We start from the raw sequence: 55,342 nt of genomic DNA, 5'->3' as shown, positions 1-55,342 counted from the left end.
ACGCCGCACGGCGGCCCCCGCCGTGTCGCCGCGGCCCGCCCCCGGTGGCCGGGGCACCCCGCTACGCTCGTCGCCCGACCGCGGCGTGCCCGCGCAGTCCCGCAGGTGCCCGACGGCCCTCCCCGCGCTTCCCGCTGAGCCTCCCGACGACCGTCCGACGAAGGGACCCGGTGACCGCACCCCCCGCCCCGTCCGCCCCGCCCGCCCGGCGCCCCGCGCGCCTCGGCCCCGTTGTGCTCCCCCTCGCCGCCGCCCTCCTCGCCCTGCCGGTGGCCACCGCGGCGCGCGGCGCCGGCCCCGTCCCGGACGACGGCCGGCGCACCGTCGCACCCGGCGCTCCGGCCGGTGGCGCGGGTCACCCCGCCGCCCGCGGCGGAGCGGAAAAACAACTTGCATGGGCCCGTTAGACTGCCTCGTATGGCAGTTCTCCTCTGGGTTCATTAGACGGCGCAGCCCGCTCTCGGACCGTCCCATCCGCCGTCTTCCTGCCCTGGAGTATTCCCGTGATCACCGCCTCCGGCCTTGAGCTGCGTGCCGGCGCCCGCGTCCTCATCGAGTCCGCCTCCTTCCGCATCGCCAAGGGCGACCGCGTCGGCCTGGTCGGCCGCAACGGCGCCGGCAAGACCACCCTGACCAAGGTGCTGGCCGGCGAGGGCATCCCCGCCTCCGGCACGGTCACCCGCGGTGGCCAGGTCGGCTACCTGCCGCAGGACCCGCGCACCGGCGACCTGGACGTGCTGGCCCGCGACCGCATCCTCTCCGCCCGCGATCTGGACACCGTGCTGCGCAAGATGCGCGAGAACGAGGACCGGATGGCCAACGGCAAGGGCGCCACCCGCGACAAGGCGATGAAGAAGTACGAGCGCCTGGAGACCGAGTTCCTCACCAAGGGCGGGTACGCCGCCGAGGCGGAGGCGGCGACCATCGCCGCCAGCCTCGGCCTGCCCGACCGCATCCTCGGCCAGCCGCTGCACACCCTCTCCGGTGGTCAGCGCCGCCGCGTCGAGCTGGCCCGGATCCTCTTCTCGGACTCCGACACCTTGCTCCTGGACGAGCCGACCAACCACCTCGACGCCGACTCCATCGTCTGGCTGCGCGACTACCTCAAGACCTACCGCGGCGGCTTCATCGTCATCTCGCACGACGTCGACCTGGTCGAGACCGTCGTCAACAAGGTCTTCTATCTGGACGCCAACCGCTCCCAGATCGACATCTACAACATGGGCTGGAAGCTCTACCAGCAGCAGCGCGAGGCCGACGAGAAGCGTCGCAAGCGTGAGCGCGCGAACGCCGAGAAGAAGGCCGCGGCGCTCAACTCCCAGGCCGACAAGATGCGGGCCAAGGCCACCAAGACCGTCGCCGCCCAGAACATGGCCAAGCGCGCCGACAAGCTGCTCGCCGGTCTGGAGGCGGTGCGTGCCTCCGACAAGGTCGCCAAGCTGCGCTTCCCGGACCCGGCCCCGTGCGGCAAGACGCCCCTGACGGCCGAGGGCCTGTCGAAGTCCTACGGCTCCCTGGAGATCTTCACCGACGTCGACCTGGCCATCGACAAGGGCTCCCGGGTCGTCATCCTGGGCCTCAACGGCGCCGGCAAGACCACCCTGCTGCGGCTGCTCGCGGGCGTCGAGACGCCGGACACCGGCGCGGTCGTCCCCGGTCACGGCCTGAAGCTGGGCTACTACGCCCAGGAGCACGAGACCCTGGACCCCGACCGCACGGTCCTGGAGAACATGCGCTCCGCCGCGCCGGACATGGACCTGGTCGCCGTCCGCAAGGTGCTGGGCTCCTTCCTGTTCTCCGGTGACGACGTCGACAAGCCGGCCGGTGTCCTCTCCGGCGGCGAGAAGACCCGCCTCGCGCTCGCGACCCTGGTGGTCTCCTCCGCGAACGTCCTACTGCTCGACGAGCCCACCAACAACCTCGACCCGGCCAGCCGCGAGGAGATCCTCGGTGCGCTGCGCACCTTCTCCGGCGCGGTGGTCCTGGTGACGCACGACGAGGGCGCGGTGGACGCACTGCAGCCGGAGCGGATCATCCTGCTCCCGGACGGCGTGGAGGACCTGTGGGGCCAGGACTACGCAGACCTGGTCGCACTGGCCTGACCGCCTGGTCTCCTGACCGCCTGGCCGCCTGGCCGCCTGGCCGGCGGACCGGTTGCGCCGTGGTGGGACGTAGCGGGCGCCAGGGTGCCGTCACGGCGCCGGGATCATGCCGTATGGATCATTCGGCCGACGTGTGATCCATCATCTGAGTGAGAACGGCTCGTACACCGGCGAGCCTGCGCGATCCGCCCCGATTTCCGGGGCTTGAGCCTCACTTCTCCGGTCATAGGCCAGCTGACCTGCCGTTTCTTGCAGAGAGTGGCGCCGCGACAACCCTCCGGACAGATGGAATCGGTGATTCCGGCCCGCCTGGCGGGGCTTCCGCGGGCAAAGGATGTCGTACTGACCCTGTGGAATGGGTGGCCAGGAAGCCGGGGAGGGGTGATCATGAGAGTCCAGAGCGCACTTCCCATGAGGAGGCACGGGTGGCCGAGACTCTGAAGAAGGGCAGCCGGGTAACCGGCGCCGCGCGCGAGAAGCTCGCGGCAGACCTGAAGAAGAAGTACGACTCCGGAGCGAGCATCCGGGCGCTGGCCGAGGAAACCGGTCGCTCCTATGGATTCGTGCACCGGATGCTCAGCGAATCCGGTGTGGTTCTGCGCGGTCGTGGCGGAGCCACGAGGGGCAAGAAGGCCGCCTCGGCCTGACAGCCGCGACTCCGGGTAGCAGCGGAGCCCCCCGGCCGACCGCACCGTCGGCCGGGAGGTTACCGTGCAGTCACTTACGCACGCAGGTGCGGATGGCTGACTCGGAGGCGCTCATGACTCTGCTCGACAAGGACGGCGTGCGGCTCACCGTGGACGGTGCCATCGCCACGGTGACCCTCGCCAACGCGGCCAAGCGCAATGCGCAGTCGCCGGCCATGTGGCGGGCGCTGGCCGAGGCGGGCTCACTGCTGCCGGGAAACATCCGGGTCGCGGTGCTGCGCGGTGAGGGCAAGTCCTTCTCCGCGGGCCTCGACCGGCAGGCGTTCACCCCCGAAGGCTTCGACGGTGAGCCGTCGTTCATCGATCTGGCGCGCGGCACGGACGACGCACTGGACGCCACGATCGCCGAGTACCAGGAGGCGTTCACCTGGTGGCGGCGCGGCGACCTGGTGTCCATCGCCGCCGTCCAGGGGCACGCCATCGGCGCGGGCTTCCAGTTGGCGCTCGCCTGCGATCTGCGGGTGGTCGCCGACGACGTGCAGTTCGCCATGCGCGAGACCAGCCTGGGGCTGGTACCGGACCTGACCGGCACCCACCCCCTGGTCGGACTGGTCGGCTACGCCCGGGCGCTGGAGATCTGCGCCACCGGGCGCTTTGTGCACGCCGAGGAGGCCGAGCGGACCGGCCTGGCCAACCTCGTGGTGCCCGGAGCCGAACTCGACGCCGCGGTCGCCGATCTGGCCGCCGCGCTGGTCGCCCCGCCGCGCGATGCCGTCATCGAGACCAAGGTGCTGCTGGCCGGCGCCGCGGACCGTACCTACGAGGAGCAGCGCCGCGCCGAGCGGGCCGCCCAGGCGCGCCGGCTGCGCGACCTGGCGGGCGTGGGGGAGTAGCGACACCTGCGGCCCCGATCGGCGGCAGCTCCCCGGGGCCGCCCGGCTCACTCCCGATCGACGGCCGTGACCAGCACGGCCACCGTCGACGGCCGGGGCGGTGCGGCGGCCACCGCCTGCCGTACGGCGTGCGCGACATCGAGTGCGCGGTACCCGGCCGCGACCGCCAGTTGGACCAGCGCATGACCGGCGGTCAGCCGGACCGCGCGGGACTGCCCGCCCAGCACCGGCGCCGGGCGGGCCACCCCCGCCACCTCGCGCATCACTACGGCGATGCCCGCGGCGCCCTCCAGGGGCTCCGGTGCGCCGGCCGCCGGCACGGCCGCCGGAGCGGCCGGTGGCCCCGGCGGCACGGGTGCCGGCGGGGCCGCGCCCGCCTCCAACAGCCCGCTCACCCGCAGATCCACCGCCGCCACCACCAGCCCCAGCTGCTGGACCGACGCCTCCAGCAGCGCGGTGCGCACCTGGTCGGCCACGGCCGGCAGTGGCTGGTCGGGGACCGCGGCGAACTCCGCCTCGATCCGCAGCGGGCCCGGCGGCAGTGCGCTGGGCGGCGCCGGAACCACGGACTCCGGGGCGCCCTCCGGATCCGCGACGGACAGCCGCAGGGCGCCCAGCCGGACGCCCGGAGGCACCCCGGCGGACGCCCGCAGCGCCCCGGCGGCCGCCTCCTCGGTGATCCAGGACCCGTCCGCGGGCCCGCCGAGCGGCAGCACCCGGCCGATCCCTAGCTGCCGGCGCACCGACTGCGCCAACTGGTTCGCGGCCACCGCGTCACCCCTTATGTCCCGGCGTTCCGGCTCCCGGCCCTCCCGGTTTCCGGGCTGCCCGGCGCGGACCTCGCGGACCGGCCCCGGACCGCGGCCGGACGTCCCCAGACTGCCGCAGAACCGCCCGTACGGCAGGGCGGTGCGCCGAACGGCCCTGCAAGGAGCACTCCTTCGCCGCACCCGCGGAGCCGCCCCGACGCCGCGCGCCTACTGTGGTGATCCGTAGCGGGATGACCGTTTTCTCCCCGCGGAAAGGGCCGGACGGCGATGACCGAGAGCCAGCAGCAGTCAGAGGAGCCCAGGACGCCGACCAGGCGTGGCGGCGGCGACCCCGCGTCCCGCGGCCGGACCACCATCGCCGACGGAGTCGTCGAGAAGATCGCCGGACTGGCGGCCCGGGACGTCGTCGGGGTGCACGCCATGGGCAGCGGCCTGGCCCGCACGCTCGGCGCCGTACGGGAGCGGGTGCCCGGCAGCAGTCGGTCGGCGACCGCCACCCGTGGGGTGAAGGCCGAGGTCGGCGAGGTGCAGACCGCGCTGGACCTGGAGATCGTGGTGGACTACGGCGTCGCCATCGCCGATGTCGCGCGGACCGTCCGGGAGCACGTCATCTCCGCCGTCGAGCGGATGACCGGCCTGGAGGTCGTCGAGGTCAATATCGCGGTCAGCGACGTCAAGCTGCCCGACGAAGCGGACGAAGAAGAGGGAGCGGAGCCCCGGCTCCAGTGAGCGGGCCCCTACCGAACGGCAGCGAGGAGCGCACGATGAGCATGGCCGTGGTTGGCCTCTTGGCCGGTATGGCGCTGGGCTTCGCCGGGTACTTCGGCGGCTTCGGGGCCTTCGTCGTGGTGGCGGCGCTGGGCGCCATCGGGTTCGTCGCCGGTCGGTTCCTCGACGGGGACCTGGAAGCCGGCGATTTCTTCCGCACGCGCAGCGGCGACCGCGACGGCCGGCGGCGGTGAGACCGGGTGGCGACGGTGTCCCCGCCCGCCACCGCCGCTGACGTACCGGCGGGCGGGCGCGGCGCGACCAGGATCGCGGACCGGGTGGTGGCGAAGATCGCCGCCCAGGCCGCCCGTGAGGCGCTGCGCGCAGGGTCCCCGCAGGCCCGTACGGATGCGCACGCCACGGTGACGGTCCACCGGCGCGAGGACCGCGAGCACTTGGGCGAGGCACGGGTGCAGCTCGCGGTGGAGCTCGGCTACCCCTCGGACGTCGGCGCGCAGTGCCGGGCGGTGCGTGCGCACGTCAGCGCGCGGGTGCAGGAGCTGGCGGGCATGACGGTGCCGGAGGTCGCGGTGGAGGTCGAGCGGCTGCGCTCCGCGCTGCTGGAGGGCGGGGCCCGGGAGAGGGTGCGATGAGCGACAGCGGCGCGGAGGAGCGGGACCAGCAGGAGGAGCAGCCCGGGCGCAGGGACACCCGGCGGCTGCCGACGCTCGACAAGGAGTCCGGGGACAAGGAGTCCGGGGGCAAGGGAGCCGGCGACCGGGGATCGGGCGGCCGGGGGCCCGGTGACCAGGGGCCCGGTGACCGGCACCCCGACGACGAGCGGTCCGGCGCCGGGCCGGGCGGCCGCGGAGGTGCGGACGACGGCCGGACCCGGCGCTTTTGGTCCGCCCGCCGGGTGCCCGCCGCCGTGGTCGCCCTGGTGGTGCTGGGCGCCGCGGGGCTGCTGCTCTACGACGTCGCCGCGGTGCGTGCCCACCGCCCCGCGATGGCCTGGCGCCGCTGGCTCGCCCGCGAACTGGCCATCCGTCACCTCGACAGCCCCTGGGTGCTGGGCGCCGCCGCGCTGGCCGTGGTGCTCGGCATCTGGCTGATCGTGCTGGCCGTCACCCCGGGCCTGCGCCAGCTGCTGCCGATGCGCCCGGTCGCCCCGGACGTCCGGGCCGGGCTCGACCGCTCGGCCGCGGCGCTGGTGCTGCGCGACCGCGCCATGGAGGTCGCCGGGGTGCAGTCCGTACGGATGACCGTCAGCCGGCGCAAGGCCACCGCACACGCCGTCTCGCACTTCCGCGCACTGGACGAGGTCCGTGCCGACCTCGACACCGCGCTCGGCGAGGGGCTGCGGCAGTTGGGCCTGGCGCACCGTTTCGGTCTGACCGTGCACGTCCGGCGCCCGAAGAAGAGGTGAGCACGATGCGCAGGATCCGCAGGACGGTCAACCGGGTGCTGCTGGGACTCGCCGGGGTGGTGCTGCTGGGCACCGGCGGCCTGGTGCTGTTCGGCGGGTTCGACCTGCCCGCCCGGTGGCACCTGGCACTGCCCGCCCACTGGCCGTGGTCCCGCCCCGGCGACGTGCTGCTCGCCCCACAGCAGCGCACCCGGTGGACCGACCAGGGCTGGTGGTGGCCCGTCGTCATCGCCGCGCTGGCCGTCCTGGTGCTGCTGATGCTGTGGTGGCTGCTGGTCCAGCTGCGCCGGCAACGGCTGAGCGGGCTCCTCGTCGACAGCGGCGACGGCGAGGGCGCCCTGCTGCGCGGCCGGGCCCTGGAGGACGTGCTGGCCGCCGAGACCGAGTCCCTCGACGGCGTCGACCGGGCCGGCATCCGGCTGACCGGGCGCCGCACCGAACCCCGTCTCCGCGCCTCCCTGGCGCTCGCCCCGCACGCCGACCCCGGCACGGTGCTGCGGCGGCTGTCCGACGAGGCGGTGGCGCACGCCCGCGGCTCCGCCGGGCTCGACCACCTGCCGGCGGACGTCCGGCTCCGGGCGGTCAAACACCGTGCGGAGCGGGTGAGTTAGGGGCAGGACGAGCAGGAGCCCACTGCCGTCCGGCCGCTCCACCACACCAGGATCACTCCGTGGCGCCACCCGTCACGGGGCGGCCTCGGGGGCCGAGTGGCGGTCCAGGACGGCCTCGACGATCCTCATGAGCCGCTCCCCCGCGTGCTCGATGCTTCCGTTCTGGGTGCTTACCTGGGCTCCTTCGAGGGCGAAGGTGATCTCCGCGGCCGCCTCGTCCGGATCGGTCAGCCCGGCCCGGGCGCACAGGTCGGCGAGCCGGCGCACCTGGCCCGCCTTGTGGGCCTCGATCAGCCGACGCGCCGGGTGGGTGCGGTCGGGCAGTTCCGCCACGGAGTTGATGAACGGACACCCGCGGTGGGAAATCTCGGGAAGTCCGTCGGCGAAGAACCGGGCCATCCCCAGGATCTGCGCCCGGGGTTCGTCGGGGTGTGCGGCCTCCACCTGGTCGAACGCGGCGGTGTAGTCGGCCGCGACGATGCGGAGCCACTCCTCGACCAGCGCGTCCTTGGTCGCGAAATGGCGGTACAGCGCCATCTTGGTGGTCTCGGCCCGGCTGGCGATCGCCTGGACGCCCACCGCCCTGATCCCCTCGCGCGAGAAGAGCTCCTCCGCCGCGTCAAGGATCCGCTCCCGGGGCGGCAACTTGGCCACCCTGCTCTGCCTACTGACCCTGTCCATGCTCGCCATACGGCCCCTCATCGGTCCGGTGGGGCATTGCACCACCTGGCAGCAATGCTACGGTACCGCCCAGTCCCGCATGATACCGATCGGTCTCGTGAGATACCGATCGGTAGTGCCGGCGGTACCGATGCTCCTGAAGGGACGAAATGAAGCTCTCCGAGTACGTGCACCACGACGGCGTCGCCCTGGCCGACCTGGTGGCTCGCGGCCATGTGACGGCCGCGGAACTCGCCTCAACCGCCCAGCAGGCGTCCGACGTGGTGAATCCGCAGGTCAACGCCGTCGTCGAGACCTGGCCCGCACAGGACACGCCGGCTCCGGGCAGTTCGCCACTGGCGGGGGTGCCCTTCCTGATCAAGGACATCGCCGTCGCGATGGCCGGCAAGCGGGTGGAGCTGGGAAGCCGTATAGCCGCAGGAAACGTCGCCGGGGCCGACTCATCGCTCATGGCGCGCTTCCGGCGCGCCGGGCTGGTGACGCTCGGACGCACGGCGACTCCGGAGTTCGCCTACAGCACCACCACGGAAGGCGTCCGGTACGGCGCCACCCGTAACCCCTGGGACCCGACCCGTAGTCCTGGCGGCTCCAGCGGCGGCTCGGGAGCCGCCGTCGCCGCGGGCATCGTCCCGATCGCGCATGCCACCGACGCAGCGGGCTCCATCCGTGTCCCCGCCGCCAGCAACGGTCTGTTCGGGCTGAAGCCGACCCGCGGTCGGATCTCCATGGGCCCCGACGCGGACGAGGTCTTCAACGGGCTCGCCGTCCACGGCGTCCTCAGCCGCTCGGTACGCGACAGCGCCGCGCTGTTGGACCTCGTCCACGGCCCCGAGGTCGGTGACCCCTATTTCGCCCAGCGGCCGGAGCGGCCCTATGCGCAGGAGATCACCCGCTCCCCGGGCAGCCTGAGGATCGGCCTCCTGACGCGGCCGTGGGGCGGTCGGGCGGTCGACGGCACCGTCGTCGACGCCACGCTCCGCGCCGCACGACTCGCCGAGTCCCTGGGGCACCGGGTGGACGAGGTCCAGGTCGACCTCGGGGTCAGCTGGGAGGAATTCGTCCTGGCCAATGCCCGCCTCTGGAGCACCAATCTGGTGACGTGGATCGACGGTTTCGCCGCGGCCTTCGAGCGACCCGTCGACGCCACCACCGTCGAACCCGAGATGCTGGCCAGTTACGTCTACGGACAGCAGGTCAGCGGGGCCGAGTTCGTCCACGCGCTCGCCCTGCGCAACCGCGTCGCGCGCGCGATCGGCCAGTACTTCACCGACCGCGACCTGCTGCTCACCCCGACCCTGCCCGAACTGCCCGTCCCCTTGGGCAGGTACGCCGAGGGCGCCGAGGGCGCCGACGGTCTCGGCTGGCTCAGGCAACTTCTCCACCGCTCGCCGTTCACCGCCGCGTTCAATGTCGCGGGCACCCCCGCCATGTCCGTCCCCCTGGAGACCGACCCCGCCACCGGCCTCCCGGTCGGCATCCAGTTCGCCGCGGGATACGGGCGCGAGGACGTCCTGTTCCGTCTCGCCGGACAGCTGGAACGGGCCGCTCCCTGGGCGCAGCGGACCCCCGCCGTGTGGGCGGGCAGTCACCACAACGCCTGAGCGCGCCCCCCTGTCCTCCCGTCGTAGCTACCCGAGCGCAAGGCCTTCTGGTGGGGGAAGAGCTCTCGCACACGGACGCCCCTCACTCCAAGAGCATCCCGCTGTGCCCGGAGCCGTCAGAACCCGCGCCGGGCCCCGCCGTCCACCGGCACCATCACACCGGTGACGTAGGAGGCGGCCGGCGACAGCAGGAACGCCGCGACCCGGCCGAACTCCTCCGGGTCGCCGTAGCGGCCCAGCGGGATGGTGGCGCAGTTGCGGGCCCGGCTGCCCTCCGGGTCGCCGGAGAGCGCGTCGAGCTGGGTCATCCGGTCGGTGGCGATCCGCCCGGGCAGCACGCCCAGGACGCGGATGCCGCGCGGGCCCAACTCGTCGGCGAGCGACTTGGCGAAGCCGGCGAGGCCGGGGCGCAGGCCGTTGGAGACCGTCAGGCCGCCGATCGGCTCGTACACCGAACCGGAGAGGACGAAGCCGATCACCCCGCCCTCCGTCAGCTCCGCGGCGGCCGTCCGGGCCAGCCGCACCGCGCCCAGGAAGACCGACTCGAAGGCCGACCGCCACTGCTCGTCGGTGGTGTCGGCGGCGGTGCCGGGCGGCGGGCCGCCCACGCTGATCAAGACGCCGTCCAACCGGCCGAAGTGCTCGCGGGCCGCGGCCATCAGGCGGGCCGCGGCCTCCGGGTCGGCGTTGTCGGCGGCCACGGCCAGGGCGCGGTCGCCCAGCGAGGCCGCCGCCTCGGCCACGGCGGCCTCGGTGCGCCCGCTGAGCACGACGTGCGCGCCCTCGGCCACCAGCGCACGGGCGGTGGCGAGGCCCAGGCCGCGGGTCGCGCCGGTGACGATGTACGTGCGGTCGGTGAGTCCCAGATCCATGGCCCTAGTCTGCCCGCACCCCGTCGAGCAACCCGAAGGCGGTCCCCACCAGGCCGATGTGGCTGAACGCCTGGGGGAAGTTGCCCAGCTGGCGGCGCGCGGCCGGGTCGTACTCCTCGGAGAGCAGCCCGACGTCGTTGCGCAGCTCCAGCAGCCGCTCGAACAGCTCGGCGGCCTCCCGCCGCCGGCCGCTCAGCTGCAACGCGTCGGCCAGCCAGAACGAGCAGACCAGGAACGTGCCCTCGTCGCCCGGCAGTCCGTCGACGGAGACGCCCTCGGTGCTGTAACGGCGCACCAGGCCGATGGGGGCACCTCCCCTGCCTGCAGGGCGATGGGGGAGCGTCAGCTCCCGGCGCACCGTGTCGATGGTGCCCACCACCCGGGGGTCGTCGGCGGGGAGGAAGCCGACCCGGGGGATCAGCAGGGTGGCGGCGTCCAGCTCGGCCGAGCCGTAGAACTGGGTGAAGGTGCCGCGCGCGGCGTCGTAGCCCCGCTCGCACACCTCCCGGTGCACCTCCTCGCGCATCGCCCGCCAGCGGTTGACGTCGCCGCCCAGCTTCGGGTCGGCCTCCAGCGCCCGCACCGCCCGGTCGGCCGCCACCCAGGCCATGACCTTGGAGTGGACGAAGTGCCGGCGCGGTCCGCGGATCTCCCACAGCCCCTCGTCGGGGTCGCGCCAGGTGGACTCCAGATAGTCGATCAGCGCCCGCTGGATGCTCCAGGCGTGTTCCTCCGCCGGCAGCCCCGCGGTGCGCGCGATGTGGAAGGAGTCGATCACCTCGCCGTAGACGTCGAGCTGCCGCTGCTCGACGGCGGCGTTCCCGATCCGGACCGGCGCGGAGTCGTAGTAGCCGGTCAGCCAGGACAGTTCGGACTCCGGCAGCCGCCGCTCGCCGGCCAGCCCGTACATGATCTGCAGGTCGTCGGGGGAGCCGGCCACCGCGCGCAGCAGCCAGTCCCGCCAGGCACCGGCCTCCTCCAGATAGCCGGCGGACAGCAGGCAGTTCAGGGTGAGGCTGGCGTCGCGCAGCCAGCAGTAGCGGTAGTCCCAGTTGCGGACGCCGCCCAGGTCCTCGGGCAGCGAGGTGGTGGGGGCCGCGACGATGCCGCCGGTGGGCGCGTAGGTGAGCGCCTTGAGCGTGATCAGCGAGCGGACCACGGCCTCCCGGTACGGGCCGTCGTAGTGGCAGCGGGCGGACCAGGTGTGCCAGTCCTCCAGGGTGTCGGTCAGTGCCAGGAACGGGTCGATCGGCTCCGGCCGGGGCTCGTGCGAGGGGTGCCAGGTCAGGACGAACGCGGTGCGCTCGCCCGCGGCGACGGTGAAGTCCGAGCGGGTGCTGAAGTCCTTGCCGTAGGTGGTGCCTTGGGCGGGCGTGCGCAGCCACACCGAGTCCGGGCCGGCGATCGCCACCCGGGAGCCCTCGGCGGCCCGCACCCACGGCACCACCCGCCCGTAGTCGAACCGCAGCCGCAGCACCCCGCGCATCTCGACGCTGCCGTCGAGGCCCTCCACGAGCCGTACCACGTCGGGCTGGCGGTCGCGCTGCGGCATGAAGTCGGTGACCCGGACCCGGCCGGTGGGCGTCTCCCAGACGGTGTCGAGGATCAGCGAGTCACCGCGGTAGGAGCGCTGGGCGCGGGCCTCGGGGGAGTGCGGGGCGAGCGTCCAGTGGCCGTTGTCCTTGCCGCCGAGGAGGGCGGCGAAGCAGGCGGCGGAGTCGAAGCGGGGCAGGCAGAGCCAGTCGATCGAGCCGTCCCGGCTGACCAGTGCGGCCGTCTGCAGGTCGCCGATGAGCGCATAGTCCTCGATATGTGGGTGCACTCAGCGGGTTTTCCCGCCCGGCGGCCGCGCTACGCGGCGGTGACGGCTGTCCGGGCTACGCGGTCGCGTCCTCGGCCTGCCGGGCACCGGAGCCCTTGGCCGCCTCGTCCGCCCCGCCGGTCTCCGCCGGCTCGCCGGTCTCCGCCGCCCCGCCGGTCTCTGCCGCCTCCTGGGCCGCCGTGGCCGCGGCGGCAGCCCGGTCCCGGCGCTCACGGCGGACGAGGATGACCCAGCCGACCGGCACCGCCGCGGCGAACAGCCACCACTGGATCGCGTACGCCATGTGCGGGCCGATGGAGTCGTGGTCCGGCTCGGGCACCATCTCCGGCGTGCCGCCGGGCGGCTTGGGCCCGGTCTGCTCGATGTAGCCGCCGAGCATCGGCCGCCCCACCCGCTTCGCCTGTTCCTTGCTGTTGATCAGCATGATCTGGCGCGGGGGCAGCCCCTTGGTGTCCTTGATGCCGCTGACCGCGGTGGTCTCGTCGGCCATCATCCGGCCGGTCACGGTGACCGTGCCCTTGGCGGCCGCCGGGACGTCCGGGAACTTGGTGAGGTCGTTGCCCGCCGAGATCCAGCCGCGGTTGACCAGGACGGCGTCGCCGCCGGGCAGCACCAGCGGGGTCAGCACGTAGTAGCCGATGCTCTGCTCGTCGGCGGCGGTGCGCTGGCGGACCACGACCTCGTGCGCGGTGTCGTAGGTGCCGGTGGCGGTGACCGTGCGCCACATGTCGTGGCGCGGCAGGTCCCGGCCGGGGGCGGCCAGCTCGGTCACCGGGACCGGCTTGGCGGCCAGGCTGGAGGCGATGAGCTGGTTCTGCGCGACCTTGTGCTCATGGCGGTGCAGCTGCCAGAAGCCCAGCTTGATCATGACGGGGATCAGCACAAGACCCACGAGGGTGAGGATCACCCACTGCCGGGACAACAGGAAGCGGTACACGGCTCCGACGGTACCTGGGGCGTCCGGTCGGCCCGGCGGCGGGTCCGGTCCGGACCGCCTCGTCCCCTCCCGGCCCGGTCTGCCCCGGTAGGGAAGGGCCGCGCGGCGCCGGTCGGACCCGTACCGCGCGGCGCCGGTCAGACCCGGTCGACGATGCCCACCCGCCCGTCTGAGCGGGCGCAGTGCGCACCGCAGTACCACTTGCCGTCCGCCTCGACGCCCTGGCCGATGATCTGGACCCGGCAGTGCTCGCAGATCGGTGCCATCCGGTGGATGGCGCAGGAGAAGCAGTCGAAGACGTGCACCGCGCCCTGCGCGTGCACCTCGAACGTCATTCCGTAGTCGTTTCCGCAGACCTCACAACGTGCCATGCGCCACAGCGTGCGGGCGTGACCCGTGCGGGGCGAGGTGCCGGCGGGTGTGTTGACCGGGCTTCACCCGGACGCAGGCGCCGGCTCGACGTCCTGGAGCAGCTGCATGAAGGCGGCCTCGTCGATCACGACCGTGCCGAACGCGGCGGCCTTGGTCGTCTTGGAGGTCCGGGCGTCCGGATCGTTGGTCACCAGCAGGCTGGTCACCCGGGACACGCTCGTCGCCACATGCAGCCCGGCCTCGATCGCCCGGTCCTCCAGCAACTCACGGTCGACGGAGGTGTCCCCCGAGAAGGCGACCCGCATCCCCTGGACGAGCCGGCCGCCGGCCTCGTAGCGCCCCGGATTGGGGTACGGGCAGGCCGGGCGCTTGCGGGACGGCCGCCAGGTGGTGGGGCGGTACGCCGCGGTGGCGGGCCGGCGGGGCGCGGGCGCGTCCGACCACTCCGTCAGCGGCTGGCAGCTCAGCAACGGCAGCCGCAGGTTCCGCCGCGCGGCCTTGCGCAGACTGGGCCGGAAGGCCTCGGCCAGCACTCGGGCGTCGTCCAGGGCGTGGTGGGCCTGCTGCTGGACCACGCCGTAGTGGGCGGCGAGCGACTCCAGCTTGTGGTTGGGCAGTGGCAGCCCCAGCTCCTTGGAGAGCGCGATGGTGCACAGCCGCTGGCGCACCGGGGCGGTTGCCGCGGCGCGGGCGTACTCCCGGGAGATCATCGACCAGTCGAACATGGCGTTGTGTGCCACCAACACCCGGTCCTCAAGGCGCCGGGACAGCTCCGGGGCGATCTCCGGGAAGAGGGGGGCGTCGGCCAGCACGGCGCTGGTCAGTCCGTGGATCCACACCGGCCCGGGGTCCCGCTGCGGGTTGACCAGGGTGTACCAGTGGTCCTGGACCTCGCCCTGTGCGTCGAGTTGGTACACGGCGGCGGAGATGATCCGGTCGTCGCGGGCCAGGCCGGTGGTCTCCACGTCGACCACGGCGTACCCCTGGGGGTACCCGGCCGGCCAGGGAGCCGGCGGCGTCTGCGGGCCCGGCTGCTGGCCGATGGTCGGCGCGATCGGGTCGGCGGCTGCTGCCATGTGGTCTTCGAGCATGGTCACTGAGGATACGGGCCACCACCGACAGCCACCGAACCGCCGCCGTCCACGAGGCCGGAGACCCGGCCGGGGGAGAGGGGGGCCGGGGCCCGCCCCACGGCTCCGCGAGGCGCGGGAGGGCGGCGTCGGCAACTGCTCGTTCCCGTAGGGCGCTTATCGGTGATGTTCCTCAACTCGCCATATGAGAAAAGGAGTTCGGCGGCGAATGCGGTGTCGTTCTGCCTGGTCGCGCCCGGTTGCCGGCCGTGGCGCTGCGGCCCGTACGCCGGGAAGCGCGGCCGGGGCCAGATCTGGCCGCTGACACCAGGTCTCACATACTTCTGAGTAACAACCCCTAGCGGCGCCCCCGCTGCCACGCTTATGGTGCGGGGCATGCCGCACCTGCCCGATGTCGTGTTGTGGTCCGTCCCCGCCTTCGTCCTGCTCACCGTGGTGGAGATGGTGAGCTATCGCCTCCATCCCGACGAGGACGCGGAGGGCTACGAAGCCAAGGACGTGGCGACCAGCGTCGGGATGGGGCTCGGCAGCCTGGTCTTCGACGCGCTGTGGAAGATCCCCATCGTCGCGATCTACGCCACGGTCTACGAACTCACCCCGCTCCGGATACCGGTGCTGTGGTGGACCCTGCTGCTGATGGTGCTCGCGCAGGACTTCTTCTACTACTGGTCGCACCGCGGGCACCACGTCATCCGGGTCCTGTGGGCGTGCCACGTGGTCCACCACTCCAGCAAGAAGTTCAACTTCACCACCGCCCTGCGGCAGCCCTGGACGACCTGGACCGTCTGGCCCTTCTACGTCCCGATGGTCGCCGTCGGAGTGCACCCCGCGGCGATCGCCTTCACCTCGGGCGTCAACCTCGTCTACCAGTTCTGGGTACACACCGAGCGGATCGGCACCCTGCCCCGGCCCGTCGAGTTCCTGTTCAACACGCCCTCCCACCACCGGGTCCACCACGCCTCGCAGGGCGGCTACCTGGACCGCAACTTCGGCGGGATCCTGATCATCTGGGACCGGATGTTCGGGTCGTTCGTCCCCGAGACCGAGCGGCCTGTCTACGGACTCACCAAGAACATCGAGACGTTCAACCCGCTGCGGGTGGCCACCCACGAGTACGCCGCCATCGCGCGCGACGTACGGGCCGCGCGCAGCTGGAGCGAGCGCGCCGGACGGGTGTTCCGCGGGCCGGGCTGGCGGCCGGCCGAGCGCACCGGGGCAGCGGCGGAGCCGACGGGCACCGCCCGCCCCTCCGTCGAGGAGCCCGTCGTATGAACCCGGTGCCGCCCTCCGACACGTCGCGCCCGATGGTGGCGCGCCTGCCCGCTGCGGTACGGCCCCTGCTCTGCGCCTTCGTGGTGCTGTCCGTCGTCCACCTCGGGGCGCTGCTCGCCGGTGTCACGGCCGTCGCGCAGGTCACCAAGCCCGCGCTGATGCCGGTGCTCGCCGGGTACGTCCTGGCGCGCGGCGGCCCGGTGTTGCTGGCCGGGGCGCTGCTGTGCGGCTGCGGCGGCGACACCTTCCTCCAGATCGGCGGGGACACCGTCTTCCTGGTCGGCATGGGCTCGTTCGCGGCCGGGCACGTCTGCTACCTGCTGCTGTTCGCCCGGCACGGAACGGCACCCGCGGGCGGCCGGCGCGCGCCGACGGCCGGGCTCGCCGCGGGCTACGGACTGCTGCTGGCCGGCACCGTCGCCCTGCTGTGGCCGGACCTCCCGGCGGAGCTGCGGATCCCGGTCGCCGGCTACAGCCTGCTGCTCACCGCGATGGCCTTCGGCGCCCTGCGGGCGGGGCTCGGGGCCGCGGCCGGCGGGCTGTTCTTCCTGCTCTCCGACACCCTGATCGCGACCGGTATCGCGCACTGGCCGCAGCTCCCGGCCCCGCAGTTCTGGATCATGCTCACCTACACCGCGGCCCAGTTCGCGCTGGCCGCCGGTGTCCTGCGCGCCGCCGCCGTGCCCGCCCCGGGGGCCGCACCGCAGCCGGCGCCCGCGGTGCCCGGGGCGGCCGTCCGCTAGTACGCGCCCCGGGGGCCGTTCCGTTACGCGCCGGACCGGCACACCCAGCGTGCGGGTGTGCCGGCCGGTTGGGTCACTTCTTCACGGCGTCGAGCGCATCGACGATGCCGTAGCCGAAGTGGCTGTTGACGTGCTTGGTGCCGGTGCAGGTGGCGTCGTCCGTGGGGCAGCCGGGGTTGTCCGCCTGCTCCTTGAGGAGCCACTGGATCTCCTGCGGGCTCGCCTTGGGGTGGGCGCTCTTGAGCAGCGCCGCCACGCCCGCGACATGCGGGGTCGCCATGGACGTACCGGCGAGGTAGGCCCAGTCGCCGCCCGGCATGGTCGAGAGGATGTTGCCGTTCTTGGCGGGCAGTTCGGGCACCTGCTTGGAGTCGCCGCCCGGTGCGGCCACGTCGATCTGGCCCAGGCCGTAGTTGGAGTAGTACGACTTCCGCTTCTGCACGCCGGTCGCCGCGACGGTCACCGTGCCCGGCAGCTGGGTCGGGACGTCCCAGCAGGTCTTCGGGTTGACGGTGCGTTCGACGGGCGTGGAGTCGTTGGGGCTGCCGGAGTCGGTCAACTTGGTGGCCGCCAGGTCGAGGCCGGAGTTGCCCGCCGCGGCGACATTGAGGACGCCCTTGCGCTGGGCGTAGCCCGCCGCCCGGCCGACTGCGTCAATGATGGCCGCCTGGTCGGCGTCATCCTTGCAGTTGAACATCCACGGGTCGACGTAGTAGCTGTTGTTGGTGACCGCCACGCCGTGGTCGGCCGCGAAGACGAAGGCGCAGACCACGCTCTCGGCGTAGAAGAGGCTGGTCTCCGGCTCGCTGACCTTGATGGCGGAGATCTTCACGCCCGGGGCGACGCCGGCCACCCCGACCCCGTTGCGGGCGGCGGCGATGGTGCCGGCGACATGGGTGCCGTGGTAGTCGCTGGCCGGGTCCCAGGGGCGCCAGGCTCCCTTGGAGGTGTCGGCCACCCCGCCCACGCAGTTGGCGGACTGCCGGGCCGAGAAGTTGGCCTTGAGGTCCGGGTGGGTGTCGTCCACGCCGGTGTCGATGATGCCGACGGTGACCTTCCTGCTGCCGGGGTTCACCTTCGCGGCCTGGTCGGCCTTGATGGCGGGCAGGTCCCACTGCAGCGGTTCGAGCGGCTCCTGCCCGTTCGCCTTCGCCGCCTTGCCGGCCGCTGCGAGCTGCGACGTCGACAGGTCGACCTTCTGCGGCTTGCCGACGTCGGTGGTGCCTGTGGCCTTCAGCGGCGCGGTACGGGTCGCGCCCGCGGTCTGCACGCCGGGCACCGTCCGCATGGTGGCGGCGAACTGTGGGTTGGCCGAGTGGACGACGATCACGCCGATCTGCTCATGGGCGACGATCACCTTCCCGCCGGCCCTGGATATCGCCTTCTCGACCTTGCCGGCCGTGGCGTGGCCGGGTGTGGTGTTCACGACGTACGAGAGCTGCGGGCCGTCGGCCGGGGCGGCGTCCGGCGAAGCGGCGGTGGCCGCGTTCGGGAGGAAACCGAGGGACGCCGTCAGGGCCAGTCCGAGCGGCACGGCCAGCGCCCGCAAGCGTCTGGAACGGGGATGAGCCATGGGTACTCCACATCATCCGTGAGACCGCCCGGACACGGATTTGCGCACGGGCGGATGCAGTGCGAGGTGAAGCTATCGGCGATCACCGGGGCACAGCAATGGAATCGGGAAAACCCGCCATGGAACGGATATTGACGCACCGTCGGATGGGGAACCTCGGGCCGACCCGACCCCGCCCCGACCGTCGCCGCACCGATGCCGACCCGACGCCGCCCCCGACCATCGCCGCACCCGACGCCGACCCGCCCAGGCCTTGCCTGACGGGGAGTCAGCCCCGTCGGCGCAGCGCGGCCATGCTGAGCAGTGGCAGCGCGATCCGCCGGCCGTACCAGCGGCGTGCGTCGGCGCCCGGCCGGGGCGGTGCGGGGGCGGCCGGGAGCGGTGCGGGCAGCCGGACGCTGCCGTACGGGCGCCGACGGGGAGCGGGCGGGGGAGGGACCTGCTGGGGCGGCGGATTCACATCCGGCTCAACGAAGCGCCCCCGCGGCGGTGGCGGGCGGTGGGCCCATTCCCTCGAATACTCGGAATTTCAACCAACCGGCCCCCTGTCGCATCGCCGGACGCGGCCCTAGCATGCGTGATCCACGTCACTTATGCAGGCCTTACCCTCGCCCTTCTCGCCCTTCTCACCCTTCTTGTCCTTCTCGCTCATCTCGTCCTTCGTGCCCCAGAATCAGCCCCCTCACGTCAGGAGACTCCGTGAGTGCCACACCCACCGTCGACCCGGGGACGCACGAGCCGCCCGACTACCGCCAGGTGCAGTCGAGTGCCGAGTTCGATGAACTCCGCCGCGCACACCGCTCGTTCGCCTTCCCGCTGACCCTCGCCTTCCTCCTCTGGTACCTCGGGTACGTGCTGCTGTCGAGCTACGCCGGCGGCTTCATGGCCACCAAGGTCCTCGGCCACGTCAATGTGGCGTTCGTGCTCGGCCTCGCCCAGTTCGCCACCACCTTCCTCATCGCCTGGTGGTACTCGCGGCACGCCGCCCGGCGGCTCGACCCCGCGGCCGAAGCCATCAAGTCCCGTCTGGAGGGCGGAGCATGACGCACACTCACCCCCTGCTCGGGTTGCCGCTGGCGGCCGGCGGCGCGGGGGAGCACCGCGCCCTGATCGTCACCCTCTTCGCGCTCTTCGTCGCCGCCACCCTCGGCATCACCGTCTGGGCCGGCCGGCAGACCAGGGGCGCGGAGGACTTCTACGCCGGCGGCCGACAGTTCAGCGGCTTCCAGAACGGCCTGGCCATCTCCGGCGACTACATGTCCGCCGCGTCCTTCCTGGGCATCGCCGGCGCCATCGCCCTCTTCGGCTACGACGGCTTCCTCTACTCCATTGGCTTCCTCGTCGCCTGGCTCGTGGCGCTGCTCCTGGTCGCCGAGCCGCTGCGCAACTCCGGCCGGTTCACCATGGGCGATGTGCTCGCCTACCGGATGCGCCAGCGCCCGGTCCGGACGGCCGCCGGCGCCTCCACCATCGTCGTCTCGATCTTCTACCTGCTCGCCCAGATGGCCGGCGCGGGTGCGCTGGTCACCCTGCTGCTGGGCATCACCAGCGAGGCCGGCAAGATCCTGGTCGTCGTCCTCGTCGGCATCGTGATGATCCTCTACGTCACCATTGGCGGGATGAAGGGCACCACCTGGGTGCAGATGGTCAAGGCGGTGCTGCTGATCGCCGGCACCCTGCTGATCACCTTCCTGGTGGCGCTGAAGTTCCACTTCAACCTCTCGTCGCTGCTCGGCGCCGCCGCGGAGCACAGCGGCAAGGGCGCGGCCTTCCTCCAGCCCGGCCTGAAGTACGGCGCCACCGCCACCTCGAAGATCGACTTCATCTCGCTGGGCCTGGCGCTGGTCCTGGGCACCGCGGGCCTGCCGCACATCCTCATCCGCTTCTACACGGTCCCCACCGCCAAGGCCGCCCGTACGTCGGTGAACTGGGCGATCGGCATCATCGGGGTCTTCTACCTGATGACCATCGCGCTCGGCTTCGGCGCCGCCGCCCTCATCGACCCGGAGACCATCGTCGCCTCCAACAAGGCGGGCAACACCGCGGCCCCGCTCCTCGCCGAGGCGATCGGCGGCGGCCCCGGCTCCACCGGCGGCGCCGTCCTGCTCGCGGTGATCTCCGCGGTAGCCTTCGCCACCATCCTCGCGGTGGTCGCCGGCCTCACCCTCGCCTCGTCCTCGTCCTTCGCGCACGACCTGTACGTCAACGTGCTCCGCAAGGGCAAGGCCACCGAGAAGGAGGAGGTCGGCGCGGCCCGCTGGGCGACCGTGGGGATCGGCGCGGTCGCCATCGTGCTGGGCGTCTTCGCCCGCGGGCTGAACGTCGCCGGCCTGGTGGCACTGGCCTTCGCGGTCGCCGCCTCCGCCAACCTCCCGACGCTCCTCTACAGCCTGTTTTGGAAGCGGTTCACCACCCGCGGCGCGCTGTGGTCCGTCTACGGAGGCCTGGCCTCCTCGGTCCTGTTGGTGCTCTTCTCGCCGGTCGTCTCCGGCAAGGAGACCTCGATGTTCCCCGGGGCGGACTTCGCCGTCTTCCCCCTGGAGAACCCCGGCCTGATCTCCATCCCGCTGGGCTTCCTGCTCGGCTGGCTGGGGTCGGTGCTCTCCGAAGAGGAGCCGGACGCCCAGAAGTACGCCGAACTGGAGGTCCGCTCGCTCACCGGAACCGGCGCCCACTGAGCCGTCCCTACAGGCCCCGGGTGGGGTGGGGTCGTAGAGAACTACGACCCCACCCCACCCACCTCGTGCTTCTCACCCCTGCTCACTGTCACCCCGATCGCGTAGGCTCGAAAACGTACCCGTCCGACAACAGGGCGGCGGTATCGAGCCATCACTCTTGGGGAGGGGGCCCAGTGCTCATCGACACCTATGGTCGGGTGGCCACCGACCTGCGTGTTTCAGTCACCGACCGGTGCAATCTGCGCTGCACGTACTGCATGCCGGAAGAGGGGCTGCAGTGGCTGGGCAAGCCCGATCTGCTCACCGACGACGAGATCGTCCGGCTGATCGGGATCGCCGTACGCGACCTGGGGATCGACGAGGTCCGCTTCACCGGCGGCGAGCCGCTGCTCCGCCCCGGCCTGGTAGGCATCGTCGAGCGGGTCGCCGCGCTCACCCCCCGCCCCCGGATGTCGCTCACCACCAACGGCATCGGCCTGGAACGCACCGCCGCCGCCCTGCGCGACGCCGGACTCGACCGGGTCAATGTCTCCCTCGACACCCTCCGTCCCGACGTCTTCCAGGCCCTGACCCGCCGCAAGCGGCACGACGATGTGCTCCGCGGACTGGCGGCCGCCCACGCGGCCGGCCTGACCCCGGTCAAGGTCAACACCGTCCTGATGCCAGGACTCAACGACGACGAGGCCCCCGACCTGCTCGCCTGGGCGATCGCCCACGGCTACGAGCTCCGCTTCATCGAGCAGATGCCGCTCGACGCCCAGCACGGCTGGAAGCGCGACGGCATGATCACCGCCGGTGACATCCTGGCCTCGCTGCGCACCCGCTTCGCGCTCACCCCCGAGGGGCAGGACGAGCGGGGCTCGGCGCCCGCCGAGCGCTGGCTCGTCGACGGCGGTCCGCACCGCGTCGGCGTGATCGCCTCGGTCACCCGCCCGTTCTGCCGGGCCTGCGACCGCACCCGCCTGACCGCCGACGGCCAGGTCCGCACCTGCCTGTTCGCCACCGAGGAGACCGATCTGCGGACGGCGCTGCGCTCCGAGGCGTCCGACGAGGAGATAGCGCAGCTGTGGAAGCGCGCGATGTGGGGCAAGAAGGCGGGCTCCGGCCTCGACGACCCGTCCTTCCTCCAGCCCGAGCGGCCGATGTCCTCGATCGGAGGCTGAGCCGCGCCGGCTCAGTTTCCGGCGGCCGAGGCCTCCCACTCCTGGAGCGTCACCACGTCCTTGAGGAAGCCCCGGACGCCCAGGAACTGCGACAGGTGCTCCCGGTGCTCCTCGCACGCCAGCCAGGTCTTGCGCCGGTCCGGCGTGTGCAGCTTGGGGTTGTTCCAGGCCAGCACCCAGACGGCGGCGGCACGGCAGCCCTTGGCGGAACAGATGACGGCGCTCTCGCCGCCCGTGGAGCCAGGAAGATCAGGGGAGTTCACGGCCTCAACCCTACGTCCTGCGACCCCGGCACCCGGGCTGGCCACCACGTCTGGACATGACGACGCCGGGCAGCCACGGGGGGAGCCGCCCGGCGTCGGTCCGTCGCTCCGACGGGGGATGCGGAGCGCGTACGCAGTATGTCACGGGGGACGGTGCGTAGTGCACCGGAACTCCATGATTGATCTGAGCTTTTCTTGAGCTTTGCAGACCGAACGGTGATCAGCGAGCGTCGGGCCGGGGCGCGGAGGGCTCCGCCGCGGGGCGTTCCGGATCGGATTCCGCAGGCGCATCCTCGTCGCCCGGCGTCAGCATCGGCCTGGACGGCCCCTCGATGAAGGTCTTCGGGAGTGAAGGGACGTTCTCCCGGCCCGCGTTGGCGATCACCACCGCAATGTACGGCAGTGCCATCCCCAGCACCAGCGTCGCAATGGCAACGGGGCGCTCGACGTTCCACAGCACCACGGTCAGCAACACGGAGACCGTGCGCACCGCCATCGAGATCACATACCGTCGCTGCCGCCCGCGCACGTCCTCGGACAGCCCCTGACGGGCCCCGGTGATCCGGAAGGCCTGGCCGCCGCTCTGCTTCCGCATCACGTTCCACCACCTGCTCAGTCATGCCGGATTCTCCCCGGTTTCCGGTCGCTTCCCACGGTACGCCGCGCCTGCGCCGCCTTCGAGACCGGGGCCTGCCCCGGTACGTCCGGGTCTGCCGGGCCGCCCGGCGTACCACCGTCTCCGGCGTGCGCCGTAGCCGATGCGGAGCGACACTGACGGGGCGACCCGCACGTGCGACCTCACGTGCCCCGCGCCGCAAGAGGAGGCGACATGTCGTGGTTGTGGGCCATCATCGTGGGCCTGGTGCTGGGCCTGATCGCGAAGGCCATCATTCCGGGTAAGCAGCAGATCCCGCTCTGGCTGACCGTGATCTTCGGCATGCTGGGCAGCGTCCTCGGCAACTGGGCGGCCACCGGCCTCGGGGTCGCCGAGACCGGCGGCATCGACTGGATCCGGCATCTGCTGCAGCTGGCCGGCGCGGTCGTCGTCGTGGCCGTCGGCGACCGTCTCTGGGTCGCCATGCGCGGCCGTAAGAAAGAGATGACCTGAGCCGTGCCCTTCGGATCAGGTCGGATCAGGGAGCGGAACGAAGAGCGGCGGCCGGTGCGCCCCACAGGTGCACCGGCCGCCGTCCGTTCGTCTCAGCGGCCCTGGAGCTGGGCGAGCTTCCGCCCGGCCTTGAGGTACGTCTCCCCGGTGGCGTCCGCCAGCTTCTCGGCCAGGACCTCGGCCAGCGGTCGGATCGCGTCGGCCTCCGCCAGCACCACGGTCTGCTGGCCGTCGGCGCCCTCCACGACCAGCCGCAGCGCGTTCTGCTTGGCCAGCCGCCGCGCGGCCGACACGCTGGGCGTGAACTCCAGCACCTTCGTCAGCACCGCCGCCACCGTCTCCGCGCCGTGCTCGGCGACCTCGACGGCCGGCAGCGACTCCACATCGGCGAAGGACTTCTTGGAGAACTGCGCGATGAAGCCGGCGCGGGCGGCCATCGCCGACTCCAGGCCGTACAGCGCCGCCACGACCTCACCGGCGAGGATCTTCTTGAGGTCCATCGGGTGCAGCGAGCGCTCCGCGACCCGGCCCAGGACGAGCGCGATCTCCTCGTCCGTCCACTCCGTCCAGGCCTTGAGGTACGGCTCCATCAGCCGGTCCGGCACCGACATGATCTTGCCGAAGACATCGTCGGACGGCGCGCCCAGGCCGACGTAATTGCCCTTGGACTTCGACATCTTGGCGCCGGTGCCGTCGGTGCCCTCGATCAGCGGCATGGTCACCACCAGCTGCGGCCGCTGCCCGCGCAGCTCCATCAGCTTGCGACCCATCTGCAGATTGAGCAGCTGGTCGGAGCCGCCCAACTCCACGTCGCAGGCGAGCGCCACCGAGTCCAGGCCCTGCGCGATGGGGTAGAGCAGCTCGGTCATCGTCAGGCCCGAACCGGCCGCGAGCCGGTTGCGGAAGTCCTCGCGCTGCAGCAGCTGCGAGGCCGGCACCTGGGCGAGCAGCGACAGCAGCTCGGGGAAGGTGTACGGCGCCAGCCACTCGCTGTTCTGGCGGAAGCTGACCTTCTCGAAGTCGAAGAAGGGGCGGACCTGTTCGCGGTAGGTGGCGAGGTTGTGGGCGATGTCCTCGTCGGTCAGCGGCGGGCGCTCGGCGGTCCGGCCCGACGGGTCGCCGATCTTGGCGGTGAAGTCGCCGATGATCAGCGTGACGTCATGGCCCAGCCGCTGGAACCGGCTCAGCACGATCAGCGGCACCGCATGTCCCAGGTGCACATCGGTCGCCGTCGGGTCGATGCCCAGCTTGATGTGCAGCCCCTCGCCGGCCGCCCGGCGCTCCTCGATCCGCTCGGCCAGGGCTTCCACTCCCGGGAGCACCTCGACCGTACGGGCCGCGATCAGCTCGGCCTGCTCCTTGGCGGGCAGGTCCGTCAGGTCGAGATAGCGCCGCGCGCCGGTCTCCTTGAGCAGCTCCTGGACCGTGGCGTCCGAGGAGAGGTCGGCGGAGAGCAGGGTGCGGGCGCGGGCGACGGATTCGCCGAGGCGTGTCATGGCGTTCCTGATCGATCGTGGTTCCCGAAACGGGAGGACAAGCGAACAGTCTATTAGGCCGGGCGGGCCGCCCCGCGCTGTCGGGCCCGTCACAGGGCGCCGGGAGCCGGGTCGGCCCGCCGCCCGGACGCCCGGGCCGGCCGGACGCACCTCCTACCGCCCGGCCGGAGCCCCGCTCACACCCCGCGGCTCACCGAGCTCATGTTGAAGTCCGGGATCCGCAGCGCCGGCATCGCTGCCCGGGTGAAGTAGTCGCTCCACTCCCGCGGCAGGGTCCGCTCGGTACGACCCGCCTCCACCGCCCGCGACAACAGGTCCACCGGCGACTCGTTGAACCGGAAGTTGTTGACCTCCCCGACCACCTCGCCGCGCTCGACGAGATAGACGCCGTCCCGGGTCAGCCCGGTCAGCAGCAGCGTCGCCGGGTCCACCTCGCGGATGTACCACAGGCAGGTCAGCAGCAGCGCCGGACCGTCGTACCCGGCCCCCGCCACCATCTCCTCCAGCGAGGCCGAACCGCCGCCCTCCAGAAGGAGGTTGTCGATCCCTGGCGCCACCGGCAGGCCGGTCAGCGCGGCGCTGTGCCGGGTGGTGATCAGCCGGCTGAGCACGCCCTCGCGCACCCAGTCGGTGGCGGTCAGCGGCAGCCCGTTGTCGAAGACGGACGCGTCGTCCCCGGAGGAGTGCGCCAGCACGAACGGCACGCACTCCAGACCGGCCGCCCCGGGGTCGCTGCGCAGCGTCAGCGGCAGCCCGGTGAGCCGCTCGCCCACCCGGGTGCCCGCCCCGGGGTGCTCCGCCGCCTCCTCGTCACCGTCGGCCGGCCGGGAGAAGACGGTACGGCCCTCGGCGGCGTCCCGCGCCCCGGACGACCACAGCTGGTAGATCAGCAGATCGGCGACGGCGCTGGGCGGCAGCAGCGTCTCGTACCGCCCGGCGGGCAGCTCGACCCGCCGCTCGGCCCAGCCCAGCCGGCGGCCCAGCTCGGCGTCCAGCTCCCGGGGGTCGACGTCGGTGAAGTCGCGGGTGGCCCGGCCGGCCCAGGCCGAGCGGGGGACGCTCCCGGAGCCCGGGGCCTTGGCGTTCAGCTCCAGGGTCCCGGTGGGCTGGTCGTGCCGCAGCCGCAGCCCGGCCGAGGTGCCCAGATACGACGAGACCACACCGTGGTGGGCGAAGCCGTACAGCTCCCGGCCGCCGGCGCGGGCCTGCCGGAAGGACTCGCCGAGGGCCGGTGCGAACGCCGCGAAGACGTCCGAGGAGGTCTCGGCGGGCGCGTCGGTGAAGTCGGCGGTCACCTTCTGACCGCCGACCAGTGGCTGGGCGTCCTCGGCGGGCCCGGCGTCCCGCGCCGCCGCCTCCGCGGCCCGCACCAGCGGCTCCAGGTCCTCCGCGGTCACCGCCGAGCGCGAGACCACCCCGGAGGCGGTGCCCTGGGCGCCGTCGACGGTCGCCACGACGGTCAGGGACCGGCCCCGGGTGACGCCGTTGGTGGTCAGCGCGCTGCCCGCCCAGCGCAGATTGGCGCTGGAGTGCTCATCGGCGATGACCACGCAGCCGTCCGCGCGCGAGAGTTCCAGGGCCCGTTCGACGATCTCGTGCGGTGCGGTGGTACGGGACCTGCGGGCGCTCATCGTCCGGCCTCCCGCGTCGTGTGCGGAGCGGGAACGGAGGGCCTGCCCCGGTGAGGCGCAGGTGTGCCGGTCAGGCGGCTCTTCATGGTCTACCCTCAATCCCTCTTCATACCGTCCGGAACCGGACTGTGCGGGGTCTGCTGATGACGTGGTGTCGACCTGGGGAGAGCTTATCGAGCGGCCTGCGTGCCGGCGCCGGTACGAAGCCGCCACGCTCGCCCCCACGTCCTCCGGCCGGCGCGGCTCCGCACGGGCATGACGAGGCCCCGTTCGTGACACGCCGGGGCGCACGAACAGGGCCGTGACGGAAGCGGTGCCGGGCCCGTCGGCCGTCCCGCGCCGTGGGCGCCCGGGGCCGCGGGGCGAGGGGACCTGACTACGGGACGGGCGTCACTGCGTGACGAGAGTGATCGTGCCGGTGCCTCCGGCCCGTCGGTTCGCGGCCTCGGCTTCCTGATAGGTGACGTAGCGACGGATCGTGCCGTCGGGCAGGTTCAGCTGGTAGCCGACGATGGTCTGCGGGGTTCCCCCGCCGCAATTGCAGGGCATGGCTGCGGTCCTTTCACATAGCGGTGCGGCAGTACCGGACGGTGGCCGGAAGCACCCGGGGCGCCGCGGCTCCCTGGCGCCCGGCCCCGGGAGGCGCCGCGCCACGGGCAGGCGCGAAGGCGCGGGTCAGTCCAGCCACCGTGAGGCGACTCCGGCCAGGTAGGAGAGCGTCAGAGCGGTCGCCGGTGCCTGGAACCACGGGGAGCCTCCCCAGCAGGAGGCGTACGCGGCCGTGGCGGCGGCGACCCAGGTGCTCGTGCACCATCCGCAGCTCACCAGATAGGCGGCTCGGGAGTCGTCGCCGAAGTGAGCGCCGATCCATGATCGGAAGCCCGCCGCCAGGGTGTCCTTGGTGATGAAGCGGGTGAGGCGACACGTGGCACCGAGGGCGAGCAGGAACACGGAGAAGCTCATGGAAACCATCCGTTCACCGGCTGGGTCCGACACGGGGCGCGGGCTCTGCGGGCGGCCGGTGCCGGGCCGGCTCACCGTTAAGCTGGGGCCGGGCCGCCCCCCCGTCCTGCTACGACGGGGGACGGCCCTTGAGCGGCCGGTCGTTCACCGGAAGGCGGTCACGCTGCACCGTGGACCGGACCTGTGCGCAGGGAGCGCAGCAGGACCTGTCACGCCGCTCCGGCCGACCCGGCGCGGGCGGTCACATCGGCGGGCAGGGCACCAGGGAGCCGGTCGCCTGCACCGTCACACCGCCGACGGTGGCGGTCGCCGTGTAGCTGGCGGCGCTGATCTGCAGCAGCGAAAGGCCGGCGTTGAGGGTCGCCACACCACTGGCGTTGGTCACCGCGGTGCCCACCAGCTGACCCAGGATGTAGAAGCTGACCGTCACTCCCGCCTGTGCCGGCGTGAGGGTGGCCGTCAACGTCGCCGTGAACAGGTCCGGCACCGGGAGGGGCGTGTTGACCCGCCAGCAGGCGGGCGACGCCTGCGGCGTGGGCCTCGTCCGCACGTTCACCGTGATGGTGAGGGGTGCGGAGATGACGCCGGTGCAGGAGCAGGTGGTGCCGCTTGCGGTGACGGTGGCGGTGACGGTGGCGGTTCCCGGGGTGTTGAAGACCAGTGACCCGGTGGCGATGCCGGAGGCGTTGGTGGTGGCGGTGACGGGGGTGGCGCCGCCGGTGAAGGTGACGGTGGCGCCGGAGACCGGCTGGCCGTTGCAGAGCACCACCGCGGTCACCGTGGTGGGCTGGCCGACGACCGTCGGTCCTGCCGGGAGCAGCATCACCTGGCAGGACGGCTGCGGAGCCACGGTGATGGTGACGGGTGCGGAGATGACGCCGGTGCAGGAGCAGGCGGTGCCGGTCGCGGTGACGGTGGCGGTGACGGTGGCGGTTCCCGGGGTGTTGAAGACCAGTGTTCCGGTGGCGATGCCGGAGGCGTTGGTGGTGGCGGTGACGGGGGTGGCGCCGCCGGTGAAGGTGACGGTGGCGCCGGAGACCGGCTGGCCGTTGCAGAGCACCACCGCGGTCACGGTGAGCGGCTGGCCGACGATCACCGATCCGACCACCGACTGGATCGCCACCGTGCAGGTGGACAGGGGCGGCACGGTGACGGTGATCGGCGCCAGCGTGCAGGCGGGGCAGGATCCGGCGGCCGGAGTGAAGCTGACACCGACCGTCTGGCCCGGCGTCAGCGCCACGCCCAGGTTGGTCGGCAGCACCACGCCGTTGGTCACGGTCGCGGTGACGGTGGCCCCGCCCGGCAGGGTGTAGGTCAGTGTCCCGTTGATGGAGGTGAGGCCACCGGCACAGGTGATGACGGTGGTGGCCGTTGTGATCCCGCCGACCGGGGTGGTCAGCGTGGTGGACAGGGTTCCCGCCGGCGCCGGGGTGACGGTCACGGTGCCGTTCTCCGCACCCACGACGGTGCTGGTGGCGTCGAGGTACACCACGGAGACGGTCTGGGCACCGGAGCCCGTGGCGGTGAGCGTGACGCTGGCGGAGCCGGCGGTGAGGGGCACCGTCACGGGGGGCTGGCCGTCATAGGTGAAGACCGCCTGAGTGGCTGCAAGGGGGGCACCGGTAACGGTGACGGTGAAGGCCTGACACGCCCCAACGGGCGTGGGAGTGATGATTACTGCCATGGAGCAGCCCCTTCGAAGAGAGCTTGGGTGGGGCTGCCCACAGCGACTGCACCCCACGGTGCAGCTCGCGAGTTCACCTGCCGGAGTGCCCATGCTGTGCGACGACGACCTTCAAAAGATCGCTGTCACGACTCCCCGACAGAGGATGGGCACCCCACAATCGGTCGGGACCATTAGAGCCATGGCGGTGAACGCCGGGCCATACCGGACTGGTGGATTCCCGCGTATGGCCGAGCGTGCGTGGTGAAGTCATATGAATTGCCGGGCGAATTCCGGGCGTTGTGCCCCTCCCACAGGGCTCCGGGCTCCGGGCTCCGGGCTCAGCGCTCAGGGCTCCGGCTCAGTCCCGGCCCGACTCGGCCGAAGTGTTCAGGATGTTCACGTTCCGGAACAGCGCCGAGGGGCAGCCGTGGGACACCGCGGCAACCTGTCCGGGCTGGGCCTTTCCGCAGTTGAAGGCGCCTCCCAGGACGTACGTCCCCGGTCCTCCCACCGCTTCCATCGAGCCCCAGAAGTCGGTGGTGGTCGCCTGGTAGGCCACATCGCGCAGCTGCCCGGCCAGCCGCCCGTTCTCGATCCCGAAGAAGCGCTGTCCGGTGAACTGGAAGTTGTACCGCTGCATGTCGATCGACCAGGAGCGGTCGCCGACGACGTAGATGCCCCGCTCCACCCCCGAGATCAGCTCCTCGGTGGACGGCCCGTCCGGCGCCGGCTGTAGGGAGACGTTGGCCATCCGCTGGACCGGCACATGGGCCGGCGAGTCCGCGAAGGCGCATCCGTTGGAGCGGGCGAAGCCCGTCAACCGGGCCATTCTGCGGTCGAGTTGGTAGCCGACCAGGGTTCCGTCCTTGATCAGGTCCCAGGACTGGGCGGCCACCCCCTCGTCGTCGTAGCCGATCGTGGCGAGCCCGTGCTCGGCGGTCCGGTCGCCGGTCACGTTCATCAGCTCCGAGCCGTACCTCAGCTTCCCCAGCTGGTCGAAGGTGGCGAACGAGGTGCCCGCGTAGGCCGCCTCGTACCCCAGGGCCCGGTCCAGCTCGGTGGCGTGCCCGATCGACTCGTGGATGGTCAGCCACAGATTGGAGGGATCCACCACCAGGTCGTAGCGGCCGGGCCGCACGCCCGGTGCGCGCATCTTCTCGGCGAGGTGCTCCGGGATGCGGGCCAGCTCGTCGTCCCAGTCCCAGTGGTCCCCGGTCAGGTACTCCCAGCCGCGCCCGGCCGGCGGCGCCAGGGTGCGCATCGAGTCGAAGTCGCCGCTGGCGGGGTCCACCGCGACCGCGGTCAGCTGTGGATGCAGCCGGATGCGCTGCTGGGTGGTGCTGGTGCCCGCGGTGTCCGCATAGAACTTGTTCTCCTGGACGGTCAGCAACGCGGCGTCCGCATGGGCCACCCCGGGGGCGCCCAGCAGCCGGGCGCTCCACTCCGCCAGCAGAGCGGTCTTGTCGGCGTCCGGTACGTCGAACGGGTTGATCTCGTACGAGGAGACCCAGCTGCGGCCGGGGTACGACGGCTCCTCGGCCAGCTCCACCCGCCCGGAGGCGCCGGACGCCGCGGCAACGTCCCCCGCGGCCCGGACGACCTGCGCCGACAGCTTCGCCATCGCCACCGCCTGGGAGGCCACCCGCGCCGCGGCGTCCAGGGTCAGGTCCACCCCAGACGCGAAGCCCCAGGCCCCGCCGTGCACCACCCGGACCGCGTAGCCGAGGTCGGTGGTGTCCGAGGTGCCGGCGGTCCGGGCGTCCCGGAGCCGCCAGGAGGCGTTGCGGATCCGCTCCAGGCGGAAGTCCGCGTGCGCGGCGCCCAGCGCGCGGGCCCGGGCCAGCGCGGCATCGGCCAGCGCGTGCAGCGGCAGCGCCTGGAACGTCTCGTCAAGGGCATGGGGTGCAGCGGCCAAGGCGTCCTCCCGTAGTCGGCGCCTGCATCATGCCCTGTGGCGCCGCCGCGGCCCAGAGCCGGCCGGTGCGCGGCACGGCGCGTCGGCCACGTTCTGTGGAGACCCGACAGTGACGGGGGCGCGCGCCTGTCCGTGCTCGATTCCCCGTACGGCGTCCGTGACCGATAGTTTCGTATCGAACGCAGGACGGACAGAAACGGAAAGGGTGATCTCTTGAGCCGCTCGGTTCTGGTCACCGGAGGTAATCGCGGCATTGGCCTCGCCATCGCCCGTGCCTTCGCCGAGGCTGGCGACAAGGTCGCCATCACCTACCGCTCGGGCGAACCACCCGCGGGATTTTTGGCCGTGAAGTGCGACATCACGGACAGCGAGCAGGTCGAGCAGGCGTACAAGGAGATCGAGGAGAAGCAGGGTCCGGTCGAGGTGCTGGTGGCCAACGCCGGCGTCACCCGCGACCAGCTGCTGATGCGGATGTCCGAGGAGGACTTCACCTCGGTCCTGGAGACCAACCTCACCGGCACCTTCCGGGTGGTCAAGCGCGCCAACCGGGCGATGCTGCGGGCCCGCAAGGGCCGCATCGTGCTGATCTCGTCGGTGGTGGGCCTGATGGGCGCCGCCGGTCAGGCGAACTACGCCGCCTCCAAGGCCGGCCTGGTGGGCTTCGCGCGCTCGCTCGCCCGTGAGCTGGGCAGCCGTAACATCACCGTGAACGTCGTCGCGCCGGGCTTTGTCGACACCGACATGACCCGTGTGCTCAGCGACGAGCAGCGGGACACCATCGTCAAGCAGGTGCCGCTGGCGCGGTACGCGCAGCCCGAGGAGATCGCTTCCTCGGTGCGCTTCCTGGCCTCCGACGAGGCCGCGTACATCACCGGAGCCGTCATTCCCGTCGACGGCGGATTGGGCATGGGTCACTGATCAGCATGAGTGGAATCCTTGCAGGCAAGCGCATCCTGGTCACGGGTGTCCTGACGGAGTCGTCGATCGCGTTCCAGGCGGCCAAGGTCGCCCAGAACGAGGGCGCCGAGGTCATCCTCACCGGCTTCGGCCGGCTCTCCCTCGTCGAGCGGATCGCCAAGCGGCTCCCCAAGGAAGCCCCGGTCATCGAGCTGGACGTCACCAACCAGGAGCACCTGGACGGCCTGGCCGACAAGATCCGCGAGCACCAGGGCGAGGACGCCCGCCTCGACGGCATCGTGCACTCCATCGCCTTCGGCCCGCAGGGCGCCTTCAACTTCCTGGAGGCCAGCTGGGAGGACGTCAGCACCGCGGTGCAGGTCTCGGCGTACTCCTACAAGGCGCTGGCGATGTCCTGCCTGCCGCTGATGGAGCACGGCGGCGCGCTCGTCGGCCTCACCTTCGACGCGCAGATCGCCTGGCCCAAGTACGACTGGATGGGCGTGGCCAAGGCGGCGCTGGAGGGCACCAACCGCTACCTGGCGCGCGACCTGGGCCCCAAGGGCATCCGCTGCAACCTGGTGTCGGCCGGCCCGATCAAGTCCATGGCCGCCAAGTCCATCCCCGGCTTCGAGGAGCTGGCGGACGTGTGGAACCACCGCGCCCCGATCGGCTGGGACCTGGCCGACCCGGAGCCGGCCGGCCGCGGTGTGGTCGGCATGCTGTCCGACTTCTTCCCGCGCACGACCGGTGAGATCGTGCACGTCGACGGCGGCGTGCACATGATGGGCGCCTGACGCCCCGAGCCTCTCGTACTGCCCGTCCCGGTCCGCCGGGGCGGGCAGTACGCGTACGCGGGGACGCCCCCGGCATCGGCGGCTCGTCCGCGGAAGCGCGGGAACCGTCGCGCCTGACCTGCGCTGGTGTCCATTGTTCCGGGCTCGCGCGCGGACGCACAGGGACCGCCGACGCCGGTGCTCAGCGGTGCTCGGCGAGCCCCGGCCGGCAGCCGAACGGGTGGGCGCTCGCCTCGGCGGCGGCCAGCTCCCCGTCGCCCGCGCGGATCGCCTCCACCAGGCGGGAGTGGTCCATGTGCGCCTCGGGCCGCAGCTCCTCGCCGACATCGGCCCGCAGGAAGTCGCGCAGCACCCCGCCGAGGTCGGCGTAGATCTCGGCCAGCACCTCGTTGTGCGAGGCCGCCACGATCGCCATGTGCAGGGTCGCGTCCGCTTCCACGAAGGGCTCGGCCGCCCCGGATTCCCAGGCGGCCTCCCGGCGGGCCAGCAGGGTGTCGAGCTGCCGCAGGTCCTGGCCGGTGCGGCGCTGCGCGGCGAGCCGGGCCGCGGTCGCCTCCAGGGCGCTGCGCAGCTCGGCGACGTGCCCCGGGGCGGCGGAGGCGAACCGGCGGTTCATCACCCCGGCCAGCTCGCTGGTCGCCACCACGTACGTGCCCGAGCCCTGCCGGATGTCCAGCAGCCCGTTGTGCGCCAGGGCGCGGACCGCCTCCCGGACGGTGTTGCGGGCCACCCCGAGCTGCTCGACCAGCTCCGGTTCGGTCGGGATCCGGGAGCCCACCGGCCACTCGCCGGAGGTGATCTGGGCGCGCAGCTGCGCGATCACCTGGTCGGCCAGTGCGGACCGGCGGGGCGAGGTCAGAGGCATGGCTGCGCTCCGGGGTGCGGGGGCGGACGGAGGGCGGTGCGGCGTCCGGCGGGTCCTTCCGGCCCCTGGCACCGCCCGGGACCCCAGAGGCTACCGATATCGGCTGGACAACCATTCATCCCATGATTCTATGATGAGCCCCATGGCAGAAGAAGACCTCGCGACCCTCGGCCCGGCGACCGGGCCCCGTACGACCTCCGGCGCGCCGGCGGCCGACGACCGTGGGCAGGCCGAACGGACCCCGGCCCCGGACGGCGGCCGGCTCGCCCGCTGGCTGCCGGGGATCGTGATGGCCGGTCTGGTCCTGGCGGCGCTCAACCTCCGCCCCGCCATCACCAGCCTCGGCGCCCTGCTGGCGGAGGTCCGGACCGGCCTGGGCATGAGCGGCACCCTGGCCGGGCTGCTGACCTCCGTGCCGCCGCTGTGCTTCGCCCTCTTCGGTGTCGCCGCGCCCCGGCTGGCCAGGCGCTGGGGGCCCGGCGCGGTCGTCTGCACCGGCATGGCCGCCATCGCCGTGGGCGTGGCCGTGCGCCCGTACGCCGGCGGCACCGCCGGGTTCCTCGCCGCCAGCGCGCTCGCCCTGGCCGGCATCGCGGTCAGCAATGTGCTGATGCCGGTCGTGATCAAGAGCTGGTTCCCCGACCGGGTGGGCCCGATGACCGGCCTCTACTCGATGGCGCTGGCCCTGGGCACCTCGCTCGCCGCGGCCGTCACCGTCCCGATGACCCAGGCGCTGGGCGGCAGTTGGCGCACCGGCCTGGCCGTGTGGGCGGCGCTGGCCGCGGTCGCCGTGCTGCCCTGGCTCGCCGTGGTGCGCCGGCCCGGGGCGGCCTCCGGCGCGGCCCACGACCCGGCCGCGCAGTCCGACGGGCCGCCGCTGCGGATCACCGCCTCGCCCACCGCCTGGGCGCTGGCCGTCTTCTTCGGCCTGCAGGCCACCGCCGCGTACATCACCATGGGCTGGATGCCGCAGATCTTCCGCGACGCCGGGGTCTCCGCCGGCACCGCGGGCGTGCTGCTCGCCGTGACCATGGCGATGGGCGTGCCGCTGTCCTTCGTGCTGCCGCGGCTGGCGTCCCGGATGCGGCACCAGGGCCCGCTCGCGGCGCTGCTCGGCCTCTGCGGCCTGGCCGGCTACGCCGGGCTGATGGTGGCACCGGGCGCAGGCGCCTGGGCCTGGGCGCTGCTGATGGGCATCGCCAACTGCGCCTTCCCGCTCGCCCTGACCATGATCGGGATGCGGTCCACCAGCTCCGCCGGGGTCGTCAAGCTCTCGGCCTTCGTGCAGTGCGTCGGCTACCTGATCTCCATCCCCGGGCCGCTGCTGGTCGGCGCGCTCTACCAGCACAGCGGCGGCTGGGGGCAGCCGCTCGCCCTGATGGCGGGGCTGATGGTGCCGCAGATCGCGGTGGGGGTGCTGGCCGGGCGGGACCGCCGCATCGAGGACGACAGGTGAATGGGACACTGGGCGCATGCCAGTGCTCGAACCGAATCCGCAGGGCAGCCAGAAGAAGCTGCTCCTCGTGCTGGGCCTCATGCTCGGTGTGACCGTCGTCGTCGCGATCGTGGCCAGTATCGCGGCGCCCTGAGTCCGTGGGCGGGACGTCCCGGGCGCGTCCCCTAGGGGATGCGGATCAGGGACGGGTGGGGGGCTTCCCGGAGGGAACGGGCCGCCCCCGGGCCGTAGCTTCGGAGGACACCGCGCACCGCGGTGGCGCACCGCCGCCCGCGGCGCGCGCCCTTCGATCCCGCCACGGAGGCGATCTCCATGCCCGCCGCGTTCCGCCGGTCTCCCGCCGGCCCGGCCAGCCGCCTGCCGGGAAGCGGGCTGCGGGCCCGCCTGCCGTGGTGGGCGCTGGCTCTGCCGGTGGTCTCCTTCACGGCCCTGCTGGTGCTGATGCTGGCAGCGAGCCCCTCACGGGCCAGCGCCCCGAGCGTTCCGCAGAGCCTGGCGCCCCTGCTGGAGATCCTCCTGAGGATCGTGCGTCCCGGCAGCTGAGAGGCGCCCGCCGCACACCCTCACCGTGCGGAAGGAGCGCTTCAACACCCCGCGCCCCGCGCCGTCTTTCGTGCGAAGCTGGGACGCATGAGCGTCGATACACCCCGCCGGATTGTCCTCCTCCGACACGCCAAGGCCGAATGGTCGGAGTCCAGCGACCATGAGCGTCCGCTCGCCGAGCGCGGCCGCAAGGATGCCCCCGTCGCCGGCCGCTGGCTGGCCGGCTCGGGGATCACCCCCGATCTGACCCTGTGCTCGACCTCCGTACGCACCCGGGAGACCTGGAAGCTCGCCGTCCACGAACTTCCCCAGCGTCCCAAGACCGTCTACGAGGAGCGGATCTACGAAGCCTCCCTCGGCGAGCTGATCGCGCTGCTGAACGAGACCTCCGACGAGGTCACCGACCTGATGCTGGTCGGGCACAACCCGGGCGTGCACGCCCTGGCGGACGCCCTGTCCGGGGAGGCCGACGGCGATCTGCTGCCGCGGATGAACCGCAGCGGCTTCCCGACCGCCGCGCTGGCCGTGGTCTCCTTCAACGGCTCCTGGAAGTCGGTCGAACACGGCGTCGGCCGGCTGGTCGCCTACTGGACCCCGCAGGGCTGACCGGCTCGCCCCGTTCGCCGGCCGTCAGGATCCCGGCCGCTCCGCACGCACCACGACAAGGGCCCCGGCACACCGCCGGGGCCCTTGCCCTTGGGATTCTGTGGTCCGTACGCGCCGGTTCCCGGCCGCTCCGGTCCGTGCGCCGGGCGGTCCTCAGCCGGCGTGGGTGTCCGCCGCCTCGACCTCTTCACGGGTGATGCCCAGCAGGTACAGCACGGTGTCCAGGAACGGCACGTTCACCGCGGTGTGCGCCGCCTCCCGCACCACCGGCTTGGCGTTGAACGCCACGCCCAGCCCGGCGGTGTTGAGCATGTCCAGGTCGTTGGCGCCGTCGCCGATCGCCACCGTCTGGTCCAGCGGCACCCCGGCCTGCTCCGCGAACTCCCGCAGCAGCCGGGCCTTCCCGGCGCGGTCCACGATGTCGCCGGTGACCCGCCCGGTGAGCTTGCCGTCGACGATCTCCAGGGTGTTGGCGGAGGCGAAGTCCAGCCCCAGCTCCTCCTTGAGCGCATCGGTGACCTGAGTGAATCCGCCGGACACCACGCCGACTTGATAGCCGAGCCGCTTGAGGGTCCGCACCAGGGTCCGGGCGCCGGGGGTGAGCCGCACCTCCTTGCGCACGGCCTCGACCACCGACGCGTCCAGCCCGCCGAGCAGCTCGACCCGGGCGTGCAGCGACTGCTCGAAGTCCAGCTCCCCGCGCATCGCCGCGGTGGTCACCTCGGCGACCTCGGCCTCACAGCCGGCGTGCGCCGCGAACAGCTCGATGACCTCGTCCTGGATCAGCGTGGAGTCGACGTCCATCACCACCAGCCGCTGCGCCCGGCGCTGCAGCCCGGCCGCCACCACGGCGACGTCGACCCCGAGCTGGGCGGCCTCCAGCGCCAGCGCGGTGCGCAGCGCCTCGGTGGCCGCACCGGAGACCGCGAACTCGACGGCCGTCACCGGATACTTGGCGAGCCGGAAGATCCGGTCGATGTTGCCGCCAGTGGCCGTTATGGCCGAGGCGATGGCGGCCGTGGACTCCGCGGTGAGCGGGTGTCCGAGCACGGTGACGTGCGAACGTCCGGTGCCGCGCGGGCGGTTGTCGCCGTGGCCGGAGATGATCTCCGCCTGGAGGTGCAGCGACTCGGCCCAGCTGTGCACGGTGGCCCGCAGGTCGCCCTCGGAGGAACCGGTGGTGCCCTGGCCGGAGGCGGGTGTGGTGACCAGCGCGCACAGTGAGATGCGCCCCCGGGTCACCACCTGCTCGATGTCCACGACATCGACGGAGTAGGCGGCGAGGGTGTCGAAGAGGCCTGCGGTGATGCCGGGCCGGTCCTTCCCGAAGATCTTCACGAGAAGGGTGGGTACGTCATCGCCCGGTACGGCGGTGGCAGTCGGGGTCTGCGATGCGCTCATGGTGCCCTTACGGTATCCGCCGGGCCGCCGCGTCCGTACGGGTGTCCGGGGTTCGGACCGGGGCCGGGCCCGGTCCGACGCACCCGCACCCCGCCGCCTCCCGGCTCCGGGCGCCCGCCGATCGTTATCGACTCGTGTCCCCGGCCAGCCCCGGCCGCGGACCCACTCCGGCCCGCCCGGGCGCCAACCCCCGTGCCGGGCCGATGCGTTCGGCAGGCGACGGCCGACGGCGGACCGCCCGTGCGGAAGACCGCGACGGACCGCGCTTCCGGCCGGTGCTATGTCGGCTACCTCCCATCATGCGGCCTCCGGCAAGGGTGCGCACGGCGTCCGGGCGCGCCCCCGCCGAGCCCGCCCGGACACCGGGGTGCCCGGTACACCCCTAATCCGGTGATCCCTGCCCATCCATGGGCTCTTCCCGTGCTCCGGGCGCGTTTGACGGGCACCGCGGAACCCCGCTGCACCCCGGTCCCGTCCCGGTTTCCGGTCCACGGGCCGAGCCTGAAATAGTTCCTCACGATGTTCACCATCCCTGGACTTCCCGTACAGGGCGTCACTCGGGGGACTATGTAATGGGGCATGGAGTGCCTGAACTCGTACTCGAATTGAACGGAAGGACCTGGACGCTCGATCCGTCCCGGTCCTACAACGTGGGGCGTGATCCGCAGGGCGACATGGTGCTCGACGACGCCAGGGTCTCCTGGCGCCACGCCACCGTGCGATGGGCCGGCCGAGGCTGGCTCATCGAAGACCAGGGCAGCACCAACGGCACGTACGTCCAGGGTCAGCGGATCCACCAGATGGAGATCGGCCCGGGCTCGGCCGTGCACCTGGGGAACGCCACCGACGGCCCCCGGATCACCCTCTCCGCCGCCGCGCCGGCCGCCGACGCCTTCAGCGCTCAGCCCGCTGCGGCGCCGCAGGCGCAGGCCGGGCAGGCCGCGCAGGGCTGGCAGGCGCCGCCCGCGCAGCAGCCTCCGGCCCACCAGCCGCCCGGCCAGCAGGGCTGGCAGGCGCCGCCGCAGGGTCAGCAGCAGCCGTACGTCCCGCCCCAGCAGGCCGCCCCGCCGCCCCAGCAGCAGTCCGCGCCGCAGCCGAACGGGGACCGCAGCCCGACCACCTTCCACCGCCTGGACATGGGCCGGGTGATGCGCATCGGCCGTGCGCTGGAGAACGAACTGGTCGTCTCCGACCTCCAGGTCTCCCGCCACCACGCCGAGTTCCGTGCCACCCCCGACGGCCGCTTCGAGATCCGCGACCTGGGCAGCCACAACGGCACCTACGTCAACGGCCAGCCGGTCACCAAGTCCGGCACGAAGGTGATCGGCCCGAACGACATCATCGGCGTCGGCCACTCGACCTTCCGGCTGGTCGGCGACCGCCTGGAGGAGTTCGTCGACACCGGCGAGGTCTCCTTCTCGGCCCGCCACCTCACGGTCACCGTCGACGGCGGCAAGCAGATCCTCAAGGACGTCTCCTTCGGCGTCCCGGAGAAGTCGCTGATCGCCGTCATCGGCCCGTCCGGCTCCGGCAAGTCGACGCTGCTCAAGGCGCTGACCGGCTACCGCCCCGCCGACCAGGGCGATGTCCTCTACGACAACCGGAACCTCTACAAGCAGTTCGCCGAGCTGCGGCAGCGCATCGGCCTGGTCCCGCAGGACGACATCCTGCACAAGGAACTGACCGTCCAGAAGGCGCTTAAGTACGCGGCCAAGCTCCGCTTCCCCGGCGACACCGCGGAGACCGAGCGCGAGGCCCGGATCAACGAGGTGCTGCACGAGCTCAAGCTGCACGTCCACAAGGACAAGAAGGTCACCTCGCTCTCCGGCGGCCAGCGCAAGCGTGTCTCGGTGGCCCTGGAGCTGCTGACCAAGCCGTCGCTGATCTTCCTGGACGAGCCGACCTCCGGCCTGGACCCGGGCATGGACCGCGATGTGATGCAGCTGCTGCGCGGCCTCGCCGACGACGGCCGCACCGTCCTGGTCGTCACCCATTCCGTGGCCGAACTCGGCCTGTGCGACAAGCTGCTGGTGATGGCCCCGGGCGGTGGGGTGGCCTACTTCGGGCCGCCCGAGGAGGCGCTGAACTTCTTCCAGTACGACACCTGGGCGGACGTCTTCTCGGCCTTCGAGAACTACCGGGACTACGACTGGATGGGCCGCTGGCGCGGCTCCCCGCACTACCAGATGTACGCGGCGGACATCGACGCGGTGGCCCCGCAGTCGGTCGACGTCCAGCCGCCGCCGGCCCGGATACAGAAGTCCCAGAGCTGGGGCTCGCAGCTGTGGACGCTGATGCGCCGCTATGTCTCGGTGCTCGCCTCCGACCGTGGCTTCCTCGGCCTGATGCTGATCCTGCCGGCGGTGCTCGGCGTGGTCTCGATGCTGATCCCCAGCGACTACGGCCTGGCGTACGGACCGCTGGCGAAGGCCCGCACCAACCGCGACGCCAGCACCATCTCGCTGATCCTCGCGGTCGGGATGTGCTTCTCCGGCGCGGCCAACTCCGTCCGTGAGCTGATCAAGGAACGGGTCATCTACGAGCGCGAACGGGCCACCGGCCTGTCGCGGTCGGCGTACCTGATGTCCAAGGTGATCGTGCTCGGTGTGGTCACCGCCTTCCAGGGCGCGATCATCGCGGTGATCGGCTTCTGGACCCGGAAGATGCCCGCCGAGGGCCTGATCTTCCCCACGCACCCGTCCATCGAGATGACGCTGGCGATCATCGCGCTGGGCTTCACCTCGATGATGTTCGGCCTGGTCATCTCCTCGCTGGTGAAGACGGCGGAGAAGACCATGCCGCTGCTGGTGATGTTCGCCATCGTCCAGGTGGTCTTCACCGGTGTGCTCTTCCAGCTCTTCGACACCATCGGCGTGGCCCAGGTGGCCTGGCTGATGCCGTCGCGCTGGGCCATGGCCGCGCTGGGCGCGACCGCCGATATGAACACCCTGCTGCCGTGGGAGCCGGGCCACCCCGACCCCCTCTGGAAGCACCAGACCGGCGTCTATGTGATGGACATGATCATCCTGATCACCCTGGGCGTCGCGATGGGTTTCGCCGTCGCGCGGCTGCTGCGCCGCCACGAGCCGGAGGTCATGCGCAAGTAACGCGGCACCACCCGCAACGCCCGAGGGGCGGCACCCGGTCCGGGTGCCGCCCCTCGGCGGTGTGCGCACGCTGTGCGGCGGGCGTCAACCAGCTGATCAGTAGGCCGAGTTGACGTTGTCCATCGAGCCGTACTTGTCGGCCGCGTAGTTGCAGGCGGCGGTGATGTTGGCGACCGGGTCGTAGATGTTCCAGGAGGTGCCGTTGACGTGGTACTGCTTGAACGTCGGGTCGATCACCTGCAGCAGGCCCTTGGACGGGATGCCGTTCTGGGCGTTGATGTCCCAGAGGTTGATCGCCATCGGGTTGCCCGAGGACTCCCGGATGATGTTCCGGTAGATGCCGTTGTACGAGCCCGGGATGCCCTTCTTGGCCATGACGTCCAGTGACTCGCGGATCCAGCCGTCGAGGTTGTTCGGGTAGGTCTTGACGGCCGGCTTCGGGGCGGCCTTCGGGGTGGCCTTCGGGGCGGCCTTCGGCGCCGCCGCGGGGATCGCGGTGCGGACCGCGGACCGGCTGGCGGCCTGCTTCGCCTTGCGCGCCTTCTCGGCCTTGGCCTTCGCCTCGGCGGCGGCCTTCGCCTTGGCTGCCTTCACCGCGGCGGCCTTCTTGGCGGCGGCCTCGGCCTTGCCCGTGGCGGCGGAGTCGGCGGCCTGCTTGGCGATGGTGGCCTGCTGGGCCTTGGCGGCGGTGCCGACCGCGCTGAAGGCGACCGGCTTCACGTTCTCTACGGACACGGCCTCGGGCTTGCTCTGGCCGCCGTCCGCACCCGGTACGGCGGTGAAGATCAGCGCGGCGGCACCGGCGGCGGCGACACCAGCGGCGGAGATCTTCTGGGTCCGGGTGAGGCGGTGGAAACCGGAAATCGCGTGCTTGGGCATGGCGGGACAGACCTTCCGATGGGGGACATCGCACGGGCCTGGAGCGGCGGCAAACGCCGAGTTCTGACCACGGCGCCGAGCGACGAGAGCCATTCTTAGCGGCCGAAAATTGCCCCGGCAAAGGTGTGACGTACGATCCGGGTTAGTGGAACCGTGGCCCGGAATATTGCGTCCCGAATAGTCAAATCCCAGGTCACGCGGTAATCAGGACACCACTAACCCGGGTCGTAAGTGATGTGCGTCCTATTAGCGGCGTCACAGTGCGGAGGGTTTTGTCTCGCCGGACGTAATTGCGAACGCACAGGCTGTGCGTATCAGCTCTCGGCCCTCGCCCGGCGGCAATGGGGCGACGGCCGGGAGCGGCGACTTCGTACTCCGGCGCTGGAATTCTCGTCGGGATCACCGCGCTCGCCGCCCGCCCCGGGCTCGCCGCCCGCCCCGGGCTCGCCGCCCGCCCCGGGCTCGCCGCCCGCCCCGGGCTCGCCGTGCCCCGCCCGCTCGCCCGGCCCTCGCTCGCCGCCCGGCCCGGCGTCCCCCACCGGAGCCGCACCGGACCGGGCGTACCCACCGGCGCCCCCTTGGTGAAACGACCCGCCCCCGGGTGCGGCCCCCGGTACGGCGCCCCGGGTGCGGCCGCCGGTACGGCGCCCCCCCAGTGCGCGCCCCCGGTGCGGAGTCCCGCCCCCGGTCCGGGACTCAGCCCGGCAGCAGCAGATGCAGATCGCCGAATTCGTGCCACAGGTAGCGCCGCTGCACCGCCGCCGCATAGGCCGCGCGCAGCGTCTCCCGGTCCGCGGTCGCCGCCGCCACCGCCTCCAGCATCAGCAGATGCGAGGCGGTGGGCTCGTGCAGCCCGGTGAGCAGGCCGTCCACCACCCGTACCCCGCGCTCCGGCGTCACCACGAGGTCCGTCCAGCCGGCGGTGGCCCGGACCCGCCCGTCCGCACCGGCCGCCGACTCCAGGGCCCGTACGGCGGTGGTGCCCACCGCGACCACCCGCCCGCCGGTGCCCCGCCGCGCAGCCCGTCGCCGCGCCCGTGCGGCGTTCACCAGCCAGGCCGTCGCCGGCGGCACCACGAAGCGCTCCGGGTACGGCGGCTCGAACGCCTCCGCCGACGCCACCCCCGTGTGCAGGGAGAGCGGCGCGAACTGCACGCCCTTGCTGACCAGCCGTGCCACCAGTTCCGCGGTGAACGGCCGGGCCGCGCTCGGCATCTCGGCGCTGCCGCCGCCGGGGGAGTCCACCGCGAACACCGTCTGGTACGCGGCCAGCGGCTGGTCCCGGTCCGTGTAGCCGTACCGGATCGGCCGCCCGTGCCGCCGCATCAGCTCCTCCGCCCGCCCGCCCCTCAGCTGGGCCCACCACAGCCGTACGCCCCCGGGGTCCACCGGCCCCTCCAGGACCAGCCGTGCCCCGTCCGGGAGCCGTACCACCGTGCCGGGCGGGCCACCCGGCCGCGGCAGGGTGCTGCCCCGGCCGTCCGGGCGGCGCAGCTCCACGCTCCAGCGGCCGGCCACCGAGCGCCCCGCCGGGTGCCGGCGGTCGGCCCGGGTCGAGAAGTGCACCACCACCGGCTCACCGCGGCCCCGGCCGTCACCGACCCGGCCGTCCACCGCGGCAGGCAGGGTCCGGGACGTGTTGACCACCAGGACGTCCCCGGGGGCCAGCAGCTCCGGCAGCTCACCGAAGGCGTGGTCACCGGGCTCGGCCGTCCCCCGGCTCACCAGCAGCCGTACGGCGTCCCGGCCCAGCCCCGGCCCCCGCTGCTCGGCCGGCTCCCGGGCGGACAGCTCCTCCGGTACGCGCAGCGCCTCCGCGATCACCGGTCGCTCACCCCGTTCGGGGCGGCCGACAGCTCCGCCGCCGTGTACCGGCCGCTGGGGGCCGCCCCGTCCAGCAGCCGCAGCAGCGCCGGGACCACCGTCTCTGGCAGCGGGCGCCCGGAGTCGTCGTCGGCCGGGACGGCCGCCGCGTACAGGTCGGTCCGCATGTCGCCCGGGTCGACCCACCACACCCGCAGCCCCGGCTCCTCCACCGCGAGCACCGCGGAGAGCTGGTCCAGCGCGGCCTTCGACGCTCCGTAGCCGCCCCAGGTCGGATAGGCCTCCACGGCGGCGTCCGAGCTCAGCGAGAGGACCGCCCCGCCACGCACTCCGTGAGGCCGGGGAGTATCGCCCCTATAAGGGTGCGAATCGGACAAATGTGAACTATCGGAATTCTGCGAGTAAGGGTGGGCATCGTACGCACCGCTCTTGCCGCCAACCCCTCCATGAGGAATGTCTCCTATGGAGGGGGTCTCTTCTGCATACGAGGGCAGATAGGAGGAATCTCGCAAAAGGGGCAATGTCTGCTGAATAAGTCCCAGCGGCGCCATCGCATTCACCTCCAGCGCCCGGCGCACCCCGTCCAACGGATGGTCGGCCAGCCGCACCAGCGGCTCGGCCCCCAGCGCGCTGGCGTTGTTCACCAGCAGGTCCAGCCCGCCCAGCTCCCCGGCCGCGGCCACCAGCGCGGCCTGGTGCCGGCCGTCCGTCACGTCCCCGGTCAGCGCCACCACCCGGGCCCCCGTGCTCCGCAGTGCGGCAGCCGTCTCCTCCAGCGGCCCGGCCGACCGGGCGTCCACCACCAGATCCCAGCCACGGACGGCCAGCGCCCGGGCCAGCGCGCGGCCCAGCCCCTTCGACGCCCCCGTGATGATCGCCACCGGCATGGTCAGGTCCCTTCCCCGCTTCCCGCCCGGAGCGGCCGCCCCGAGCCCACGCCCTCACCGTAGGAACGCCCCCGCCCGCCCGGCGTCGGCCGGCGGACCGGCCCCGGCCAGGGCGTTCGGCCTAGGACCGGGGTCCTGGACGGACGCGTCGCAGGACCGATACGGGCAGGTCACGCCGCCGGTACCGTGAAGCCATGACCAATGGACCGGGGGCCGGGATCCCCGCGGTGAGCACCGCGATCCTGGCGATGAGCAGGCATCTGGAGGTGCGCGACGTCCTCAAGACGATCGTGGCCTCGGCCCGCGAGCTGCTGGACGCCGAGTACGCCGCCCTGGGGGTACCCGACGACCACGGCGGCTTCGCCCAGTTCGTGGTCGACGGCGTTAGCGCCGAGCAGTGGAAGGCCATCGGCCCACTGCCCCGCCAACACGGCATCCTCGCCGCGATGTTGCACAACGCCACCCCCGAGCGGCTCGCCGACGTCCGGCAGGACCCCCGCTTCGGCGGCTGGCCGGCCGCCCACCCCGACATGTCGGACTTCCTGGGCCTGCCGGTGGCCGACGGCGACGAGATCCTCGGCGCCCTCTTCCTCGCCAACAAGCGCTGCCCCGAGCCCGCCGCGCGCCGTGACGGCTGCGGCTTCACCGAGGACGACGAGCGGCTGCTCGGCATACTCGCCCAGCACGCCGCCATCGCCCTGACCAACGCCCGCCTCTACGAGCGCAGCCGCGAGCTGACCATCGCCGGCGAGCGCGCCCGGCTCGCCCATGAGCTGCACGACGCGGTCGCCCAGAAGCTCTTCTCCCTCCGCCTGACCGCCCAGGCCGCCACCGCCCTGGTCGACCGCGACCCGGCCCGCGCCAAGGACGAGCTCCACCAGGTCGCCGCGCTCGCCGCGGAGGCCGCCGACGAACTGCGCGCCGCCGTCGTCGAACTGCGCCCCGCCGCCCTGGACGAGGACGGCCTGGTCGCCACCCTGCGCTCCCAGATCCAGGTCCTGGACCGCGCCCACTCCGCCCGGGTCTCCTTCACCGCCCACGGGGTGCGGGCGCTGCCGGCCGCCCAGGAGGAGGCCATGCTCCGGGTCGCCCAGGAGGCGCTGCACAACGCGCTGCGGCACTCGGGCGCCGAGTCCGTCGAGGTCACCCTCGCGCGCAGCGGCCAGGGCGCGCTGCTGCGGATCGCCGACGACGGTTGCGGCTTCGACCCCGGTGCGGTCCGCCGGGCCGGCCGCCACCTCGGCCTGGTGTCGATGCACGACCGCGCCGGGGGCGTCGGTGGGAAGCTCACCGTGGAGTCGGAGCCCGGCAAGGGCACCGCTGTCGAGATGGAGGTGCCCGGTGGCTGACACCCGACCGATCCACGTCCTGCTCGTCGACGACCACCAGGTCGTACGACGGGGACTGCGCACGTTCCTGGAGGTCCAGGGCGACATCGAGGTGGTGGGGGAGGCCTCCGACGGGGCCGAGGGGATCGCCGCCACCGAGCAACTGCGCCCGGACGTCGTCCTGATGGACGTGAAGATGCCCGGCATGGACGGCATTGAAGCGCTCCGCAAACTGCGGGAGCTGGACAACCCCGCCCGGGTGCTGGTGGTCACCAGCTTCACCGAACAGCGCACCGTCGTCCCGGCGCTCCGGGCGGGCGCGGCCGGCTACGTCTACAAGGACATCGACCCCGAGGCGCTGGCCGCCGCCATCCGCTCCGTGCACGCCGGCCATGTCCTGCTGCAGCCCGAGGTGGCCGGTGCGCTGCTCTCCCAGGACGAGGGCAACGGCGGCCAGGGGAGGGGCGGTTCCCTGACCGAGCGGGAGACCGAGGTGCTCGGCCTGATCGCGGACGGCCGTTCCAACCGCGAGATCGCCCGCGCGCTGGTGCTGTCCGAGAAGACCGTCAAGACCCATGTCTCCAACATCCTGATGAAGCTCGACCTCGCCGACCGCACCCAGGCCGCGCTGTGGGCCGTACGCCACGGCATCGGGGTCTGAGCAGCGCGGACGGCGGATCCGGACCGGGGGCGACGGTCGTCCATAGGACAATGCGTCAACCCGAAAGCCGCCCCCGGTCCGAGATTCATACTGTCGTGTAGCCATAGCCCGTTCGGCGTATCCCTCCTCGGTCCGGGCCGTTGTCCAGAGCAGTCGTGGCGGCTGGTCACGGCAACGGCAATGAGGAGCAACAGAAGTGAAGAACATCAAGCGCGCAGCGGCCATCACGATGGCGGCGAGCGGTCTCGCTCTCGCGGGTGCCGGCGTCGCTTCGGCCCAGGGCCCGCAGGCGGCGGGTGGCGCCACCAACTCCCCCGGCATCGTCTCCAGCAACCTCGTCCAGGCCCCGGTGCACGTCCCGGTGAACGCCTGCGGCAACACCGTCTCGGTGGTCGGTCTGCTCAACCCCACCTTCGGCGACCCCTGCGTGAACAACTGACCGCAGGCCCGCCCACGGGGCTCGCACGGCCCGCGTGACACCAGGCAGTGCCCTGGCCCGCGCGGGTCGCGCCGGACCGGCCCCGGCACGCCGTGGCCGTGCGGCCGGTCCCTCTCCACACCGTCATCGTCGTCATTCCGGCTCTGTGCCGCGAAGTGAGGAACTCCCCATGAACACCGCCAAGAAGGCCGCCCTCGTTCTCTCCGCCACCGGTCTGGCCCTCGGTGCGGCCGCCGGTTCGGCCTTCGCCGCCAGCGGCCCGCAGGCCGCCGGGGGCGCCACGGACTCTGCCGGTATCGCCTCCGGCAACCTGGTCCAGGCCCCGGTGTACGTCCCGGTGAACGTCAACGGCAACACCGTCGACGTCGTCGGTGTCCTCAACACCGCCTTCGGCAACGTCAGCACCAACAACTGACCCTGCCTCACCGGTGCCGGACGGCTCCTCCGCTCCGAGCCGTCCGGCACCGCGGCGCTGTCGGTCCCGGACGCTGCCGGCCCGGCCCTCGCCGCACCCGTCCTCGGCAACTCCGCTGAGGAGAACGGAAGCTGTCCGGGCGGAGGGCGAACAGCTCGCCCTGCCCAGAGCTGTTCGCGCCGTCCCGACAACGGCCCCGCCGTCGACCACACAAGGGTCCGGCGGGGCCGGCCTCCGTTCACCCCCGGTGCCGCTCCCGTTCCTCCGCCGCGGAGTTGTACGCCGCCACCTGCGCCCGCCGGGCCGTACGCTCCACCGGACGCAGCGCCTGCGCGCGAGCCGCGATCTCCGAGGAGCTCACCGCCGCGCCGTGCTCCCCGTCCCCGCCGGCCGCGTGCGCGATGTCGATCAGCGCGCCGACCCGCTGCGCCAGCTCCAGCACCCGTACCGCCCGCGGGGGGTAGCCGGGGGCCAGTATCTGCCGGCCGGCCTCCGCCCGCGCCCGGTACGCCTCCAGCGCCGCCTGCGCCACCGGCCCGGATCCGGCCACGTCCAGCTGTGAGAGCACGTCGGTGGCCTCCCGCAGCGCCTCCGCCAGCTCCCGCTCCGCCTCGCCCAGCGACGGCACATCGGCGGGCGGCGCCTCGCGCACCGGCAGGCAGCGCCAGACCACCTCCACATGCACATCCGGCGCGGCACCGCCCGCCGGCCCGGCTTCGAACGCCTCCGGGACCAGCCCGAGCCCGGCACCCGAGGCGAGCACCGCCTCCCCGGCCTCCAGCGCCCGCGCATTGAACTCCGGCGGTCCGCACAGCCCCAGCGGATGCCCCGGCACCGGCAGCGCCACCCGCAGGCCGACCGCACCCAGCGCCCGCAGCCGCCCCAGCGCGAGGGTCAGCCCGACCGGGGCCGCCTCCCCGGGCAGGTCCGCGACGCGGTGCACCGCATCGTCCTCCGCGATCCGATGCGCGGCGTCATCAGGTGAGACAAGTCCGGCCAAAAGGGCATTTCCCCATGCCGCCAACCGTCCCGAACGAGGTTCATCGAGCATGGTCCCCAGCCTAGGGAACGGCACTGACAACGAGTGGCGTAGGTTTGCAGGGGGGCTGCGCCTACAGGTGCACCGCGACGACCGATAAGCAATGGGAGACAACGCGCTCATGAGCGATGTGCTGGAGCTGGTGGACGTATCCGTGGTCCGCGAAGGACGGGCTCTGGTGGACCAGGTCTCCTGGTCGGTGAAGGAGGGGGAGCGCTGGGTGATCCTGGGCCCCAACGGCGCCGGCAAGACCACCCTGCTGAACCTCGCCTCCAGCTACCTCTACCCGACCGCGGGCTCCGCCTCGATCCTCGGCGAGCAGCTCGGCAAGGTCGACGTCTTCGAGCTGCGCCCGCGCATCGGCATCGCCGGCATCGCGCTCGCCGACAAGCTGCCGCGCAGCCAGACCGTCCTGCAGACCGTGCTCACCGCCGCGTACGGCATGACCGCGCACTGGCAGGAGAACTACGAGGACATCGACGAGCAGCGCGCCCGCGCCTTCCTCGACCGGCTCGGGATGAACGACTACCTCGACCGGAAGTTCGGCACCCTCTCCGAGGGCGAGCGCAAGCGCACCCTGATCGCCCGCGCCATGATGACCGACCCCGAGCTGCTCCTGCTGGACGAGCCGGCCGCCGGCCTCGACCTGGGCGGCCGCGAGGACCTGGTCCGCCGCCTCGGCCGCCTCGCCCGCGACCCGTACGCGCCCTCGATGGTGATGGTCACCCACCACGTCGAGGAGATCGCGCCCGGCTTCACCCACGTTCTGATGATCCGTCAGGGCAAGGTGCTCGCCGCCGGCCCGATCGACCTGGAGCTGACCTCCAGGAACCTCTCCCACTGCTTCGGTGTCCCCCTGGTCGTCGAGCAGGTGGGCGACCGCTGGACCGCACAGGGCCTGCCGATGGGCTGAGCCCCCGGCCGATCGCGCTGGCCGATCGCGCCCTGTCCCGGACAGCGCTGCGGATCTACCATGAAGCCGTGGATCCTTGGGTGTGGTGGCTGATCGCCGCCGTAGGGCTGGGCATTCCTCTCGTCGTGACCGCGATGCCCGAATTCGGGATGCTCGCGGTCGGTGCCGTCGGCGGTGCCGTCACCGCAGCGGTCGGTGGCGGCACCGTCTGGCAGTTCCTCGTGTTCGCCGCGGTGTCGGTCGCCCTGATCGCCGTCGTACGCCCCCTCGCCAACCGCCACCGCGGCCAGAGCCCCCAACTCGCGTCCGGAATCGACGCACTGAAGGGCAGGAGCGCCACGGTCCTGGAGCGGGTCGACGGCGGTGGCGGCGGCCGCATCAAACTCGCCGGCGAGATCTGGTCCGCCCGCGCCCTCGACGGCGACCGGGTGTACGAGCCCGGCCAGCAGGTCGACGTCGTCGAGATCGACGGAGCCACCGCCGTCGTCATCTGACCCGAACACGCTGCGCGACGAGCCATGTCTCTGGAACACTGATCACCGGCAAGCCGGTCGCCGGCCGGCACGGACCAGCAACGAAGGGCACGGGAGCCGCTGTGGAACCGATCATCATCGTCCTGATCATCCTGGTGGTGCTCGTGTTCATCGCACTCATCAAAACGATCCAGGTCATCCCACAGGCGAGCGCCGCCATCGTGGAGCGCTTCGGCCGCTATACGAGAACGCTGAACGCGGGCCTGAACATCGTCGTCCCGTTCATCGACTCCATCCGCAACCGCATCGACCTCCGCGAGCAGGTCGTGCCGTTCCCGCCGCAGCCGGTGATCACCCAGGACAACCTGGTCGTGAACATCGACACCGTCATCTACTACCAGGTGACCGATGCGCGCGCCGCGACCTACGAGGTCGCCAGTTACATCCAGGCCATCGAGCAGCTCACGGTCACCACCCTCCGGAACATCATCGGCGGAATGGACCTGGAGCGGACCCTGACCTCCCGCGAGGAGATCAACGCGGCGCTGCGCGGCGTCCTCGACGAGGCCACCGGCAAGTGGGGCATCCGCGTCAACCGCGTCGAGCTCAAGGCGATCGAGCCGCCGACCTCCATCCAGGACTCGATGGAGAAGCAGATGCGCGCCGACCGTGACAAGCGCGCCGCCATCCTCCAGGCCGAGGGTGTCCGGCAGTCCCAGATCCTGACCGCCGAGGGTGAGAAGCAGTCCTCGATCCTGCGCGCCGAGGGTGAGGCCAAGGCCGCCGCACTGCGCGCCGAGGGTGAGGCCCAGGCGATCCGGGTGGTCTTCGAGTCCATCCACGCCGGGGACCCCGACCAGAAGCTGCTCTCCTACCAGTACCTCCAGATGCTCCCGAAGATCGCCGAGGGCGACGCCAACAAGCTCTGGATCGTCCCCAGCGAGATCGGCGACGCCCTCAAGGGCCTCGGCGGCGCCATCGGCAACTTCACCCCGCCGACCGGCGGCGGCTCCATCCCCAAGCCCACCGAGCCCAAGCACGAGACCCCGCCGATCGACTGACGACCCGCCTCCCGCACCGGGCGCAGTCCTGGTGTGACCGGCGAGACACTGCCACCCCCGCGTCCCCTGGTGCATGATCGGGCGGGACCGTACCGATCATGCACGGGGGAGTGAGCATGACCTTCTGGGAAGCCGTAGCCGTCTTCGCCGCAGGCCTGGGCGCCGGCACCATCAACACCATCGTCGGCTCCGGGACTCTGATCACCTTCCCGGTACTGCTCGCCTTCGGCGTCCCGCCGGTCACCGCCAACGTCTCCAACACCCTCGGTCTGATCCCCGGTTCGGTCAGCGGCGCCATCGGCTACCGCCGCGAACTGGTCGGCCAGCGCGGGCGCATCCTGCGCTTCGGCGGCGTCTGTCTGCTCGGCGGCCTGGCCGGCGCGATGCTGCTGCTGGCGCTGCCCTCCCAGACCTTCGACATGGTCGTGCCGGTGCTGATCGGCCTGGCGCTGGTCCTCGTCATCGTCCAGCCCACCCTGGCCGCCCGGCTCCGCGCCCGCCACGAGCGCAACGGCACCACCGCCCACCCCGACGGCGGGCCGGTCCTGCTCCTCGGTCTGTTGCTGGCCAGCGCCTACGGCGGCTACTTCGGCGCCGCTCAGGGCGTGCTCTACGTCTCCCTGATGGGCCTGCTGCTCAACGAGACCCTCCAGCGGATCAACGCCCTCAAGAACGTCCTCGCCGCGCTCGTCAACGGCGTCGCGGCGGTCTTCTTCCTCTTCGTCGCCACCTTCGACTGGACCGCGGTGCTCCTGATCGCGGTCGGCTCCACCCTCGGCGGCATGCTCGGCGCCCGGGTCGGCCGCCGGCTGCCGCCCACCGCACTGCGCGCCGTCATCGTCCTCGTCGGCGTGGTGGCCATCGTCCAACTCCTGCTGAAGTAGCCGGAGTCGAACGACGGCCCGGGCCTCAGGCCCGCCGCACCCCCGGCCCTACGCCGGCTGCGCCAGCCACTCCGGCAGCGTCTCCCGGACGGACACCCCCAGCGTCGACAGCAGCGCGTCCGCCGGCGTGGGCTCGAACGGCCGCCGCAGCAGCGCCATCCCCGCCTGCTCGGGCGTACGGTCCGCCTTGCGGTGATTGTCCTCGGCGCAGGAGGCGACCGTATTCAGCCAGGTGTCGCCGCCGCCGCGCGACCGCGGCATGACGTGGTCCACCGTCGTCGCCCGCCGCCCGCAGTACGCACACCGGTGCTGGTCACGCACCAGCACCCCGCGCCGCGACCACGGCGCACGTTTTCGGAACGGCACCCGGACGTACCTGCTCAGCCTGATCACCTGCGGCACCGGTACGTCCGTCGACGCGGCACGGATCCGCAGTCCCGGGTGCGCCTGCTCGACGACGGCCTTGTCCTGCATGACCAGCACCACCGCTCGCCGCAGCGACACCGTCGCCAGCGGCTCGAAGCTCGCATTCAGCACCAGCGTCTCGCGCATCCCGTCCACCTCCCGGACCCGCTCCGCCCCCGTGGCGAAGTTGCTCCACTGTGCAGTGGCAGGTATTCCCCGAACAACGCAATTTCCGTATGCCACAAGGGAAATGGAGAGCGATCACAAAATGAAGACGAGGGGTGGACGGCGGAATCCCGCATCCCCGGAAAGCGAAAAGCGGATCGCTCCGGGTCCCACCCCCGTGAACACGCGGGACCCGAAGCGAACGGCAGCCGGCGCGGACACCCGACACGGGCGCGGGCTCCGGCGGGCGACACACCTGCGCCCCGCCGCTCCCGTCACTGCGGTACCAGCTGCCCGACGCCCTGAGAAAAGGGCGGCGGCTCGGATACCACTCTGCGTACGGAGAGCGCCGGGGCGCAACGGAATTACGACGTTCAGCCCGCCGCCGGCACCTCGAATTCGGCAATCAGCTGGGCCCGCCCGACCGTGTGGAACCGCAGATTGAACCCCACCACCGCGGGCGAGGCGTCCGCGTCCGGGCCGAGCTTCTCCTGATCCACCGCGTACACGGTGAACACATAGCGGTGCGGACCGTCACCGGGCGGCGGCGCCGCACCCCCGAAGTCCCGCGTCCCGTAGTCGTTACGGACGTGCACGGCACCCTCGGGCAGCCCCTTCATGTCCCCGGACCCGGCACCGGCCGGCAGCTCCGTGACCGACGCCGGGATGTCGAACAGCGACCAGTGCCAGAAGCCACTGCCCGTCGGCGCGTCCGGGTCGTAGCAGGTCACGGCGTAGCTCTTGGTCCCCGCGGGAGCGCCCTCCCACCGCAGCTGCGGCGAGGTGTTCCCCGCGGCGTACACCTGCTCCGGCCGCAGCGTCCCGCCCGGCTCCACCTCGTCGCTCAGCACCGTGAACTCCGGAACCGGCGGGTGGAAATCGTGCGGGAGCGGCCGCCGCTTCAGCTCGGACACTCGAACCTCCTGGTCGCTTGCTGACACTCTGTCCGGCCAGGTTAGAGCCAGTTGCGCTTGCCGCCGACCTCCGCCAGCCACTGGTTGAGGTATCCCGCCCAGTCGGTCCCCTCGAAGTCGTGCAGCCCGACCGTGAACGACCGGTAGGTGTCCGACCCCTCGCTGAACAGCCCGGGCTTCTTGTCCATCTCCAGAATGACGTCCATCTCCCGGTCGTCCGCCACGAACGACAGCTCGACCTGGTTCAGCCCCCGGTACTGCTGCGGCGCGTAGAACTCGATCTCCTGGTAGAAGGGCAGCTGCTGCCGCGTCCCGTGGATGTGCCCCTGCTCCAGGTCGGCCGCCTTGAAACGGAAGCCCAGCCGTCCGAACGCGTCCAGGATCGCCTGCTGCGCCGGCAGCGGGTGCACATTCACCGGGTCGAGGTCCCCGGAGTCCACCGCCCGCGCGATCGCCAGCTCGGTGGTCACCCCGACGCTCATCCCGTGCAGATGCGTCCCCAGGAACGTGGTGATCGGCGTCTCCCACGGGATCTCCAGCCCGAACGGCACGGTGTGCGCCGCGCCCGGCTGCACCTCGAACGCGCCGCCCAGCTGGACCTTGGTGAACTGGATGTCCCGCTTGTACTCCTCGTCGCCGCTCTCTACCTCGACCCGCGCCTGCAGGCCGATGGACAGCCCCTGGATCTCCTGGGCCACCGACCCGCCCTGGATGCGCACCTCACCCTGTACGACCCCGCCCGGGACGACGTTCTCCTCGAAGAGCACCGTCTCCACCGACGCGCCCCCGGCCCCCAGGCTCGCCAGCAGCTTCTTGAATCCCATGGTCGTCCTCCCCAGGCGCAGCGCCTGTGTTCCGATGTGTTGCGTGCCGGCACCTCGTCCCGGCCCCCGCGTGCTGTGCGGCGAACCGCTCCCCGCGCAGTGCTTGCTACGAACGCACCACCGCGCCGGCCGGTTCCACCGCCCACACTTTCCCAACCCCGACGTCCCCCTGGCCAGCCGCCACCCGCCACCGCTCCACTACCCTCGGGCCGCATGACCGACGTACCGGAACGAATGCCGCTGCACCGCGACTTCTTCGCCCGCCCGGTGGTGGAGGTGGCCCCCGACCTGCTGGGCCGCACCCTGGTACGGAACACCCCCGCAGGACCGATCGAACTCCGGCTGACCGAGGTCGAGGCGTACGACGGCGAGAACGACCCGGGCTCCCACGCCTACCGGGGCCGCACCGCCCGCAACGCCACCATGTTCGGCCCGCCCGGCCACGCGTACGTCTACTTCATCTACGGCATGTGGTTCAGCCTCAACGCGGTCTGCGGCCCCGAGGGCCGGGCCAGCGGCGTCCTGCTGCGCGCGGGCGAGATCCTCACCGGTGCGCAGCTCGCCGCCGATCGCCGCCCCAAGGCCCGCAACACCAGGGAACTCGCCAAGGGCCCGGCCCGCCTGGCCACTGCCCTGGACATCGACCGAGGCCTCGACGGCACGGACCTGTGCCGTGGCGGCGACGCCCCGCTCACGCTGCTGCATGGCAGCCCGCCGGCTCCGGAACGGGTACGCAACGGGCCCCGCACCGGCGTCGGTGGGGACGGCGCCGACCACCCCTGGCGCTACTGGATCGACGGTGACCCGACGGTGAGTCCCTACCGGCGCCATGCGCCCCGGCGCCGCGCCACCAGCGCTACTTGACTCTCCCTCGTCAAACACCTAACGTAGCCCGAGCCGCTGGAGACGGGCAGCGCTATCTGCGCAGACCGCCAGGCGGCAAAACCAACTACTCCGAACGACTCCCTGACGGGTCCTATTTGGCGTTGCCCAAATTCGATCCGACCGGCTCGATTATGAGCCGCCAGGGTAAGCCGCTAAAGTAGTGACCGCCGAAAGGGCCGCGAATAGCAGTCCGCCGGCAAACCCCCTCCGACGGGAAATCGGAACCGAAATCGAGCCGACAAGGCGAGACAACGGATCTGATAGAGTCGGAACCGCGAAGAAGCCGAAAGGCCGAAACGCACCGGCGAAAATCGGAGCCGCAAGGATCTGATAGAGTCGGAAACGCAAGACCGAAGGGAAGCGCCCGGAGAGCCTGGTGAAACAGGCACAAAGGAAGCGTCCGTTCCTTGAGAACTCAACAGCGTGCCAAAAGTCAACGCCAGATATGTTGATAACCCCGTCTACCGGAGACTTCCGGTGACGAGGTTCCTTTGAAAAACACAGCGAGGACGCTGTGAACGACCGGGACTATTCCTCCTGGTCGTTCCGCTCAACGCGAGTGTTCACCGGGATATCCCGGAAGCATTCACGGAGAGTTTGATCCTGGCTCAGGACGAACGCTGGCGGCGTGCTTAACACATGCAAGTCGAACGATGAACCTCCTTCGGGA

Annotated in this window: 57 protein-coding genes and 1 rRNA gene; 32 read left to right on the top strand and 26 right to left on the bottom strand. The window is 72.1% G+C overall.

Translation table 11 applies throughout. The annotated features are described in order from the left end of the window. Positions 1-503: 503 nt before the first annotated feature. From AB0G84_RS15140 to AB0G84_RS15130, 3 genes are all read left to right on the top strand, one after another. A complete protein-coding gene (locus tag AB0G84_RS15140; protein WP_361320134.1) occupies positions 504-2,102 on the top strand; it encodes an ABC-F family ATP-binding cassette domain-containing protein in 1,599 nt (532 codons plus the stop codon). Positions 2,103-2,527: 425 nt separating this feature from the next. Further along, a complete protein-coding gene (locus tag AB0G84_RS15135) occupies positions 2,528-2,749 on the top strand; it encodes a helix-turn-helix domain-containing protein (protein WP_006606369.1) in 222 nt (73 codons plus the stop codon). 113 nt (positions 2,750-2,862) lie between these two features. Continuing rightward, positions 2,863-3,642: an enoyl-CoA hydratase/isomerase family protein gene (locus AB0G84_RS15130; RefSeq protein WP_361320131.1), complete on the top strand. Its 780-nt coding sequence runs from the start codon at positions 2,863-2,865 to the stop codon at positions 3,640-3,642. A 47-nt stretch (positions 3,643-3,689) separates the two neighbouring features. Here AB0G84_RS15130 and AB0G84_RS15125 read toward each other — a convergent pair whose 3' ends face one another. Then, positions 3,690-4,412 (bottom strand): hypothetical protein, encoded by a 723-nt coding sequence (locus tag AB0G84_RS15125; protein WP_361320128.1) that lies wholly within the window; start codon positions 4,410-4,412, stop codon positions 3,690-3,692. A 267-nt stretch (positions 4,413-4,679) separates the two neighbouring features. Between AB0G84_RS15125 and AB0G84_RS15120 the strand changes: the two genes are divergently transcribed. The 5 genes from AB0G84_RS15120 to amaP are packed head-to-tail and all read left to right on the top strand — an operon-like array spanning position 4,680 to position 7,157. Next, positions 4,680-5,141: an Asp23/Gls24 family envelope stress response protein gene (locus AB0G84_RS15120; RefSeq protein WP_361320125.1), complete on the top strand. Its 462-nt coding sequence runs from the start codon at positions 4,680-4,682 to the stop codon at positions 5,139-5,141. A 35-nt stretch (positions 5,142-5,176) separates the two neighbouring features. Next, positions 5,177-5,374: a hypothetical protein gene (locus AB0G84_RS15115; RefSeq protein WP_361320122.1), complete on the top strand. Its 198-nt coding sequence runs from the start codon at positions 5,177-5,179 to the stop codon at positions 5,372-5,374. Positions 5,375-5,380: 6 nt separating this feature from the next. Beyond that, a complete protein-coding gene (locus AB0G84_RS15110) occupies positions 5,381-5,773 on the top strand; it encodes a hypothetical protein (protein WP_361320119.1) in 393 nt (130 codons plus the stop codon). Next, positions 5,770-6,546 carry a DUF6286 domain-containing protein gene (locus tag AB0G84_RS15105; RefSeq protein ID WP_361320116.1) on the top strand — a complete coding sequence of 259 codons (777 nt, stop codon included), beginning with the start codon at positions 5,770-5,772 and terminating at the stop codon, positions 6,544-6,546. The genes AB0G84_RS15110 and AB0G84_RS15105 overlap by 4 nt, the downstream gene beginning before the upstream one ends. Positions 6,547-6,551: 5 nt before the next feature. Continuing rightward, positions 6,552-7,157, top strand: coding sequence for an alkaline shock response membrane anchor protein AmaP (gene amaP, locus AB0G84_RS15100; RefSeq protein ID WP_361320113.1), 606 nt, complete (start codon positions 6,552-6,554; stop codon positions 7,155-7,157). A gap of 72 nt (positions 7,158-7,229) precedes the next feature. Here the strand turns inward: amaP and AB0G84_RS15095 are convergent, their stop codons facing one another. Then, positions 7,230-7,838 carry a helix-turn-helix domain-containing protein gene (locus AB0G84_RS15095; RefSeq protein ID WP_361320541.1) on the bottom strand — a complete coding sequence of 203 codons (609 nt, stop codon included), beginning with the start codon at positions 7,836-7,838 and terminating at the stop codon, positions 7,230-7,232. Between the two features lie 149 nt (positions 7,839-7,987). Between AB0G84_RS15095 and AB0G84_RS15090 the strand changes: the two genes are divergently transcribed. Next, the gene (locus tag AB0G84_RS15090; RefSeq protein WP_361320110.1) at positions 7,988-9,439 is read left to right on the top strand and encodes an amidase; all 1,452 of its coding nucleotides are present in this window, start codon (positions 7,988-7,990) and stop codon (positions 9,437-9,439) included. A 116-nt stretch (positions 9,440-9,555) separates the two neighbouring features. Here the strand turns inward: AB0G84_RS15090 and AB0G84_RS15085 are convergent, their stop codons facing one another. From AB0G84_RS15085 to AB0G84_RS15065, 5 genes are all read right to left on the bottom strand, one after another. Further along, positions 9,556-10,311, bottom strand: coding sequence for an SDR family oxidoreductase (locus AB0G84_RS15085; protein WP_361320107.1), 756 nt, complete (start codon positions 10,309-10,311; stop codon positions 9,556-9,558). Positions 10,312-10,315: 4 nt separating this feature from the next. Continuing rightward, a complete protein-coding gene (locus tag AB0G84_RS15080) occupies positions 10,316-12,133 on the bottom strand; it encodes a glycoside hydrolase family 15 protein (protein ID WP_361320104.1) in 1,818 nt (605 codons plus the stop codon). Between the two features lie 55 nt (positions 12,134-12,188). Then, positions 12,189-13,070, bottom strand: coding sequence for an SURF1 family protein (locus tag AB0G84_RS15075; protein ID WP_361320101.1), 882 nt, complete (start codon positions 13,068-13,070; stop codon positions 12,189-12,191). Positions 13,071-13,207: 137 nt separating this feature from the next. After that, positions 13,208-13,441, bottom strand: a complete 234-nt coding sequence (locus AB0G84_RS15070) for a hypothetical protein (protein WP_077192103.1) — start codon at positions 13,439-13,441, stop codon at positions 13,208-13,210. A gap of 63 nt (positions 13,442-13,504) precedes the next feature. Beyond that, positions 13,505-14,533, bottom strand: a complete 1,029-nt coding sequence (locus tag AB0G84_RS15065; protein ID WP_361320098.1) for a DEDDh family exonuclease — start codon at positions 14,531-14,533, stop codon at positions 13,505-13,507. 375 nt (positions 14,534-14,908) lie between these two features. Between AB0G84_RS15065 and AB0G84_RS15060 the strand changes: the two genes are divergently transcribed. After that, positions 14,909-15,805 carry a sterol desaturase family protein gene (locus AB0G84_RS15060; RefSeq protein ID WP_361320095.1) on the top strand — a complete coding sequence of 299 codons (897 nt, stop codon included), beginning with the start codon at positions 14,909-14,911 and terminating at the stop codon, positions 15,803-15,805. 32 nt (positions 15,806-15,837) lie between these two features. Next, complete coding sequence (locus tag AB0G84_RS15055) at positions 15,838-16,548, top strand: lysoplasmalogenase (protein ID WP_361320539.1); 711 nt, start codon at positions 15,838-15,840, stop codon at positions 16,546-16,548. A gap of 73 nt (positions 16,549-16,621) precedes the next feature. On the opposite strand, the gene AB0G84_RS15050 is transcribed toward AB0G84_RS15055, so the two are convergent. Together AB0G84_RS15050 and AB0G84_RS15045 are read right to left on the bottom strand one after the other, a co-directional pair. Continuing rightward, positions 16,622-18,121, bottom strand: coding sequence for a S8 family serine peptidase (locus AB0G84_RS15050; RefSeq protein ID WP_361320092.1), 1,500 nt, complete (start codon positions 18,119-18,121; stop codon positions 16,622-16,624). 268 nt (positions 18,122-18,389) lie between these two features. Continuing rightward, on the bottom strand, positions 18,390-18,581 hold the full coding sequence (locus AB0G84_RS15045) for a hypothetical protein (RefSeq protein ID WP_361320089.1): 192 nt from the start codon (positions 18,579-18,581) through the stop codon (positions 18,390-18,392). Between the two features lie 239 nt (positions 18,582-18,820). Here AB0G84_RS15045 and AB0G84_RS15040 point away from each other — a divergent pair, with 239 nt between their 5' ends. The 3 genes from AB0G84_RS15040 (at position 18,821) to moaA (ending at position 21,962) form a co-directional block, all read left to right on the top strand. Next, positions 18,821-19,165, top strand: coding sequence for a DUF485 domain-containing protein (locus AB0G84_RS15040; protein ID WP_361320086.1), 345 nt, complete (start codon positions 18,821-18,823; stop codon positions 19,163-19,165). Then, on the top strand, positions 19,162-20,799 hold the full coding sequence (locus AB0G84_RS15035) for a cation acetate symporter (RefSeq protein ID WP_361320083.1): 1,638 nt from the start codon (positions 19,162-19,164) through the stop codon (positions 20,797-20,799). The genes AB0G84_RS15040 and AB0G84_RS15035 overlap by 4 nt, the downstream gene beginning before the upstream one ends. 173 nt (positions 20,800-20,972) lie before the next feature. Next, positions 20,973-21,962 (top strand): GTP 3',8-cyclase MoaA, encoded by a 990-nt coding sequence (moaA, locus tag AB0G84_RS15030; RefSeq protein WP_361320080.1) that lies wholly within the window; start codon positions 20,973-20,975, stop codon positions 21,960-21,962. Between the two features lie 11 nt (positions 21,963-21,973). On the opposite strand, the gene AB0G84_RS15025 is transcribed toward moaA, so the two are convergent. Together AB0G84_RS15025 and AB0G84_RS15020 are read right to left on the bottom strand one after the other, a co-directional pair. Next, positions 21,974-22,225 (bottom strand): hypothetical protein, encoded by a 252-nt coding sequence (locus AB0G84_RS15025; protein ID WP_361320077.1) that lies wholly within the window; start codon positions 22,223-22,225, stop codon positions 21,974-21,976. Positions 22,226-22,445: 220 nt separating this feature from the next. Further along, complete coding sequence (locus tag AB0G84_RS15020) at positions 22,446-22,820, bottom strand: DUF3099 domain-containing protein (RefSeq protein WP_361320074.1); 375 nt, start codon at positions 22,818-22,820, stop codon at positions 22,446-22,448. Between the two features lie 234 nt (positions 22,821-23,054). Here AB0G84_RS15020 and AB0G84_RS15015 point away from each other — a divergent pair, with 234 nt between their 5' ends. After that, the gene (locus tag AB0G84_RS15015) at positions 23,055-23,333 is read left to right on the top strand and encodes a GlsB/YeaQ/YmgE family stress response membrane protein (protein ID WP_361320071.1); all 279 of its coding nucleotides are present in this window, start codon (positions 23,055-23,057) and stop codon (positions 23,331-23,333) included. 92 nt (positions 23,334-23,425) lie between these two features. On the opposite strand, the gene tyrS is transcribed toward AB0G84_RS15015, so the two are convergent. The 6 genes from tyrS to AB0G84_RS14985 form a co-directional block, all read right to left on the bottom strand. After that, positions 23,426-24,829 carry a tyrosine--tRNA ligase gene (tyrS, locus tag AB0G84_RS15010; RefSeq protein WP_361320068.1) on the bottom strand — a complete coding sequence of 468 codons (1,404 nt, stop codon included), beginning with the start codon at positions 24,827-24,829 and terminating at the stop codon, positions 23,426-23,428. A 176-nt stretch (positions 24,830-25,005) separates the two neighbouring features. Further along, on the bottom strand, positions 25,006-26,460 hold the full coding sequence (locus AB0G84_RS15005; RefSeq protein WP_361320065.1) for a metallopeptidase TldD-related protein: 1,455 nt from the start codon (positions 26,458-26,460) through the stop codon (positions 25,006-25,008). Between the two features lie 390 nt (positions 26,461-26,850). Further along, positions 26,851-27,009: a hypothetical protein gene (locus AB0G84_RS15000; protein WP_361320062.1), complete on the bottom strand. Its 159-nt coding sequence runs from the start codon at positions 27,007-27,009 to the stop codon at positions 26,851-26,853. A gap of 126 nt (positions 27,010-27,135) precedes the next feature. Further along, the gene (locus tag AB0G84_RS14995; protein WP_361320059.1) at positions 27,136-27,423 is read right to left on the bottom strand and encodes a hypothetical protein; all 288 of its coding nucleotides are present in this window, start codon (positions 27,421-27,423) and stop codon (positions 27,136-27,138) included. A gap of 241 nt (positions 27,424-27,664) precedes the next feature. After that, positions 27,665-29,107: a hypothetical protein gene (locus AB0G84_RS14990; RefSeq protein ID WP_361320056.1), complete on the bottom strand. Its 1,443-nt coding sequence runs from the start codon at positions 29,105-29,107 to the stop codon at positions 27,665-27,667. 340 nt (positions 29,108-29,447) lie between these two features. Further along, entirely contained in the window at positions 29,448-31,004 is a 1,557-nt protein-coding gene (locus AB0G84_RS14985) for a TldD/PmbA family protein (protein ID WP_361320053.1), read from the bottom strand. Positions 31,005-31,217: 213 nt separating this feature from the next. Here AB0G84_RS14985 and fabG point away from each other — a divergent pair, with 213 nt between their 5' ends. After that, positions 31,218-31,922 carry a 3-oxoacyl-[acyl-carrier-protein] reductase gene (gene fabG, locus AB0G84_RS14980; protein ID WP_361320050.1) on the top strand — a complete coding sequence of 235 codons (705 nt, stop codon included), beginning with the start codon at positions 31,218-31,220 and terminating at the stop codon, positions 31,920-31,922. Positions 31,923-31,927: 5 nt separating this feature from the next. Then, positions 31,928-32,698, top strand: a complete 771-nt coding sequence (gene fabI, locus AB0G84_RS14975; protein WP_361320047.1) for an enoyl-ACP reductase FabI — start codon at positions 31,928-31,930, stop codon at positions 32,696-32,698. A 181-nt stretch (positions 32,699-32,879) separates the two neighbouring features. On the opposite strand, the gene AB0G84_RS14970 is transcribed toward fabI, so the two are convergent. Beyond that, positions 32,880-33,563: a FadR/GntR family transcriptional regulator gene (locus tag AB0G84_RS14970; RefSeq protein WP_361320044.1), complete on the bottom strand. Its 684-nt coding sequence runs from the start codon at positions 33,561-33,563 to the stop codon at positions 32,880-32,882. A gap of 142 nt (positions 33,564-33,705) precedes the next feature. Here AB0G84_RS14970 and AB0G84_RS14965 point away from each other — a divergent pair, with 142 nt between their 5' ends. The 4 genes from AB0G84_RS14965 to AB0G84_RS14950 all read left to right on the top strand — a co-directional run bounded on the left by AB0G84_RS14965 (position 33,706) and on the right by AB0G84_RS14950 (position 36,168). Continuing rightward, complete coding sequence (locus AB0G84_RS14965; protein ID WP_361320041.1) at positions 33,706-35,019, top strand: MFS transporter; 1,314 nt, start codon at positions 33,706-33,708, stop codon at positions 35,017-35,019. Between the two features lie 16 nt (positions 35,020-35,035). Further along, a complete protein-coding gene (locus AB0G84_RS14960; protein WP_258017738.1) occupies positions 35,036-35,152 on the top strand; it encodes an SGM_5486 family transporter-associated protein in 117 nt (38 codons plus the stop codon). Between the two features lie 179 nt (positions 35,153-35,331). Next, positions 35,332-35,562, top strand: a complete 231-nt coding sequence (locus tag AB0G84_RS14955; protein ID WP_361320038.1) for a hypothetical protein — start codon at positions 35,332-35,334, stop codon at positions 35,560-35,562. 87 nt (positions 35,563-35,649) lie between these two features. Continuing rightward, positions 35,650-36,168: a histidine phosphatase family protein gene (locus AB0G84_RS14950; RefSeq protein ID WP_361320035.1), complete on the top strand. Its 519-nt coding sequence runs from the start codon at positions 35,650-35,652 to the stop codon at positions 36,166-36,168. 153 nt (positions 36,169-36,321) lie between these two features. Here AB0G84_RS14950 and serB read toward each other — a convergent pair whose 3' ends face one another. Next, positions 36,322-37,569 (bottom strand): phosphoserine phosphatase SerB, encoded by a 1,248-nt coding sequence (serB, locus tag AB0G84_RS14945; protein ID WP_361320032.1) that lies wholly within the window; start codon positions 37,567-37,569, stop codon positions 36,322-36,324. 572 nt (positions 37,570-38,141) lie between these two features. Between serB and AB0G84_RS14940 the strand changes: the two genes are divergently transcribed. Next, on the top strand, positions 38,142-40,676 hold the full coding sequence (locus tag AB0G84_RS14940; RefSeq protein WP_361320029.1) for an FHA domain-containing protein: 2,535 nt from the start codon (positions 38,142-38,144) through the stop codon (positions 40,674-40,676). A gap of 96 nt (positions 40,677-40,772) precedes the next feature. Here AB0G84_RS14940 and AB0G84_RS14935 read toward each other — a convergent pair whose 3' ends face one another. The 3 genes from AB0G84_RS14935 to AB0G84_RS14925 form a co-directional block, all read right to left on the bottom strand. Beyond that, on the bottom strand, positions 40,773-41,555 hold the full coding sequence (locus tag AB0G84_RS14935; RefSeq protein ID WP_361320026.1) for a transglycosylase SLT domain-containing protein: 783 nt from the start codon (positions 41,553-41,555) through the stop codon (positions 40,773-40,775). 696 nt (positions 41,556-42,251) lie between these two features. After that, positions 42,252-43,376, bottom strand: a complete 1,125-nt coding sequence (locus AB0G84_RS14930; protein WP_361320537.1) for an S-adenosylmethionine:tRNA ribosyltransferase-isomerase — start codon at positions 43,374-43,376, stop codon at positions 42,252-42,254. Then, positions 43,376-44,272: an SDR family oxidoreductase gene (locus AB0G84_RS14925; RefSeq protein WP_361320535.1), complete on the bottom strand. Its 897-nt coding sequence runs from the start codon at positions 44,270-44,272 to the stop codon at positions 43,376-43,378. The genes AB0G84_RS14930 and AB0G84_RS14925 overlap by 1 nt, the downstream gene beginning before the upstream one ends. Before the next feature lie 188 nt (positions 44,273-44,460). Here AB0G84_RS14925 and AB0G84_RS14920 point away from each other — a divergent pair, with 188 nt between their 5' ends. The 4 genes from AB0G84_RS14920 (at position 44,461) to AB0G84_RS14905 (ending at position 47,109) form a co-directional block, all read left to right on the top strand. After that, positions 44,461-45,615, top strand: a complete 1,155-nt coding sequence (locus AB0G84_RS14920; protein WP_361320023.1) for a GAF domain-containing sensor histidine kinase — start codon at positions 44,461-44,463, stop codon at positions 45,613-45,615. Continuing rightward, a complete protein-coding gene (locus AB0G84_RS14915; RefSeq protein WP_361320020.1) occupies positions 45,608-46,255 on the top strand; it encodes a response regulator transcription factor in 648 nt (215 codons plus the stop codon). Before AB0G84_RS14920 ends, AB0G84_RS14915 begins: the two co-directional genes overlap by 8 nt. Before the next feature lie 196 nt (positions 46,256-46,451). After that, positions 46,452-46,694: a chaplin gene (locus tag AB0G84_RS14910; RefSeq protein ID WP_361320017.1), complete on the top strand. Its 243-nt coding sequence runs from the start codon at positions 46,452-46,454 to the stop codon at positions 46,692-46,694. A gap of 169 nt (positions 46,695-46,863) precedes the next feature. After that, a complete protein-coding gene (locus tag AB0G84_RS14905; RefSeq protein ID WP_361320014.1) occupies positions 46,864-47,109 on the top strand; it encodes a chaplin in 246 nt (81 codons plus the stop codon). Positions 47,110-47,347: 238 nt separating this feature from the next. On the opposite strand, the gene AB0G84_RS14900 is transcribed toward AB0G84_RS14905, so the two are convergent. Next, positions 47,348-48,160, bottom strand: a complete 813-nt coding sequence (locus AB0G84_RS14900; protein WP_361320011.1) for a hypothetical protein — start codon at positions 48,158-48,160, stop codon at positions 47,348-47,350. Between the two features lie 109 nt (positions 48,161-48,269). Here AB0G84_RS14900 and AB0G84_RS14895 point away from each other — a divergent pair, with 109 nt between their 5' ends. From AB0G84_RS14895 to AB0G84_RS14880, 4 genes are all read left to right on the top strand, one after another. Then, positions 48,270-49,061, top strand: coding sequence for an ABC transporter ATP-binding protein (locus tag AB0G84_RS14895; RefSeq protein WP_361320008.1), 792 nt, complete (start codon positions 48,270-48,272; stop codon positions 49,059-49,061). 80 nt (positions 49,062-49,141) lie between these two features. Beyond that, on the top strand, positions 49,142-49,555 hold the full coding sequence (locus AB0G84_RS14890; RefSeq protein WP_361320533.1) for an NfeD family protein: 414 nt from the start codon (positions 49,142-49,144) through the stop codon (positions 49,553-49,555). A gap of 101 nt (positions 49,556-49,656) precedes the next feature. After that, complete coding sequence (locus AB0G84_RS14885; RefSeq protein ID WP_361320005.1) at positions 49,657-50,595, top strand: SPFH domain-containing protein; 939 nt, start codon at positions 49,657-49,659, stop codon at positions 50,593-50,595. 116 nt (positions 50,596-50,711) lie between these two features. After that, the gene (locus AB0G84_RS14880; RefSeq protein ID WP_361320002.1) at positions 50,712-51,479 is read left to right on the top strand and encodes a sulfite exporter TauE/SafE family protein; all 768 of its coding nucleotides are present in this window, start codon (positions 50,712-50,714) and stop codon (positions 51,477-51,479) included. Between the two features lie 48 nt (positions 51,480-51,527). Here the strand turns inward: AB0G84_RS14880 and AB0G84_RS14875 are convergent, their stop codons facing one another. The 3 genes from AB0G84_RS14875 to AB0G84_RS14865 form a co-directional block, all read right to left on the bottom strand. Further along, a complete protein-coding gene (locus AB0G84_RS14875; RefSeq protein ID WP_361319999.1) occupies positions 51,528-52,031 on the bottom strand; it encodes an HNH endonuclease in 504 nt (167 codons plus the stop codon). A 392-nt stretch (positions 52,032-52,423) separates the two neighbouring features. Next, complete coding sequence (locus tag AB0G84_RS14870; protein ID WP_361319996.1) at positions 52,424-52,963, bottom strand: YbhB/YbcL family Raf kinase inhibitor-like protein; 540 nt, start codon at positions 52,961-52,963, stop codon at positions 52,424-52,426. A gap of 41 nt (positions 52,964-53,004) precedes the next feature. Then, on the bottom strand, positions 53,005-53,787 hold the full coding sequence (locus AB0G84_RS14865) for a sporulation protein (RefSeq protein ID WP_361319993.1): 783 nt from the start codon (positions 53,785-53,787) through the stop codon (positions 53,005-53,007). Between the two features lie 213 nt (positions 53,788-54,000). Between AB0G84_RS14865 and AB0G84_RS14860 the strand changes: the two genes are divergently transcribed. Both AB0G84_RS14860 and AB0G84_RS14855 read left to right on the top strand, forming a co-directional pair. Continuing rightward, positions 54,001-54,651, top strand: coding sequence for a DNA-3-methyladenine glycosylase (locus AB0G84_RS14860; RefSeq protein WP_361319990.1), 651 nt, complete (start codon positions 54,001-54,003; stop codon positions 54,649-54,651). 606 nt (positions 54,652-55,257) lie between these two features. Next, positions 55,258-55,342, top strand: a 16S ribosomal RNA gene (locus tag AB0G84_RS14855); the annotation flags it as partial.

The organism is Streptomyces sp. NPDC020742 (assembly GCF_040641675.1).
Taxonomy (GTDB): Bacteria; Actinomycetota; Actinomycetes; order Streptomycetales; family Streptomycetaceae; genus Streptomyces.
Note: the sequence above shows the minus strand (reverse complement) of the source record. Positions and strands in the feature narration are given on the sequence as shown.

Coding starts and splice junctions, on each gene's coding strand:
- AB0G84_RS15130 (WP_361320131.1), top strand. CDS start 2,863: ATGACTCTGCTCGACAAGGACGGCGTGCGGCTCACCGTGGACGGTGCC.
- AB0G84_RS15120 (WP_361320125.1), top strand. CDS start 4,680: ATGACCGAGAGCCAGCAGCAGTCAGAGGAGCCCAGGACGCCGACCAGG.
- AB0G84_RS15115 (WP_361320122.1), top strand. CDS start 5,177: ATGAGCATGGCCGTGGTTGGCCTCTTGGCCGGTATGGCGCTGGGCTTC.
- AB0G84_RS15105 (WP_361320116.1), top strand. CDS start 5,770: ATGAGCGACAGCGGCGCGGAGGAGCGGGACCAGCAGGAGGAGCAGCCC.
- amaP (WP_361320113.1), top strand. CDS start 6,552: ATGCGCAGGATCCGCAGGACGGTCAACCGGGTGCTGCTGGGACTCGCC.
- AB0G84_RS15095 (WP_361320541.1), bottom strand. CDS start 7,838: ATGGACAGGGTCAGTAGGCAGAGCAGGGTGGCCAAGTTGCCGCCCCGG.
- AB0G84_RS15090 (WP_361320110.1), top strand. CDS start 7,988: ATGAAGCTCTCCGAGTACGTGCACCACGACGGCGTCGCCCTGGCCGAC.
- AB0G84_RS15085 (WP_361320107.1), bottom strand. CDS start 10,311: ATGGATCTGGGACTCACCGACCGCACGTACATCGTCACCGGCGCGACC.
- AB0G84_RS15070 (WP_077192103.1), bottom strand. CDS start 13,441: ATGGCACGTTGTGAGGTCTGCGGAAACGACTACGGAATGACGTTCGAG.
- AB0G84_RS15065 (WP_361320098.1), bottom strand. CDS start 14,533: ATGCTCGAAGACCACATGGCAGCAGCCGCCGACCCGATCGCGCCGACC.
- AB0G84_RS15060 (WP_361320095.1), top strand. CDS start 14,909: ATGCCGCACCTGCCCGATGTCGTGTTGTGGTCCGTCCCCGCCTTCGTC.
- AB0G84_RS15055 (WP_361320539.1), top strand. CDS start 15,838: ATGGTGGCGCGCCTGCCCGCTGCGGTACGGCCCCTGCTCTGCGCCTTC.
- AB0G84_RS15050 (WP_361320092.1), bottom strand. CDS start 18,121: ATGGCTCATCCCCGTTCCAGACGCTTGCGGGCGCTGGCCGTGCCGCTC.
- AB0G84_RS15035 (WP_361320083.1), top strand. CDS start 19,162: ATGACGCACACTCACCCCCTGCTCGGGTTGCCGCTGGCGGCCGGCGGC.
- AB0G84_RS15020 (WP_361320074.1), bottom strand. CDS start 22,820: ATGCGGAAGCAGAGCGGCGGCCAGGCCTTCCGGATCACCGGGGCCCGT.
- AB0G84_RS15015 (WP_361320071.1), top strand. CDS start 23,055: ATGTCGTGGTTGTGGGCCATCATCGTGGGCCTGGTGCTGGGCCTGATC.
- tyrS (WP_361320068.1), bottom strand. CDS start 24,829: ATGACACGCCTCGGCGAATCCGTCGCCCGCGCCCGCACCCTGCTCTCC.
- AB0G84_RS15005 (WP_361320065.1), bottom strand. CDS start 26,460: ATGAGCGCCCGCAGGTCCCGTACCACCGCACCGCACGAGATCGTCGAA.
- AB0G84_RS15000 (WP_361320062.1), bottom strand. CDS start 27,009: ATGCCCTGCAATTGCGGCGGGGGAACCCCGCAGACCATCGTCGGCTAC.
- AB0G84_RS14995 (WP_361320059.1), bottom strand. CDS start 27,423: ATGAGCTTCTCCGTGTTCCTGCTCGCCCTCGGTGCCACGTGTCGCCTC.
- AB0G84_RS14990 (WP_361320056.1), bottom strand. CDS start 29,107: ATGGCAGTAATCATCACTCCCACGCCCGTTGGGGCGTGTCAGGCCTTC.
- fabI (WP_361320047.1), top strand. CDS start 31,928: ATGAGTGGAATCCTTGCAGGCAAGCGCATCCTGGTCACGGGTGTCCTG.
- AB0G84_RS14970 (WP_361320044.1), bottom strand. CDS start 33,563: ATGCCTCTGACCTCGCCCCGCCGGTCCGCACTGGCCGACCAGGTGATC.
- AB0G84_RS14965 (WP_361320041.1), top strand. CDS start 33,706: ATGGCAGAAGAAGACCTCGCGACCCTCGGCCCGGCGACCGGGCCCCGT.
- AB0G84_RS14960 (WP_258017738.1), top strand. CDS start 35,036: ATGCCAGTGCTCGAACCGAATCCGCAGGGCAGCCAGAAGAAGCTGCTC.
- AB0G84_RS14955 (WP_361320038.1), top strand. CDS start 35,332: ATGCCCGCCGCGTTCCGCCGGTCTCCCGCCGGCCCGGCCAGCCGCCTG.
- AB0G84_RS14950 (WP_361320035.1), top strand. CDS start 35,650: ATGAGCGTCGATACACCCCGCCGGATTGTCCTCCTCCGACACGCCAAG.
- serB (WP_361320032.1), bottom strand. CDS start 37,569: ATGAGCGCATCGCAGACCCCGACTGCCACCGCCGTACCGGGCGATGAC.
- AB0G84_RS14940 (WP_361320029.1), top strand. CDS start 38,142: ATGGGGCATGGAGTGCCTGAACTCGTACTCGAATTGAACGGAAGGACC.
- AB0G84_RS14935 (WP_361320026.1), bottom strand. CDS start 41,555: ATGCCCAAGCACGCGATTTCCGGTTTCCACCGCCTCACCCGGACCCAG.
- AB0G84_RS14920 (WP_361320023.1), top strand. CDS start 44,461: ATGACCAATGGACCGGGGGCCGGGATCCCCGCGGTGAGCACCGCGATC.
- AB0G84_RS14905 (WP_361320014.1), top strand. CDS start 46,864: ATGAACACCGCCAAGAAGGCCGCCCTCGTTCTCTCCGCCACCGGTCTG.
- AB0G84_RS14900 (WP_361320011.1), bottom strand. CDS start 48,160: ATGCTCGATGAACCTCGTTCGGGACGGTTGGCGGCATGGGGAAATGCC.
- AB0G84_RS14895 (WP_361320008.1), top strand. CDS start 48,270: ATGAGCGATGTGCTGGAGCTGGTGGACGTATCCGTGGTCCGCGAAGGA.
- AB0G84_RS14880 (WP_361320002.1), top strand. CDS start 50,712: ATGACCTTCTGGGAAGCCGTAGCCGTCTTCGCCGCAGGCCTGGGCGCC.
- AB0G84_RS14875 (WP_361319999.1), bottom strand. CDS start 52,031: ATGCGCGAGACGCTGGTGCTGAATGCGAGCTTCGAGCCGCTGGCGACG.
- AB0G84_RS14865 (WP_361319993.1), bottom strand. CDS start 53,787: ATGGGATTCAAGAAGCTGCTGGCGAGCCTGGGGGCCGGGGGCGCGTCG.
- AB0G84_RS14860 (WP_361319990.1), top strand. CDS start 54,001: ATGACCGACGTACCGGAACGAATGCCGCTGCACCGCGACTTCTTCGCC.